Annotated in this window: 51 protein-coding genes and 4 pseudogenes (2 of these 55 running past the window's edge); 24 read left to right on the forward strand and 31 right to left on the reverse strand. The window is 73.4% G+C overall.

Annotated features, from left to right (window positions below; genetic code table 11):
* From ABZ576_RS19745 to ABZ576_RS19755, 3 genes are all read right to left on the reverse strand, one after another.
* Positions 1-571, reverse strand: the 5' portion of a protein-coding gene (locus ABZ576_RS19745; protein ID WP_360741881.1) for a hypothetical protein. Its footprint begins 8 nt before the window's first position; only the first 571 of its 579 coding nucleotides appear in the window; its start codon is at positions 569-571; its stop codon lies off the left edge, out of view.
* Positions 568-1,374, reverse strand: a complete 807-nt coding sequence (locus tag ABZ576_RS19750) for a hypothetical protein (RefSeq protein WP_360741883.1) — start codon at positions 1,372-1,374, stop codon at positions 568-570. The genes ABZ576_RS19745 and ABZ576_RS19750 overlap by 4 nt, the downstream gene beginning before the upstream one ends.
* Before the next feature lie 167 nt (positions 1,375-1,541).
* Positions 1,542-2,597: a hypothetical protein gene (locus tag ABZ576_RS19755; RefSeq protein ID WP_360741886.1), complete on the reverse strand. Its 1,056-nt coding sequence runs from the start codon at positions 2,595-2,597 to the stop codon at positions 1,542-1,544.
* A 267-nt stretch (positions 2,598-2,864) separates the two neighbouring features.
* On the opposite strand from ABZ576_RS19755, the gene ABZ576_RS19760 reads away from it, so the two are divergent.
* Positions 2,865-4,058, forward strand: coding sequence for a glutamate--cysteine ligase (locus tag ABZ576_RS19760; protein WP_360741889.1), 1,194 nt, complete (start codon positions 2,865-2,867; stop codon positions 4,056-4,058).
* A 223-nt stretch (positions 4,059-4,281) separates the two neighbouring features.
* Here the strand turns inward: ABZ576_RS19760 and ABZ576_RS19765 are convergent, their stop codons facing one another.
* The gene (locus ABZ576_RS19765) at positions 4,282-4,497 is read right to left on the reverse strand and encodes a hypothetical protein (RefSeq protein WP_360741892.1); all 216 of its coding nucleotides are present in this window, start codon (positions 4,495-4,497) and stop codon (positions 4,282-4,284) included.
* A 220-nt stretch (positions 4,498-4,717) separates the two neighbouring features.
* Complete coding sequence (locus ABZ576_RS19770) at positions 4,718-6,697, reverse strand: hypothetical protein (protein WP_360741895.1); 1,980 nt, start codon at positions 6,695-6,697, stop codon at positions 4,718-4,720.
* A 411-nt stretch (positions 6,698-7,108) separates the two neighbouring features.
* Between ABZ576_RS19770 and ABZ576_RS19775 the strand changes: the two are divergent.
* The 4 genes and pseudogenes from ABZ576_RS19775 to ABZ576_RS19790 form a co-directional block, all read left to right on the forward strand.
* Positions 7,109-7,285: pseudogene (locus ABZ576_RS19775) on the forward strand (SpoIIE family protein phosphatase); the annotation flags it as partial.
* 172 nt (positions 7,286-7,457) lie between these two features.
* Complete coding sequence (locus ABZ576_RS19780; RefSeq protein WP_360742125.1) at positions 7,458-7,604, forward strand: hypothetical protein; 147 nt, start codon at positions 7,458-7,460, stop codon at positions 7,602-7,604.
* Entirely contained in the window at positions 7,601-8,206 is a 606-nt protein-coding gene (locus ABZ576_RS19785; RefSeq protein WP_360742128.1) for a PRC-barrel domain-containing protein, read from the forward strand. Before ABZ576_RS19780 ends, ABZ576_RS19785 begins: the two co-directional genes overlap by 4 nt.
* The gene (locus tag ABZ576_RS19790) at positions 8,203-8,634 is read left to right on the forward strand and encodes a PRC-barrel domain-containing protein (RefSeq protein WP_360741898.1); all 432 of its coding nucleotides are present in this window, start codon (positions 8,203-8,205) and stop codon (positions 8,632-8,634) included. The genes ABZ576_RS19785 and ABZ576_RS19790 overlap by 4 nt, the downstream gene beginning before the upstream one ends.
* Positions 8,635-9,076: 442 nt before the next feature.
* Here ABZ576_RS19790 and ABZ576_RS19795 read toward each other — a convergent pair whose 3' ends face one another.
* The gene (locus tag ABZ576_RS19795) at positions 9,077-9,238 is read right to left on the reverse strand and encodes a hypothetical protein (RefSeq protein ID WP_360741901.1); all 162 of its coding nucleotides are present in this window, start codon (positions 9,236-9,238) and stop codon (positions 9,077-9,079) included.
* Between the two features lie 467 nt (positions 9,239-9,705).
* Here ABZ576_RS19795 and ABZ576_RS19800 point away from each other — a divergent pair, with 467 nt between their 5' ends.
* Positions 9,706-9,981 (forward strand): hypothetical protein, encoded by a 276-nt coding sequence (locus ABZ576_RS19800; RefSeq protein ID WP_360741904.1) that lies wholly within the window; start codon positions 9,706-9,708, stop codon positions 9,979-9,981.
* A 51-nt stretch (positions 9,982-10,032) separates the two neighbouring features.
* On the opposite strand, the pseudogene ABZ576_RS19805 reads toward ABZ576_RS19800, so the two are convergent.
* Positions 10,033-10,173, reverse strand: a pseudogene (locus tag ABZ576_RS19805) (IMP dehydrogenase); the annotation flags it as partial.
* Between ABZ576_RS19805 and ABZ576_RS19810 the strand changes: the two are divergent.
* Positions 10,173-10,880 (forward strand): annotated as a pseudogene (locus ABZ576_RS19810) (transcriptional regulator); the annotation flags it as partial. The pseudogenes ABZ576_RS19805 and ABZ576_RS19810 overlap by 1 nt on opposite strands.
* 303 nt (positions 10,881-11,183) lie before the next feature.
* On the opposite strand, the gene ABZ576_RS19815 reads toward ABZ576_RS19810, so the two are convergent.
* Entirely contained in the window at positions 11,184-12,077 is an 894-nt protein-coding gene (locus ABZ576_RS19815; RefSeq protein WP_360741907.1) for a hypothetical protein, read from the reverse strand.
* Positions 12,074-12,484 carry a peptidase inhibitor family I36 protein gene (locus ABZ576_RS19820; protein ID WP_360741910.1) on the reverse strand — a complete coding sequence of 137 codons (411 nt, stop codon included), beginning with the start codon at positions 12,482-12,484 and terminating at the stop codon, positions 12,074-12,076. The genes ABZ576_RS19815 and ABZ576_RS19820 overlap by 4 nt, the downstream gene beginning before the upstream one ends.
* Before the next feature lie 307 nt (positions 12,485-12,791).
* On the opposite strand from ABZ576_RS19820, the gene ABZ576_RS19825 reads away from it, so the two are divergent.
* Positions 12,792-13,361, forward strand: a complete 570-nt coding sequence (locus ABZ576_RS19825) for a GNAT family protein (RefSeq protein WP_360741913.1) — start codon at positions 12,792-12,794, stop codon at positions 13,359-13,361.
* A gap of 52 nt (positions 13,362-13,413) precedes the next feature.
* Here the strand turns inward: ABZ576_RS19825 and ABZ576_RS19830 are convergent, their stop codons facing one another.
* The 4 genes from ABZ576_RS19830 to ABZ576_RS19845 all read right to left on the reverse strand — a co-directional run bounded on the left by ABZ576_RS19830 (position 13,414) and on the right by ABZ576_RS19845 (position 19,375).
* The gene (locus tag ABZ576_RS19830) at positions 13,414-14,907 is read right to left on the reverse strand and encodes a VWA-like domain-containing protein (protein ID WP_360741916.1); all 1,494 of its coding nucleotides are present in this window, start codon (positions 14,905-14,907) and stop codon (positions 13,414-13,416) included.
* Between the two features lie 38 nt (positions 14,908-14,945).
* Positions 14,946-16,292, reverse strand: coding sequence for a MoxR family ATPase (locus tag ABZ576_RS19835; RefSeq protein ID WP_360741919.1), 1,347 nt, complete (start codon positions 16,290-16,292; stop codon positions 14,946-14,948).
* Positions 16,293-16,473: 181 nt separating this feature from the next.
* Complete coding sequence (locus tag ABZ576_RS19840; protein ID WP_360741922.1) at positions 16,474-17,952, reverse strand: hypothetical protein; 1,479 nt, start codon at positions 17,950-17,952, stop codon at positions 16,474-16,476.
* Positions 17,953-18,088: 136 nt separating this feature from the next.
* Positions 18,089-19,375, reverse strand: coding sequence for a PAS domain S-box protein (locus ABZ576_RS19845; protein ID WP_360741925.1), 1,287 nt, complete (start codon positions 19,373-19,375; stop codon positions 18,089-18,091).
* Between the two features lie 332 nt (positions 19,376-19,707).
* Here ABZ576_RS19845 and ABZ576_RS19850 point away from each other — a divergent pair, with 332 nt between their 5' ends.
* The 3 genes from ABZ576_RS19850 to ABZ576_RS19860 are packed head-to-tail and all read left to right on the forward strand — an operon-like array spanning position 19,708 to position 24,574.
* Positions 19,708-21,081, forward strand: a complete 1,374-nt coding sequence (locus ABZ576_RS19850; RefSeq protein WP_360741928.1) for an ATP-grasp domain-containing protein — start codon at positions 19,708-19,710, stop codon at positions 21,079-21,081.
* Between the two features lie 23 nt (positions 21,082-21,104).
* Positions 21,105-23,144: a PEP/pyruvate-binding domain-containing protein gene (locus tag ABZ576_RS19855; protein WP_360741931.1), complete on the forward strand. Its 2,040-nt coding sequence runs from the start codon at positions 21,105-21,107 to the stop codon at positions 23,142-23,144.
* A gap of 8 nt (positions 23,145-23,152) precedes the next feature.
* The gene (locus tag ABZ576_RS19860; protein ID WP_360741934.1) at positions 23,153-24,574 is read left to right on the forward strand and encodes an MFS transporter; all 1,422 of its coding nucleotides are present in this window, start codon (positions 23,153-23,155) and stop codon (positions 24,572-24,574) included.
* A 39-nt stretch (positions 24,575-24,613) separates the two neighbouring features.
* Here ABZ576_RS19860 and ABZ576_RS19865 read toward each other — a convergent pair whose 3' ends face one another.
* Positions 24,614-26,185, reverse strand: a complete 1,572-nt coding sequence (locus tag ABZ576_RS19865; RefSeq protein ID WP_360741937.1) for an alpha-L-arabinofuranosidase B — start codon at positions 26,183-26,185, stop codon at positions 24,614-24,616.
* Positions 26,186-26,544: 359 nt separating this feature from the next.
* Here ABZ576_RS19865 and ABZ576_RS19870 point away from each other — a divergent pair, with 359 nt between their 5' ends.
* Positions 26,545-27,501 carry a hypothetical protein gene (locus ABZ576_RS19870; protein ID WP_360741940.1) on the forward strand — a complete coding sequence of 319 codons (957 nt, stop codon included), beginning with the start codon at positions 26,545-26,547 and terminating at the stop codon, positions 27,499-27,501.
* Positions 27,502-27,587: 86 nt separating this feature from the next.
* On the opposite strand, the gene ABZ576_RS19875 is transcribed toward ABZ576_RS19870, so the two are convergent.
* The 3 genes from ABZ576_RS19875 to ABZ576_RS19885 all read right to left on the reverse strand — a co-directional run bounded on the left by ABZ576_RS19875 (position 27,588) and on the right by ABZ576_RS19885 (position 31,057).
* Complete coding sequence (locus ABZ576_RS19875; RefSeq protein ID WP_360741943.1) at positions 27,588-28,202, reverse strand: phosphatase PAP2 family protein; 615 nt, start codon at positions 28,200-28,202, stop codon at positions 27,588-27,590.
* Positions 28,195-29,532 carry a diacylglycerol kinase family protein gene (locus ABZ576_RS19880; protein WP_360741946.1) on the reverse strand — a complete coding sequence of 446 codons (1,338 nt, stop codon included), beginning with the start codon at positions 29,530-29,532 and terminating at the stop codon, positions 28,195-28,197. The genes ABZ576_RS19875 and ABZ576_RS19880 overlap by 8 nt, the downstream gene beginning before the upstream one ends.
* A 472-nt stretch (positions 29,533-30,004) precedes the next feature.
* Complete coding sequence (locus tag ABZ576_RS19885) at positions 30,005-31,057, reverse strand: aldo/keto reductase (protein ID WP_360741949.1); 1,053 nt, start codon at positions 31,055-31,057, stop codon at positions 30,005-30,007.
* A 318-nt stretch (positions 31,058-31,375) separates the two neighbouring features.
* Here ABZ576_RS19885 and ABZ576_RS19890 point away from each other — a divergent pair, with 318 nt between their 5' ends.
* Together ABZ576_RS19890 and ABZ576_RS19895 are read left to right on the forward strand one after the other, a co-directional pair.
* On the forward strand, positions 31,376-32,437 hold the full coding sequence (locus ABZ576_RS19890; RefSeq protein ID WP_360741952.1) for a hypothetical protein: 1,062 nt from the start codon (positions 31,376-31,378) through the stop codon (positions 32,435-32,437).
* A 340-nt stretch (positions 32,438-32,777) separates the two neighbouring features.
* Positions 32,778-33,818 (forward strand): vWA domain-containing protein, encoded by a 1,041-nt coding sequence (locus tag ABZ576_RS19895; protein ID WP_360741955.1) that lies wholly within the window; start codon positions 32,778-32,780, stop codon positions 33,816-33,818.
* 83 nt (positions 33,819-33,901) lie between these two features.
* On the opposite strand, the gene ABZ576_RS19900 is transcribed toward ABZ576_RS19895, so the two are convergent.
* The gene (locus ABZ576_RS19900; RefSeq protein ID WP_360741958.1) at positions 33,902-34,171 is read right to left on the reverse strand and encodes a nitroreductase family protein; all 270 of its coding nucleotides are present in this window, start codon (positions 34,169-34,171) and stop codon (positions 33,902-33,904) included.
* Between the two features lie 254 nt (positions 34,172-34,425).
* Positions 34,426-34,854 (reverse strand): annotated as a pseudogene (locus ABZ576_RS19905) (hypothetical protein); the annotation flags it as partial.
* Positions 34,855-35,216: 362 nt separating this feature from the next.
* Here ABZ576_RS19905 and ABZ576_RS19910 point away from each other — a divergent pair.
* Both ABZ576_RS19910 and ABZ576_RS19915 read left to right on the forward strand, forming a co-directional pair.
* Positions 35,217-36,017 (forward strand): NPCBM/NEW2 domain-containing protein, encoded by an 801-nt coding sequence (locus ABZ576_RS19910; protein WP_360741961.1) that lies wholly within the window; start codon positions 35,217-35,219, stop codon positions 36,015-36,017.
* A 114-nt stretch (positions 36,018-36,131) separates the two neighbouring features.
* On the forward strand, positions 36,132-36,383 hold the full coding sequence (locus ABZ576_RS19915) for a hypothetical protein (RefSeq protein ID WP_360741964.1): 252 nt from the start codon (positions 36,132-36,134) through the stop codon (positions 36,381-36,383).
* Positions 36,384-36,390: 7 nt separating this feature from the next.
* On the opposite strand, the gene ABZ576_RS19920 is transcribed toward ABZ576_RS19915, so the two are convergent.
* From ABZ576_RS19920 to ABZ576_RS19930, 3 genes are all read right to left on the reverse strand, one after another.
* The gene (locus ABZ576_RS19920; RefSeq protein WP_360741967.1) at positions 36,391-38,628 is read right to left on the reverse strand and encodes a prolyl oligopeptidase family serine peptidase; all 2,238 of its coding nucleotides are present in this window, start codon (positions 38,626-38,628) and stop codon (positions 36,391-36,393) included.
* The gene (locus ABZ576_RS19925; RefSeq protein WP_360741970.1) at positions 38,604-40,385 is read right to left on the reverse strand and encodes an N-acetylglutaminylglutamine amidotransferase; all 1,782 of its coding nucleotides are present in this window, start codon (positions 40,383-40,385) and stop codon (positions 38,604-38,606) included. Before ABZ576_RS19925 ends, ABZ576_RS19920 begins: the two co-directional genes overlap by 25 nt.
* Positions 40,386-40,540: 155 nt before the next feature.
* Positions 40,541-41,731, reverse strand: coding sequence for a glutamate--cysteine ligase (locus ABZ576_RS19930; protein ID WP_360741973.1), 1,191 nt, complete (start codon positions 41,729-41,731; stop codon positions 40,541-40,543).
* A gap of 267 nt (positions 41,732-41,998) precedes the next feature.
* Between ABZ576_RS19930 and ABZ576_RS19935 the strand changes: the two genes are divergently transcribed.
* The 6 genes from ABZ576_RS19935 (at position 41,999) to ABZ576_RS19960 (ending at position 45,494) form a co-directional block, all read left to right on the forward strand.
* Complete coding sequence (locus ABZ576_RS19935; RefSeq protein WP_360741976.1) at positions 41,999-42,235, forward strand: DUF2945 domain-containing protein; 237 nt, start codon at positions 41,999-42,001, stop codon at positions 42,233-42,235.
* Between the two features lie 6 nt (positions 42,236-42,241).
* On the forward strand, positions 42,242-42,583 hold the full coding sequence (locus ABZ576_RS19940; protein WP_360741979.1) for a DUF3140 domain-containing protein: 342 nt from the start codon (positions 42,242-42,244) through the stop codon (positions 42,581-42,583).
* 142 nt (positions 42,584-42,725) lie between these two features.
* A complete protein-coding gene (locus ABZ576_RS19945) occupies positions 42,726-43,970 on the forward strand; it encodes a spore photoproduct lyase family protein (protein WP_360741981.1) in 1,245 nt (414 codons plus the stop codon).
* A gap of 67 nt (positions 43,971-44,037) precedes the next feature.
* Positions 44,038-44,394: a PRC-barrel domain-containing protein gene (locus tag ABZ576_RS19950; protein ID WP_360741984.1), complete on the forward strand. Its 357-nt coding sequence runs from the start codon at positions 44,038-44,040 to the stop codon at positions 44,392-44,394.
* 25 nt (positions 44,395-44,419) lie between these two features.
* Positions 44,420-44,593, forward strand: coding sequence for a hypothetical protein (locus tag ABZ576_RS19955; protein ID WP_360741987.1), 174 nt, complete (start codon positions 44,420-44,422; stop codon positions 44,591-44,593).
* A 106-nt stretch (positions 44,594-44,699) separates the two neighbouring features.
* Positions 44,700-45,494, forward strand: a complete 795-nt coding sequence (locus ABZ576_RS19960) for a beta-glucanase (RefSeq protein ID WP_360741990.1) — start codon at positions 44,700-44,702, stop codon at positions 45,492-45,494.
* Positions 45,495-45,606: 112 nt separating this feature from the next.
* Here the strand turns inward: ABZ576_RS19960 and ABZ576_RS19965 are convergent, their stop codons facing one another.
* Positions 45,607-45,852 carry a hypothetical protein gene (locus ABZ576_RS19965; RefSeq protein ID WP_360741993.1) on the reverse strand — a complete coding sequence of 82 codons (246 nt, stop codon included), beginning with the start codon at positions 45,850-45,852 and terminating at the stop codon, positions 45,607-45,609.
* A gap of 517 nt (positions 45,853-46,369) precedes the next feature.
* On the opposite strand from ABZ576_RS19965, the gene ABZ576_RS19970 reads away from it, so the two are divergent.
* Positions 46,370-46,813 carry a hypothetical protein gene (locus ABZ576_RS19970; protein ID WP_360741996.1) on the forward strand — a complete coding sequence of 148 codons (444 nt, stop codon included), beginning with the start codon at positions 46,370-46,372 and terminating at the stop codon, positions 46,811-46,813.
* 4 nt (positions 46,814-46,817) lie between these two features.
* On the opposite strand, the gene ABZ576_RS19975 is transcribed toward ABZ576_RS19970, so the two are convergent.
* From ABZ576_RS19975 to ABZ576_RS20010, 8 genes are all read right to left on the reverse strand, one after another.
* Positions 46,818-47,294, reverse strand: a complete 477-nt coding sequence (locus tag ABZ576_RS19975) for an MSMEG_6728 family protein (protein WP_360741999.1) — start codon at positions 47,292-47,294, stop codon at positions 46,818-46,820.
* Positions 47,295-47,346: 52 nt separating this feature from the next.
* Complete coding sequence (locus ABZ576_RS19980; RefSeq protein WP_360742001.1) at positions 47,347-48,228, reverse strand: SDR family oxidoreductase; 882 nt, start codon at positions 48,226-48,228, stop codon at positions 47,347-47,349.
* A gap of 49 nt (positions 48,229-48,277) precedes the next feature.
* Positions 48,278-48,739: a hypothetical protein gene (locus ABZ576_RS19985; RefSeq protein WP_360742004.1), complete on the reverse strand. Its 462-nt coding sequence runs from the start codon at positions 48,737-48,739 to the stop codon at positions 48,278-48,280.
* Positions 48,740-48,824: 85 nt separating this feature from the next.
* Positions 48,825-50,447: an NAD(P)/FAD-dependent oxidoreductase gene (locus ABZ576_RS19990; protein WP_360742007.1), complete on the reverse strand. Its 1,623-nt coding sequence runs from the start codon at positions 50,445-50,447 to the stop codon at positions 48,825-48,827.
* Positions 50,440-50,931: an SRPBCC family protein gene (locus ABZ576_RS19995; RefSeq protein WP_360742010.1), complete on the reverse strand. Its 492-nt coding sequence runs from the start codon at positions 50,929-50,931 to the stop codon at positions 50,440-50,442. The genes ABZ576_RS19990 and ABZ576_RS19995 overlap by 8 nt, the downstream gene beginning before the upstream one ends.
* A 156-nt stretch (positions 50,932-51,087) precedes the next feature.
* Complete coding sequence (locus ABZ576_RS20000) at positions 51,088-52,662, reverse strand: FAD-dependent oxidoreductase (RefSeq protein WP_360742012.1); 1,575 nt, start codon at positions 52,660-52,662, stop codon at positions 51,088-51,090.
* Positions 52,659-53,540: a class I SAM-dependent methyltransferase gene (locus tag ABZ576_RS20005; protein ID WP_360742015.1), complete on the reverse strand. Its 882-nt coding sequence runs from the start codon at positions 53,538-53,540 to the stop codon at positions 52,659-52,661. Before ABZ576_RS20005 ends, ABZ576_RS20000 begins: the two co-directional genes overlap by 4 nt.
* Entirely contained in the window at positions 53,537-54,748 is a 1,212-nt protein-coding gene (locus ABZ576_RS20010; protein WP_360742018.1) for a lycopene cyclase family protein, read from the reverse strand. The genes ABZ576_RS20005 and ABZ576_RS20010 overlap by 4 nt, the downstream gene beginning before the upstream one ends.
* A gap of 348 nt (positions 54,749-55,096) precedes the next feature.
* On the opposite strand from ABZ576_RS20010, the gene ABZ576_RS20015 reads away from it, so the two are divergent.
* On the forward strand, positions 55,097-55,689 hold the beginning of the coding sequence (locus tag ABZ576_RS20015; RefSeq protein WP_360742021.1) for a polyprenyl synthetase family protein. The gene runs 886 nt beyond the window's last position; only the first 593 of its 1,479 coding nucleotides appear in the window; the start codon lies at positions 55,097-55,099; its stop codon lies off the right edge, out of view.

Genomic DNA, 55,689 nt, shown 5'->3' on the forward strand with positions numbered 1-55,689 from the left:
ACGGTTCGTCGGGACGCGCCGCCTGGTGCGGTCCCGGGCGGAAGCCGGGCGGGGCGGTGGCGGGCAGGCGTGCGTATCCCTGCGCCACCCACTCGCATACGACGGACTGGTGCGGCATGTTGTCGTCGAGGCACAGCGCCGTGCCCTCCGTCACGGTCACCGTGCAGGTCACGGTGCGGGACGCCTCGGACCAGACGCCGTGGGGGCAGAGGGTGAGCCGCACCCCCTCGTTGGAGACCGTCAGGGCCGGATGCCGCTCCCGCACCTTCGCGGTGAGCTTGACGGCGGTGCCGCGGGGGACGACGAACCGGCAGGACACTTCGGTGGCGGGGGTCTTGTTCCGGGTGCGGACGTCCGGGCAGAACGTCTGGCCGGGGATGTCGGAGCCGATCCCCTCACTCCACGAGGACGACATCAGCACCGCGAGGGGTACTCCGTCCGCGCCGGTCCGGGAGGACGCCGATGCGGAGGGGGTGGGTCGCGCGTCGTCGCGGTCCGCGTCGGAGGAGGCGCAGCCGGCCGCGAGGAGCAGGGTCACCGGCAGCAGGCATCGAGCGAGGCGGGCGGTCATCGGGTCTCCGTCCTGCGGTAGGCCTGGCATTCCCGCGCGGCCTCGCGTTCGTACTCGTCGCCGGTGGAGACGCAGACGGTCGCTTCGCCCGACGAGCCGAAGACCGCGCAGATGATGGAGTCGCCGTGCCCCAGTCCGCTGTTGCAGCCCTCGTAGCCGATGTAGACGTAGGAGAATCCCGGTTTCCTGGCGGGGTGCGCGTAGGGGTCGCCTTCGAGAGTGGGCTGGGCGCGCAGGTAATAGATCTTTCCTGGCTTGACGGTGATTTCGCACGTCTTTCCGAGAACTCCGCCGTTGCCGCAGGAGCCCTTGAAATTACCGAACAGATCGATCTTCCATTTAGTTTTGAAGATCACGGTCAGTTTTCCGGGTCCGTCGGCCGCGGGCCGCGCGGTTTTCTTCCCGCACGCCTGCCGGGCCGTGTCCGCGGGTCCGGTGGTGGTGACGCAGATGGTGGCGTCATGGTCCTGGCGGAGCGTGCAGGCCGGGGCCCCGGGGCCCTCCCGGCATCCCCAGTAGGCCAGTCGGACCCCTTCCGGCAGAGTCCCCCGTGCGGTCACGACGACCTTTCTGACCTTGCTGTTCTTCTCTACGCGCAGGCTCGACCGGCACACGGTCGAGTTCTCCTCGCACGCCCCGTCCGGTTCCCCGGGCAGGTCGAGCGCGGACAGCCGGCTGTCCGCGACGAGTGCGAAGCGGACCGAGTCCGCCGAACCGCCGGGCCGCAGCAGCAGATAGGCCGAGCCGGCGGCGACCAGCAGGACGACGGCTGTGACCGCCGCCCTGACAGCAAGGCGCTGCATGACGTTCTCCCCCCGACCGAACCGGTGTGCCACCGGTTCGGCTCCCCCTGGAATTTCCACCGGGCTGCAACGATCAGCGGCAGATTAGCGAAGGGGCGCGCTGTCCGAAAGGGAATGCGCAGAAGTGCATATATCCGGTGCGCCCGCGTTGCGTTGCACCCCAGGAGTCACGGGCCGGAGCGGGACAATTTGATCGTGCGGTCGACGACGTAGCCGAGCGCGGACAGGGAGCTGAGGTTGTCCAGGCTGTCCTGGAAGACCACCACGAACTGCTGCGTGGGATCCGATACCTCGACCACCGCGCCCTCGGAGTTCACCTGGGTGCCGGTCTTCAGCGGTCCGTGGCCGATCTTGGAGTCGGAGATCCCGAAGTCCCTCACCGGCAGGGCCGGCCGCCGGGTGAAGTCCAGGTACGAGGGGTCGTCGCCGACGAACGCGGAGGTGGCGAGGAGCGCGTGCATGAGGTTGGAGCTCTCGGCGTCCACGAGGGTGCGGCGGACGATGTGCGCGTACAGGTTCGCCATGTCGAAGCAAGTCGACGCCTGGGCGACCATCCCGTCGTTCACGCTCGGGATGCGAACGGCCGGCAGCGCACCGGTGAAGGTCCCGGCCAGCCAGATTCCGGTCCGGGCCGGCGGGAAGTAGAAGCCGCCGGCGTGCAGCGCGCCGTTGATCCAGCTGTACCCGAGCAGCTGGATGCACGCGGACGCGGCCTCGTTGTTGCCCTTGACGATCATCTTGTTCAGGTTGTCCTGGAAGGCGGGCTGGAACGCGCACCGCAACGGGCCGCCCGCGGAGAGCGCGGCGAAGACCTGCTCGTACTTCGGCAGCCGCTGCGCGCGGGTCAGGCCCGCCTCGGCGATGGCCGGCACGGCCGCGTCGATCACCGGGTCGAACTCGCCGCGCAGCCGCGCGAACAGCTCCTGCGGGGTCGCCGCCTCTCCGGCCACCGCGTTCACGCTCTTCAGGAGTTCGTACGCCGCGTACAACGCGCCGACCTTGGCCAGGCTGGCGGTGTAGTAGCTGTCCCCGTACCGCAGCCCGGCGTGCCGGAAGTCCAGGCCGTCCGGCGTCTCGTCGACCGCCACGAAGGAGATGGCCGGACGGAACCGGCCCAGTTCCGGGAACTCGGTCAGAGCCTCGCCGACGGCGGTGTCGAGGGCGGTCTGCAGCGCGGGGTCGTCGCCGAGCAGGGTGGGGTAGGGCGAGGGGAAGGGGTCCACCCGTCCAGCATCGGGCCGGCCACCGGTGCCCGCTGGCGGGATGCGGCCGTACGGGTGACACGGGCTCGTCGGCGTCCGGGGAGTTCACGGGCGGAACGGGAACCCGCCAGGTTCGGGACACCGGGCGGCGGGACGAGGGGCGCTCACGGGAAGACTGTGACACGGTCACTCGCGGCATGCCCTCGATCGAGTTCCGCCGCGGACCGTCCCGTACTTGTCTCACCGCGGACGGGTCCCGCCGTCGCCGTCTGTGACAGCATCGTCACCGTGACCAGTGGAGAGCGGGCTCAGGGGATTGCGGAAGTTCCTGGTTCAAGCACCGCCGGTGCGGGTCCCGTCGCCGGCCGGGGCGGCGGACCGCTGACGATCGGTGCCGAGGAGGAGTACCTGCTGGTCGATCCCGACACGCGGGCGTTGCGGCCTGAGGCGCAGAAGGTGGTGGCCGAGGCGGCCGGGGAGCTCGGTGACCGGGTGACCACGGAGATCACCGCCTACCAGATCGAGGTGCGTACCGAGCCGCACACCAGCCTGGAGCGCTTCGCCCAAGAGGTCCGCTTCCTCCGGGGAGCCGTGGTGCGGGCCGCCGCCCGCCACGGCCTGGGCGTCATCTCCAGCGGCACTCCCGTCCTGGCACACGCGATGCCGCCCGCCATGAACGACGGGCCCCGGTACGCCAGGAGCACGGCGCTGTTCGGCGCCCTGGACGACGAGCAGAGCATCTGCGCATGCCACCTGCACGTCGGCATTCCCAGCGTGGAACTGGCGCTCCAGGTCAGCAACCACATCCGCACCCGGCTCCCGGTCCTGATCGCGCTGGCGGCCAACTCCCCGTTCTGGCAAGGGCGGGACACCGGATACGCCAGCTGGCGCCGACTGGCGTGGGCGCGTTGGCCGGCCGCGGGTCCCCCGCCGCACTTCGAGTCGCCGGCGCACTTCGAGGCGCTCGTCGCCGACTTCACCGCCACCGAGACCATCCTGGACCGGGGCGGACTGTACTGGGACATCCGGCCTTCCCATCACGTACCCACCCTGGAGATCCGGGTCGCCGACGCGGCGGCCACCGCCCGGGACACCGTCACGCTGGCCGCCGTCGTCCGGGCTCTGGTCGCCACGGCCCTCGCCGACATCGACGCCGGAAAGCCCGCTTCCCGGCCGCCTGCGCACCTCCTGCGCACGGCGTGCTGGCGCGCGGCACGCGACGGCCTGGCCGGCGACGGCGTCGACCTGGACAGCCGCCGCCTCGTCCCGGCGACCGTGCTCGTCGAACGACTGCTGACGGAGTTGCGCCCTGCTCTGCTGCTCCACGGCGACCTGGACACGGTCCTCGCCGGATACGCCCGCCAACGCGTCCTCGGCACCGGCGCCGACCGTCAACGCGCCGCCCTCGGCAGGCGGGGCAGCTACCTGGACGTCGTGGACGACCTGATGGGTGCCATGACGGCCGTCGACGAGGTGCCCTGACGAGCTGGGGTGGGGACGGGGATCGGTCCCGGCGGCAGCCGAGAGCGGTGTCGATCACGCGGGTGCGCGGCCCTGGCGCGTACTTTCCGTGAGGAGTCCTGCGGCGGGACGGGAGACCGCATGTCGACCACACCGCGGATCGATTACAGGCGTTGTTCTCCGTGACGCCCAGTCCCTGCCTGGTGCTGGATCCCGGCCTGGTGGTCGTCGAGGTCAACGGGGCCTACCTGCGGGCCACCGGCCGCACCCGGGAGGAACCGAGTTCGTGCCGTCCCGCGCCGGCCGTGGCCGCCCGGAGGATCCGGACGGTGAGCGGGCGGCGATGGAAGCCGAACTGGTCGCGCGGGCCCGGGAACTCCAGCGCCTCAACGAGGAGCTGCGCGAGGCGCACACCCGGGAGCGCCGGACCGCCCTCACCCTCCAGGAGGCGATGCTGCACTGCCCGGACCTGGCCGCCCACGGTGACATCGCCGTGCGCTACGTGCCCGCCACCCGGTCGCTCAACGTCTGCGGCGACTGGTACGACGTGGTCGACCTGCCCGACGACGGATGCACCGTCGCGGTGGGGGACGTCGTCGGCCACGGCCTCGAAGCCGCCGCGGGTGATCACGGTTCCGGGGAAGATGTCACCGATGAGCAGTCGGGCGCGGCTGCGTGGGTCAGCGGCGGTACATGGCGTACAGGACGCCGTCGTGGGAGGCGAGGGCGACCGCGCCCTGCATCGCGCCCGCGGCGAGGAAGTCGTCCACGGAGTCGAAGGAGCCGTCGACGAGGCGGGTGGCGAGGATGTCGCCGGCATCGTTGGAGCGGATGGCCATCCAGACGGTGCCGTCGTGGACGGTGATGGCGGGGGCGTCAGGCAGGTCCCACCCCCACTTGTTGATCTCCTGGTAGGGCGTGGTGCCGGTGCGGGAGAGGATGCGGGCGGAGCCGTCGGTGTGGCGGAAGGCGATCAGGTGTGCGCCGTCGAAGGAGGCCGTGGACATCGGCTGGAGCTCGGTGGCGAGGAACGGTGCGACGAACGGTTCTTCCCAGGTCCGGCCGTCGTCGTAGCTGGGCCACAGGGAAGCGCCCCAGACGAGTCCGCCGCTGCGGAAGCCGGTGACGAGCCCGTTGTTGTGGCTGGTGATGAGGGGATCGGTCGAGGCGTCGAAGACGGAGACCTGGCTCCAGGTGGTCCAGTCGCCGGTGCCGTTGTGGCTGATGACGCCGAGGTAGGCGTCCAGGTTGGTGATCGCGGCGTAGACCTTGCCCTTGTGGACGCACAGGGCCGGGGCGAAGAGGCTGTACAGGTTGCGGATGGGCGTCGGCGGGGTCCAGGTGCCGTTGGTCAGGGTGCTCCACATCACGGCGTTGTCGTCGGGCCGGATGTACATGCAGTACAGGGTGCCGTTGAGGGAGGCGAGGGCGGGCGGAGAGGAGCTTTCCCAGCCTGTGGAGACCGGCAGGCGCCAGCTGGGGTTGCGCTGGCCGCCGCCGATGGTGGTGTACTCGATGGTGCCGACGGGGAATTTGGGCCGGTCTCCGGTGTAGGCGATGGTCAAAATGTGGTGGCCGTCGCCGTTGAAGGACCACTCGCGGGACTTGGCCATGTAGAGGGTGACCAGGGCGTTGCGGTCGATGACGATGCCGCGCAGGCAGGACTGGTCGTCGTGGTTGCGCAGGATTTCCTTCAGGTCGACGAACAGCTGGATGGCGGAGCGGACGACCTCGAGGATCTTTCCGATCTTGCCGGGGATGAACTCGACGAACCAGGTGTGGTCGACGAAGGCCTGCAGCGCGGTGTGGAGGTCGTCGTACCACTGGGAGTTGCTGTGGTCGGCCTCCCACGTGGTGATCATGGAGGTGACGAAGTCGCCGGCCAGGCCGTCGAAGACGACCCTGTTGTTCGAGGAGAACGTGTGAGTTTCGCCCTTCTCGACGTCCCCGAATTCCTCGGACTGGAAGATCCGCTTCTCGGTCTCGAGTTCGGATCGGGTCGCGGCGGTCCAGTAGATCTCGTCGCGGCCGCTGAGCCCGTCGCCGACCTCCCGCTCGCACAAGAACTTGTCGAACTCCAGGCGCACCCGGTAGGTGAGGTCCTGCTCGCTGCTGCGGGAGGCGCCGGGCGCCGGCGGGGGCCCGGCCAGGAGCGTGGTGCCGAAGCCGCAGTCGGTGACCGCCGCCTGGAACGCGGGCGAGTCCGGGGAATGGCCGGCCGCGATGGCGGCGGGGTCGACCACCGCGACGTTGGCCAGGTGCTTGCTCTCCTCCTCCATCTGCGGGATGAACGCATCGAGGTCCGCGAAGGAGAAGCCCTTGGTCCGCTCCAGCCCGGTGATCCTGGCGGGCAGCAGGTCGACCTTGCCGTCCAGATCGGTCACCGTGGCGCGGTACTCCGTACCGGCCGCCCGCAGCTCGTCGTCGGTGAGCACCGTCCCGACCACTTCCAGCAGGGCCTGCTCCAGGTCGGTCAGGGTGTGGCCGTGCGCACGCCGGTCGGCGGCGTGCAGGGCCACCGCGAACAGCACGTTCCCCTGCGGGGCCGCCTTCAGGCCGCGGACCCATTTGCTGTCCGCACTCGCCCCGGTCCCGCGCAGCAGATCCCGCACCCCGCCCGCGACATCCCGGACTACCGGCCGCTCATCCGTCGTCGCCATACCGATCCCTGCCTCTTGCCCCCTGAGAGGACTTCCGCACCCGAACCACGTACAAGAACAGACTGAATGGGCCGAGATGCCCCATAGGTTCGGCCGAGGGGATTGTGCCACCAGGAGACCGGCACCCATGACAGATCGGCGATCAAGGTCACTCGAAAGGAGCCGGCGCACGTACCGGCGGGAAGCGCACCCGCCTGTGCCGCCGTGTGCGAGAGACGTTCTCCGCGACGGCTGCCCTCTCGGCTACGGAGCCCACCGACGACGTACTCCTGGTACTTCCACGTGGACCGCGGTCGGCACGGTGGGCTGGAGTCCTTCTCCTTCTACGGTGTTCCCGACGTCGGGGACACCGGCGTGACGACGCGCGAGGCAGGGTCACAGCCACTCGTCCACTTTCGCTACACGGCCTGCACCGACGGGCTCGTCGAACGCCGCGGCGAGGACATCGACGCCGGTGTGCGGCGCCTCGCCGACGCCCTCGCCCGGCACGCGCGCCTGAGCCCTGATCAGCTGGCCGACACCCTCCTGAGCCGCCTCGGCGTGGCCGCCGACGGCGGACAGGACGACATCGCTCTGATCGTCGCCCGCCCGCAACCGGCTCCCGCCGGCCGCCTCCGCGGTCGCGCCTCCTGGCCGGTTGCGTCTCCCGTCCGGTCCGCACTGGCGTTCTGCGACGCGTGCCCTGCCCGGAGTGCGGGCAATCGGAAGTGCACCGGGAGCTCCGGTAGTGCGAAGGACATGGCCGTAGAGGAGGTCGGCAGTGGTGTGGTGGCTCTGGGTGGTGTTACTGGTGGCGGTGGTCGGACTGGTGGCCGTGGCGACGATGGCGGTCCAGGCCAAACGGCGTGCCGGGACGGTGATCGCGGTGCGCGGTGGCCGTCGGATGCGCCGGGGAGGTGTGGGGTGACCATGCTGATGCTCGCCTCCGAACTGACCAAGCGGGATGTCGTGACCCTGGGCGGCGAGGCAGTGGCGCAGATCAAGGACACCGTGTTCGACGCGGCGGCCGGACGGATCACCGGCTTCACGCTCAGCGGCCGGGGCCTGCTCGCCGGACCGCTGAAGCGGAGCCTGCCGTTCGGCGCGGTGCACGCCGTCGGGCCCGCCGCCGTGATGATCACGAGCGAGGCCGCGCTGGCGGACCGCGACGCGATCGTGGACCCCCATGCGGCCGACGGCGGCCGGGTGATCGGCGCGCCGGTGATCACCGACCAGGGCACGGAGATCGGCACCGTACGGGACATCGTGATCGAGGCCGGTGCCGGCGGGCGGGTCGTCGGCTTCGCCATCGCCGCCAACGACCACCTCGACCCCGAGCGGCGCACGGCGTTCATCCCGCGCGGAGAGACACTCGCCGTGTCCGGTGAGGCGGTGGTGGTCCCCGCGCGGGCCCGCCACTTCGTCGCCGAGGATCTGCCCAGCTTCGCCGCCCAGGTCGAGGCGTTCCGGGCCGGCGCCCGTCAGCCGCACGCGGATGCCCACGCGCGCGGGGAAGGGGGACTCGCATGATGCTCTTCACGCAGACCCGGAACCTTCCGGTGATCTCCGCCGATGAGGCAGCGACGCTGGGCACCGTCGAGAGCCTGACCATCGACGCCCGTACCAGGAGCATCGCCTGCCTGCGGCTGGCGAAGGCACCGAAGGACCGTGCGGTCATCGGCTGGGACGCGGTGGAGGCGGTGGGCCGCGACGCGGTGATCGTGCGCTCGCGGGGTGCGGCCGAGCCGGGTCCCAAGGACCTGCCCGAGCACCTCGAGGCCGTCGGCAGCCGCGTGCTGACCGAGCACGGCGTCGAGCACGGCACCGTCAAGGACGTCGCCTTCGATCCGGCCACGGGAAAGGTCCTCAACCTGTACACGGCGCTCGGCGACATCGAGGGGGACCGTCTCATCGGCCTCGGTTCCCATGCCGTGGTCGTCCACGCGGAACGAGGCTGACGACCGGCGAACGCCCCGGCGGACGTCGATCACCCGGACGGCCGCGTATGGGGACGGCGTCGCCGGGCATTCGACGGGTCGTACCGGGCCCGGCGTCGTCTGCCGGGCCCGGGCGGTGGGTGCCGCGGCCGATTCCCCGAGAGGTACGCGGCACCCGCCCACGTCGCCGAAGCGGTCCGCCCCTCCCCCGGGCTGCCGCTTCTCCGCGCGAACGGACGATCCTCACGGGCCGGGCGCCGGCGCGGGGCGGCGGCGGACGGGACGGGGCGGCGGCGGACGGGCCGGGGCGGCGGCGGACGGGCCGGGGCGGGGCGGCGGCGGACGGGCCGGTGAGCTGATCCGTGTGCCGGTCACCGGCCTCCGCCCGCTCACGCCGCGGGATGAACTCGCCGCCCGCGCCCGGCCGGCCGGCTCGGTCCGTTCGGCCGGGCAGCGGTGTGGCTCACATGCCCGACGTCGACCGGCGCGAGCGCAGCTTGCCGAAGAGTTGCTGGGCCTGGGCGCGCCGGCGCGGATCGGACGCGGTACGCCGTACCTGTTCGATCGTGCGCCGGCCCTGCGGGCTCCTCGCGAACTGCTTGATGCGCTGGAGAACTCCTGACATGACACTCCTTTCGCCGGCGGCGCCCTGCTGTCGTCGGGCCCCGGGAGGTTCGGTTACCCGGTGACCGGCGATCCAGCCTCTTTCGGCCGAGGACGCGCCGTCGCGGCGCCACGCCGCTTGCAGGCGTGCGGGTGTCCCGGCCGGCGCGGGGGTGCGCTGCCTGGGGTGATGCGGCGCGCGCCCCGGACGGCGGTGAAATGGTTTAAGCGTCATGTGGGGCGCGGGCAGGCCCGTGCCGCCTCGCCGCGGGCGAACAGCCGTCCACACCGTGCAACCACCGCGCTGTCCGAAGGCGGGCACCAGCGTGTTGCGGTCGGCCATGCACTCTGATTCCTTCGACCTCTGAACACATGAGGGGCCTTCAGGGCCTCTCTACCACGTGCTGCGGGTGAATTCCGTTCACAAGTCAGGGAGTTGAAACCGTGCAGAGTTGGATCAAATGGTCCGTACGGGCGGCTGGGTTCGTCATGTCTTTGACCATCTCCTCCGCCCTGACGGAGCCGGCCTTCGCGGCTTCCGAGAGTCCCGCGCCGGCCCCCGCCTGCGTCACCATGTACGAGAGCTGGCGGTACACCGACGCCGCCAGCAGCTGCGCCGAGACGGTCGGGGTGATGGTCGTCTACCGGGACGGTGCCACCGGCCTGTGCTACGCGTTGCAGCCGGGCACCACCCGCACGGTCGGCGAGGGGTACCTCGGCCAGCACGGCCACCCCGATTACCTCGCCGCCTGCGCGGTCTCCTGACCGCGCCTTCCCCGGGGCGGGGTCGCCGGGCCGGGGTCGCCGGGGCGGGGGTCAGGGCTTGAGGAGGGCCTTGACGGCGCGGCGCTCGTCCATGGCCTTGTAGCCCTCGGCCACCTGTGCCAGGGGCAGGGTGAGGTCGAAGACCTTGCCCGGGTCGATCCGGCCCGAGAGGACGCGGTCGATGAGGTCGGGCCGGCGTCTCCCCGGCCGTCCTGGAGGCCGTCGCCCGCGCCCTCCGGCTGGACGACGCCGAGCGTGCCCACCTCCTCCGTCTGGCCCAGGCCGCCGACGGCTCCGCCGCCCTCACTCGCCCCCGGCGCCGTACCGCCCGGCAGTGGACGCCGCACCGCAGCCTCCAGTGGACCCTCGACGCGATCACCGCCGGACCCGCCTTCGTGCGCAACGGGCGCATGGACGTCCTCGCCGCCAACCAGCTGGGCCGCGTCTTCTACACCGACCTCTACGCCGGCCCCCGCAACCAGGCGAACCTCGCCCGCTTCACCTTTCTGGACCCGGCATCCCGGAGCTTCTGTCCCGACTGGGAGCTCTTCGCCGACACGGCGGTGGCCATCCTGCGCACGGAGGCCGGCCGCGACCCCTACGACAAGGACCTGCACGACCTCGTCGGCGAGCTGTCCACGCTGAGCGAGGAGTTCCGCACCCGCTGGGGCGCCCACGACGTCCGCCTCCACGGCACCGGCGTCAAACGCTTCCACCATCCGGCCGTCGGCGAGCTCGTCCTCGCCTTCGAGGGACTGGAGATGACCGCGGAACCCGGCCTCACCCTGACCATCTACACCGCCGAACCCGGCTCGCCCTCCGAAGAGGGGCTGCGTCTGCTCGCCTCCTGGGCCGCCACGGAGGAGACCGGTGCGCCCGCACGGCATTCCACCGGCTGAAGCCTGTCGCGGCCGGCCCCGCGCACGGCCGTGACCGCGGCCGATCGCGGTCTGTCGCCGTAGTGGTGGTGCCTTGGTGCAGGATCCTGGTGACCGGTTCCGCGGACGGGCCCGGACGTGCCGCGGCGGACGCGCTGTTGTCCGCCGGACACGAGGTCGTCGCGCACGCCCGGCGGCGGGCACGTCATGTCCCCGGGGGGCGAGCCGGCGTGGCGGCGGGCGCGTCATGTCCCGGGGGGCGGGCCGGCGTGGCGGCGGGCACGTCATGTCCCCGGGGGGCGGGCCGGCGGGGCGGCGGGCACGTCATGTCCCGGGGTGCCGGGCCAGCGCGGCCTGCTTCAGCCGTCGGTACTGCCGGACGGCCTGCCTGTCCCCGCCGTCCAGCAGCCGGCCCTCGACCCGGCGCTGTGCCTCGGACACGGCTTCGTGCAGACGTGCCGTCCGCTCACAGGAGTAGTCGGTCCACGCGGTCTCGAGTTCCTCGCGGCCGACGTCGCGCAGCCGGTCCGCACTGCCGCGGGCCCGCCGGATCGCGGCGCCGATCTCCTCGCGCGGCGCCTGGAGGTCGGTGTAGGCGTGGCCGGAGTCCGCCATGCACGCCGACCAGGCGGTCAGCGCCGTACGGTAACCGCTGTCCTTCGCCACCTCGTCCATCACGGTGGCCTGCAGCGCCTCCAGCCGGCCCTGCAGGGCGTCCCAGCCCTTTCCGTAGGCCCGTTCCCTGGCCTGGTGGGCACAGCCGTCCGGCCGGTAGACCAGCACCCGCCCACCGGCGAGCCGGAGTTTCCTCTCCCGGGTGCCGAGCAGGGCGTCCGACCACTTCCGGGGATGCCCCGGGGCACCGGAGGCGCGCCGGGTGGCCGGGGGTGTCCCCAGCACCGCGCCGACCGCGCCGTACCCGTCCTGCCTGGTCGTCTCCTCGCGGAGCAGACCGTAGGGGTTGGTCGTGGCGGCGCGCGCGTCGGCCGCCGTGCGCTCCGGCTCGTAGGCGAACCCCCGGCGGGCCATGCAGGCGGCGACGGCCCGCTCCTCGGCGGCGCGCAGCCTGGTCGTGCCGGTGGCGGAGGTGGTCAGCACCCCGGACAGCGGCCGGGGGTCGGACTCGGCCGGCGGGGGGCCGGCTGCTTCCCGAGGGGAGCAGCCGACCATCAGCAGTGCCAGCACGAGCCCCGTGAGGGGCGCGCCGAACCGCCTCATACGCACCAGTTGTTCGAGTAGACGTGGTGGTAGAGGGCGGTGCCCAGTTCCGGGTTGTTCTCCACGTCGTTCAGGGAGTACCACCCGGTGCCGCGCGCCAGGGTCCAGTAGTGACCGGTGTAGTTGCGCTCGCTGTAGACGCGCACGTTGCACGACGTACCCGCGTTCCACAGCGATTCCGCGCCGCGGAACTGGTAGAAGCCGGTCAGGTCGCGGTTGTCCTGGTAGACCGCTCCCCGGTCGCCGTAACCGTAGGTGGAGGTGTAGGCGCACAGCGCGCCGGACGGGCAGCTGTAGGCCGCCTCGGCCGTTCCGGAGAGGCCGAACAGGGACGCGGTGAGCGCCGCGAGCAGGCCCGCCGCGTAGGCCGTACGCCGCTTGGCCGGCCTGAGGGAGAGATGAGCCACGGTCCGCCGGTTCCTTCCTGTGGACGGGAGGGCGCCGAGCCGTCCCGGATGTGAAGAGGCTGGTGTGTTCGCGAACGGGCACGAAGCTATCGGCACGGTGAAAAGGGGACATCCAACCGGTGGTTGAGGTCCCGGGTAAACCGGCACGGCAGTGACCTGGGCACTGCCACCACGGGTGTACCGCGGTCCGCGGAGGGGCGTGCCCGCGCGGGTGGACCACGGTCTGCGGGGAAGGCCGTGACCGGCCCCGCCCGGCCGCGGCCCACTAGGCTGTCCGGGACCCACCGACAGCACACGGGGAGGTCCGATGACCGCTGTCTCGCCCTGCGCCCAGGCACCCGTCACGACCGAGCGGCTGATCCTGCGGCTCTTCACCGCCGACGACGTCGAGGACCGGTACGCGTACCAGGCCCTTCCCGAGGTCGCCCGCTTCCTCTACCGGCCGCCGCTGACCCGCGAGGGCTGCGCCGAGTCCATCGCCGCGCGGGCGGGCGGGACACCGTGGAGCGCGGACGGCGACGTTCTGCTGCTGGCCGTGTGCCGGGCGGAGGATCCCGGCGTCGTCATCGGCGAAGTGGTCCTCACCCTGGTGAGCGCCCGCGCCCGGCAGGCGGAGATCGGCTGGGTCTTCAACCCGGGGTACGCCGGACGGGGTTACGCCACCGAAGCGGCGCGCGCCGTCGTCTCGTTGGCCTTCGGCCCGTTGGGCGTCCACCGGGTCTTCGCCCGGCTCGACGTCCTCAACACCGCCTCGGTGCGCGTGTGCGAGCGCCTGGGGATGCGGCGCGAGGCACACCTGGTGGACAACGACCTCGACGGTGACCGCTGGGGCAGTGAGTACGTGTACGCGGTGCTCGGCCGCGAGTGGAGGAGCTGAGCCGAGCCGCCCGTGCCGCACCGCAGCCGGTCGGCCGGCGGGTCGTGTCCGCTCAGCCGATGGTGACCACCCGTGCCCAGGGTGGCGGGCGGTCGGGGACGTAGTCGGGACGGTTCTCGTTCACCGCGCGGGAGGGGCGGGGGAAGAGGCCGACCACGGTGCGGCAGGGCGGCTGGGCGGAGGGCCACGGCGTCTGGCCGTCCGTGAGGGCGACGATCACGTCCGGGCGCGGCCGGGAGCGGAGCGCCCGGGCGAAGCCGGAGCGCAGATCGGTTCCCCCGCCGCCGAGCAGTTCGATGTTCTCGGCCCGGCAGAGGGGGACGGCGATTCCGGCCGCCGCGTCGCAGGAGATCACCGAGACGAGGTCGCGCCGGCCGCCCACCGCCTGGGAGATCGCGGCCACCTCCAGCAGCGCGCTGCCCAGTTCGGCGTCGCTCACCGACCCGGAGGTGTCGATGACGACGCAGACGCGGGGCGGTGTGCGGCGCAGGCTCGGCAGCAGCACTCCGGGGAGGCCGGCCGAGCGCCGTGAGGGGCGCCGGTAGCTGTGGTTCTCGCCCACCCCCGGCGCAGCCGCCGCCGACCGGACCGCCGCCCCCAGCAACTGCCGCCACGGCTGCGGTGGGTGGAACGCCTCGTCCGCCCACCGGCGCCAGCCCTCCGGCGCGTCGCCCGGCCGGCCCTTGATGCCCTCGGCGACCCGGAAACGGACCGCGTCCCGCTGCTGCCTGCTCAGGCCGTGGGCTCCCTCGGGCCCCAGCTCCCACGGCCTGACCTGCCCGTCGGCGCCGCTGCCGCAGTCGAGCCAGGCCAGGTCGGCGGCGAGCCCGGACATCGAGGCCGTCCGCAGGTACTCCTCCATCAGCAGGCCGTCGGGCAGGCGCAGCAGCGAAGGGTGCACCGCCCCGGCGGGCCGGGGCAGACCGTCGCCGTAGATGTCGTCGTTGATCTCGAAGTCGGCGGCGATGTTGCGGCGCAGCCTCTCGCCGCCTCCGGCCGAGGAAGGCCCTGCCGGGGTGGGCCCGGCCGGGGAAGGTCCGGTCGAGGTGGGCCCGGCCGGGGAAGGTCCTGCCGGGGTGGGCCCGGCCGGGGAAGGTCCGGTGGAGATGGTCCCGGCCGGGGTGGGCCCGGCCGAGGAGGCTCCGGTCGAGGAGGGTCCCCGCGCGCCGGGCTCGCCCGGACCGTGCCGCTCGTGTTCCCGGGCGTACCGCTCGCTCCGCGCGTGGTGGTCGCGGAGCAGGTGGGAGACCTCGTGCACCCAGACGCCCGCCAGTTCCTCCACCGGCGTGCGCGCCACGAAGCCGGGCGAGACGTAGCAGCGCCAGTACGCGTCCACCGCCATCGTCGGCACCGAGCGGTCCTCCACGACGTGCAGCGCGAAGAGGGCGGCGGCCAGGTAGGGGCGGACCTTCACCGCGTGCAGCCGTGCGGCCAGCAACTTCTCGGTGTCCAGGGGAAGTCCGGGCCGGTGGTGCGGGCCGCCGGCACCGGCCGCCGGTTCCGGCACGGCGGCCCGCACCGGGCGTGGCGGCGCGGGTGGGGCCATGGGGTGCGGCAGCGGAACCCGGCGCCCGGCGGCCCCCGTCATCGGCGCGTCCCCGTGGCGCGCCGGGCGTCCGCCGTGGCCCGGTCCACCGACCGGTCCGCCCGGCGGGCGAGGCCGACCACCCCGGCCAGCCGATCCACCGCCTCCGGCACCTCCCAGTCGTCGCGCCGGAGCGCGGCCAGCGTGGTCGCCGGGGCGACCAGCAGGTCGGGGGCGCCGGTCTCCAGCGCCCTGACCAGCACCTTCCAGGCCGCTTCCCACCGCCGGTGCTCCGGTCGCGCGCCGACGGCGGCCACCACCGCCTCCAGCGCCGCCTGCCGCAGATCGCCGCGTTCCGGCAGTTCGGCGGTGGGAGGGTCGGCCAGCAGCGACTCCGGGTCCGGCAGGTCCATCCGGTCCAGGTGGGCGAGGAGTTCGAGTCCGGGCCCGTCCCCCACCGCCCCCCGTACCAGCAGCGCGAGCACGTCGCGGGAGACGGAGGCCGCCGTGCCGAAGGCCAGCAGGGTCAACGCGGCCTCCCAGCTGCGGGGTGACGGCCAGGCGCCGCCGCGCCGCGTCTCGGTGCTCGGCAGCCGGTGGATCAGCGTGGGCCGGGCCTGGAGGAAACCGCAGACGGCACGCCGGGCGTACGCCACCGCCTCCGGCAGCCGTTCCGGCTCCAGCCGGGGCAGCTCCGCCCGGGGCCAGACCCCGCCCAGCCCGCGCACCACGACATCCCGGTCGTGCACCCAGTACAGGTGCACGAACCGGTTGGCGAGCGGCGGGCTCAGCTCCCAGCCGTCCGCTGCCGAGGCGCGCGGATTGGCGGCGGCCACGATCCTGACCTGCGGCGGCAGTTGGAGCGTGCCGACCTTCCGTTCCAGGACGACCCGGAGCAGCGCGGCCTGGACGGCCGGGGTGGCGGTGGAGAGTTCGTCCAGGAAGAGCAGGCCCCGGCCGGCGCGCACGAGTTCCACGGCCCACTGCGGCGGTGCCATCGGCACGCCCTGTACGGCAGGGTCGTCGCCGACGATGGGCAGTCCGGAGAAGTCGGACGGCTCGTGCACGCTGGCGATCACGGTCGTCAGCGGCAGGTCGAGGGAGGCGGCGAGCTGGGTCAGGGCCGCGGTTTTGCCGATGCCCGGCTCCCCCCAGAGCAGCACGGGCAGGTCGGCCGCGACGGCCAGGGTGAGCGCTTCGAGCTGCTCGTCGGGGCGCGGTTCGGTGGTATTGGTCCGCAGCAGGTCCAGGAGGTCGCCGGCGAGGGCGAGTTGCGCGCGCTGTGCGGACGCGCCGGCGGACGCGGGCAGGCCGGAGGCCGGGGCAGGTACGTCGGCGGCGGGCACGTCGGCAGGGGGCACGGACAGGTCGGGGGGCGAGGCGGGCAGGAGGGTGCTGGAGGTCATGGGGCATCACCTGGGTGGGAGGAGGGGACGGGGCGTGGCCCGTCCGGACGATGTGAGGGTGTGCGGCGCCGGACGCGCCGGTGTTCTCGGCGTTCTGCGCGCTCTCGGTGTTCTGCGCGCTCTCGGCGTTCTGCGCGTTCTGGGTGTTCTGCACGTTCCCGGTGTTCTCGGCGGAAGGGGGTCAGCGCGTCAGGCCGGTGCGGGGCCGGGCCCGGCTGGTGTGCTTCTGGCGCATGGCGGCGGGTACCCGGCGATCGAGCCGCGGGCGGTGGCTCGCGTCCGCGTGTTCCGCGCCCGAGGCCGTCCCGCCTTCCGCGGCGCCGGCGGCGGGATGCACGCTGACCAGCCCGGAGCGGAAGCGACCGTGGTCGACACGGCGGGTCGCGGCCGACTCCAGTGCCTGCCGGAGCGGGCCGTCGGGCAGGACGGCGCCGGGACCGAGCAGCCTCTGCACCACGTCCAGCGTCCCGGCGATGTCACCGTGGCGGAGCCGCTCCCGGACCGCGGGCAGTGCCTCCGGGCTGCGGTGCACCGCGTCGATGGCCCGTACGCAGGGCAGTGCCGGCCCGCCGAGCGCCACCAGCAGTTCCTCGCGCCGGAGTTCGGCCGGGTCGTGGTCGATCGCCGTCAGCACGCCGGCGCGCAGCGCGATCCGGTGGACCTCGCCCCGGCACTCGACCCGGTGGGGGTCGCCGGGCGCGGTGGCGGGCGCGGCCGTTCGCGTCGGGCCGGGCTCCGCCAGTGCCGCGGCGACGAGCGGATGGAGCCGGTCGGCCGTGGTGAGCCCGGCCCGCAGCAGCTCCAGGTCCGGTAGGACCCGCGCCGCGGCCTCGGGCAGCACCGGGAGCGCGGCGACCTGCTGCCGCGGCAGCGCCTCGCGCAGCGGCCGGAGCGTCGGGGCGTGGCTGTCGTCGGGGGCGACGAGTTCGAGGACGGCGCGGCTGCGCGCGGCGAGCCGTACGGTGAAGGCCCCGCGGGGGCGGTTCTCGGCCCGGAGCAGCAACTCCGCCTCGGCGGCCCAGCGGTTCACCGCCCAGGACGCGTCGGCGGCGGCCCGGTCCGGCAGGCCGGGTGGGAGGGTGCTGCCCCTGCCCCGGGGCCGGTCGGACGGTGCCGGGTCCGCTCCGCAGCGCCGCGCGAGCTCGCCGCTCCTTGCCGCGTCCCAGAGGTGGCGGTGCAGGTCGAGCCGGAAACGCCGGTCGGGATGCGGGTGCGGATGGTGCCTCGGGGCGCCGGTCGCGGACCCCTCCCACAGGGCGAGGGACATCCGCTGGCCGGCGTCCGCCCAGGCCGGTGGTGTGCGCACCACCAGCTGCGGCGGTGCGGTGCCCGAGCCGCCGTAATGGGCCAGGGACAGGGTGAGGCCGGGCCGGAGCCGCCCGTCGGGCGCGCTGCGGGGCATGTGCCAGCGCAGCAGATCCGGTGCCAGTCGGCGCAGGTCCGCGCGGAGGCGGCCGGCGACCTCGGTGCCGTGGCGGTCGCGCACGGCGCGCAGATCGAGATCGATGTCGACGCGGGCGGCGGCACAGGCCCCCGCCCAGTCACCGGCCGCGCGCCGTGCGGACGCGGTCTCGATCATGGACGGTGGCACGGCGTACTCGCGCACGCGCTGCCACATCAGCAGGCGGGACGGGAAGTCGTTCGGGAGGTGATGTGCCATCAGCACTCACCTTGCGCGAACGATTCCCCCAATCCGTACGAGGAGAAGTTCATCATCCCGCGCATCATAACCACACCGCCGAAGCGTTGTCCCCGGTCTTTTTCCCCGCCCCTCGCGGCGCACGGCGCCGGTCCGCTCAGACGGGGCTCAGCGGATGTGCCGCCGTGGCGGACCGGGGCGGCCAGGCCTGCGGGGAGAGGATGCCGAGCACGTACGCGCGGGCGACCAGGGCGGGGCGGGTGGCGGCGCCCAGGAGGTCGCGCAGGCGGCTCAGGTGGTAGTCGACCGTCTGCCGTGAGAGGTGCAGGGTTCCCGCGATGTCCGCGTTGCTGCGTCCCGCGGCCAGCAGGGCGAGGATGCGGACCTGGGTGGCCGTCAGCGGCGGCTGGGGTTCGTGGCGCAGGCCGACGTGCGTCATGACGGCCCACACCCCGGACACGCGTTCCGCGGCTCCGGGCACCGTGCTCAGGTGGACCCGTACGCGGCGCAGCCCGCCGTCCGCGTCGGTGAGTACGGCGGCGGCGCGGGCACTCCTGCGCCGGCCGGCTATCAGGTCGTCCCAGAGGCGGTACAGGGCGCCGCGTTCTGGTGTCCTCGCGAGGAGGCCGGTCACGGGCAGCCCGATGAGTTCGGAGCGGCGCACGCGCAGGAGTTCCGCGACGCCGGTGCCGGCCTCCCCCACCAGTCCGTCCGCGGAGAGGCGGACGCAGAGGAGACCGCAGTGGTCGCGCAGGGCCCGCAGTTCCTCCTCGGCCCGGCGTCGCTGGTCCAGGGCCCGGGTGCGGTCGGTGACGTCGACGTAGATGCCGGCCACGCAGCGGTGTCCGGCCCAGCGGACGGGGAAGCGGTACCCCGCCGCCTGCCCCGAGGAGCCGTCGGGGCGCCGGTAGGCGAGGGTGTGCCGTACGGGCCTGCCGCCGGTCAGGACCTCCCGGTCCAGGGCGAGGAACCGGTCGACGTCGCCGGGTTGGTCGACCTCGGCCAGGTGGCGGCCGATCACGGCGTCGCGCGTGGTGCCGTACAGGTGGGCGTACGCGTGGTTGGCCCACAGGTAGTGCCCGGTCGCGTCGCGCACGAAGGCCGCGGCCGGGGTGAGGTCGGCGAACGCGGCGTACGGGTTCTCCTCCGGCCGGCCGCCGACCTCGACCGCCACTCCCCTGCTGGCGTGCCGGTCGGCGTGCTGGTCGCGGGCCGGCCAGTTGACGTCGAAGGTGCGGCCTTCGAAGCACGCCTGGTACGGGCCCGCGTCCGGCGGGTCGGAGGGGCCGCCGCGGTCGGCGCAGAGCGCTTCCAGGAAGCGGCGGGCGGTCCGTTCGTCGGCGAACGCGCCGCCGCCGCTGTCGAGCACTCTCAGCCCGCCGTCGGCTTCCCACCAGGACACCGGAAGGGGCGCGAGCAGCGTCTTGAAATCGGCCTCGTCCACGGCCCAACTCCTTCAATTGTCCACCATGTCACGTTGCGTGACACCTCATGCGTATCCCGTAGCGCACCGGACATGCGCGGCCGGGGGACCTCGCGCCCGCGCACACCCCCTGGCGCATCACCCGCTCCGCACCTGCCGGCGGCCGGTCGCGGCATTGCGGCATTTGCCTGAACGGTCGGCGCTTTTGCCGGCGGATGGCGGGAGTCGGGGCTGGTTCGCTGGAAAGAGGCGGCAGCACGGGGGACTTGACGGCGGCGGGCCGGCCGCCGCCGACGGCCGGCCGGGCGCGGACCGCGCCCGGGCCTTCGGACGACCAGAGGAGTTGGGTTGTGGTGAGCAAGGTGCTGTACGTGCATGCCAAGGGCGGGCCCCCGGCGGGGTACGCCCTGACGCGGGTGGCCGCGAGGTCCGCGGTGCACCTGCTGGCACTCAGCGAGCTGCCCGCCGCCGTGGCGGCCGAGGCCGCGGGGATCTGCGACTCGGTCACCACGCACGTCACCGCGCAGGGCCGCGATCTCGTCGGGCTGATCACCGCCCGTGCCCGCGAGGTGGGCGCGGACGCGGTCGTCACCTTCTCGGAGTACGCGGTGGTGGCGGTCGCCGAGGCGTGCCGGCGGCTCGGGCTGCGCGGTGCCGGGCCCACCGCCGCGCTCGCCCGCGACAAGCGGCTGATGCGCGCGGCCTGGGAGCGCCGGGGCTTGCCGCAGCCCCGGTTCCGCTCGGTCACCACGGCCGCGGAACTGGAGCGCGCGGCGGCCGAGTTGTCGTTCCCGCTGCTGCTGAAGTCCGCGTGGAGCGCCGGTTCCACCGCCCACCAGATCATCGAGACGCCCGGGGCGGTGCGCGACGCCTGGCAGCGGTCGCGCGCGGTGATGGCCGAGTCGGCGCTGCTCGGGTTCGCGGAGCTCCACGTGGCCGGGGCCGGTGAGGACTTCATCGTGGAGGAGATCGTCAGCGGGTGCGCACGCCACTGGTTCGGCGGTCGCGGCTGGGGTGACTACGTCAGCGTCGAGGGCGTGGTGGTCGACGGTGTCTTCCGCCCGGTCTGCGTGAGCGGACGGATGCCGACGGTGGCACCGTTCACCGAGCGCGCCGGCATCACCCCGGCGGCGCTCGACAGCGGCGCGCAGGCCCGGATCGTGGAACTGGCCCGACGGGCCGTGGACGCGCTGGGTCTGGAGAACTGCGGTACCCACACGGAGATCAAGCTGGGTGCGCACGGTCGTATGTGGGTGATCGAGACGGCCGCGCGGTTCGGCGGCGCGATGACGGTGCCGCAGATCGAGCAGGTCTTCGGGCTGGACCTGGTGGGCATGTTCACCGACCAGCTGCTCGGCGGCTCTCCCGCGTGGCCCGCGCGGGCGTTGACACCGGACGACGCCGGCGGCGCGGCCGGGTCCCTGGTGGTGCTCGCCGTGAACGGTGACGGTTCGCCGTGGGCCCGCCGCCACCGGTGGGACGCCGGCACGGTGGTCCGTTCCGCGCCGGTCGCAGCGGGCAGCACCCTGTCCGTCGTCGCGGAGAGCTCCCTGCCGGACGGCACCCTCGTGCCGGTGTACGACCCGGCCGCCGGCGCCAACACCATGGCGGCGGTGTGCCTGCTGTCGGCCGACCGGCCGCAGACCGTCGTGGACGACTTCACCGCGGTGGTGGACGCCCTGCCGCGGCTGTTGCCCACGGACGTCACCGAGGCGGTGCGGGCATGACCGGCACAGAGGAGGAGGTGGGCATGACCGGCACACGTCAGGAGGCGGCCGGGAGCGGCACACGTCAGGAGGCGGGCGCGCCCGGCACCGCGGCCGACCGCACCGTCGTCGGCGCCAACCTGACGCTGCCGCTGTTCCGCGCGCTGTCCGGGGTGCTGGCCGGGCACCCGTACCTGAAGGTGGTGGTGGACCGGGCCGAGGACACCTGGCACCTGCTCGACACCCGCGTGCACCCCTTCCACGTCGACTACATCGCGACCCGCGTCCTCGGCATGACGCTGGACGCACTCGACGCGGAGCTGGACGCGTTCAACGCGTCGGTGTACATGGACCCCGAACGCCGTTTCCTGCTCGGAGTGCTGTCCCTGCACACCGAGCAGGAGGCCGACGGCTCCGAGCGGCCGTTCCTCGTCCTGGAGACGACCGAGGCGGACACCATGCCCGGCCCCCTGCTGGAGGAGTTCTACCGGTACGTCCGTGGCCGGCTGGACGGTCGCCTGCCCCTGCTGCTGAAGCCGGCCAACCACGCCCAGGAGCACGAGCTGGCCACGGTCGGTGAGGCACGCGTGCCACGCGTCCTCAGCCATGAGCTGTTCGGCAACCGGACCCGCACCTGCCTCAACCCGGGCGAGGCCGAGGGTCGGCTGCGCTACTTCCGCACCACGGCCGAGTACGAGAGTGCCGCCGCGGACCTCGGCTGGCCGGACATCGTCGCGATGCCCCGGCTGCCCGACGACGTACCCCGCACCGCCGGATTCATCAGCACGGCTCCCACGACGCCGCTCTCGCACACGAACGTGCTGGCCGCGGGCTGGGGCATACCGAACGCGATCGTCCGCGATCTCGACGCCGTCGTGCGGCGCGAGGGCCTCGACGGCGCCTGGGTGCGCTACCGCGTACGCGAGGACGCCATCACCCTGGAACGGCTGCCCGGCGCGCCGGCTCTGGAGCGGCCCGCCTGGCACCGGCAGCGCATCCGGATCGAGTCGCCCCTGCTGCGCCAGGCCCCGGTCCTGGCGCTGCACCGGCTGCGGCGCACCGACCGGGACGGTTACGGCACCAAGGCGGCCAACCTCGGGGAGCTGCACCACGTCCTGGACAGCCGTACCGCGGACCTGACGAGGTTCTACGCGCGCCCGCGTCCGCCACGGCCGGATCTGCTCGGCCACCTCGCCGCCCGGCTGGGCGAGCCGGGGGCGTCGGCGCAGCGGCTGCGGGCCGCCGCCGCCGAACGCGTGGCGGAGACGGTGCGCGCTCCCCGGGGGGTCGCCCTGCCGTTCCGGCTGCACCACCTGTTCCTCACCTCCTCCCCCGCGCTCCAGCAGGGCATCGGCCGGCTGAAGATGGCGCTGGAACTCGATGCCCTGGACGTGGTCGACTCGCTGTCCCTGCACCTCCAGCGCCTGACGTGCGCCACGCCGATGCCGCAGGAGGTGGCGCGGGCGATCACCGCCTCCGTTGCGGAGCTCACGGCCGACGGGCGTCGTCTGGTGGTGCGCTCCTCCTCCAACGCCGAGGACCTGCCCGGCTTCTCCGCCGCCGGGATCTACGACTCGGTCACCACGGTGCACGGCACGGAACAGCTCATGGACGCGGTACGGCAGGTGTGGGCGTCGCTGCTGTCGCCGCGCAGCGTGCGCCTGCGGCACCAGGCGGGCATTCCCCTGGACGACACCTACATGGGCGTGATCGTCCAGGAGTACGTATCCGCCGTACTGGGGGGCGTGCTGGTGACCTGTGACCCGACCCGGCCCGAGGACTTCCGCAGCGTGTACCTCAACTGCACGCCCGGCTCGCCCGAGCGCGTGGTGGACGGCACGGTCCTGCCGCAGCAGTACCTCTACAACACCGTCGAGGGCGGCGGGCGCACGGTCGACCTCGGCTCCTCGCGCGCGGACCTCCCGGCGGCGACCCGCGCCGGCCTCGCCCGACTCGCCCTGGCGGGACGCCTGTTGCAGTCGCACTTCAGCGAGGACGACTGCGACGACGCCCTGGACATCGAGTGGCTGATGACCGCGGAGGGGACCTTCCACCTGGTGCAGGTCCGCCCCTACGCCCGGTGAGGCGCCGCATGTCCCTCGCGCGGTCCTCTTCCCCGGCCTCCCCGGCGCCGGCGCCGTCCCCCGCCGCGCGCCGGATCATCCGCCTGAACAACGGGTTCCAGCTTCTGTTCAATCTGCTGTGGTGGATGCCCGTGTTCTACGCCTACCAGCGTGACGCGGGCCTGTCCGACGGCCAGATCTTCGGCATCCAGAGCATCTACTACATCGCCTTCTGCCTGTTCGAGATACCGACCGGGATCGTCGCCGACCGGATCGGCGCCCGCAACTGCCTGCGTGCGGGCGCGGTGGTGATGACGGCGGCGAACCTGGCACCGGTGCTGGCACCGACGTACGCCGGTTTCCTCGCGCACTTCCTCGCCATCGCGGCCGGACGTTCGCTGACGTCGGGCGCGGCGAGCGCCTACCTGTACGACGGGCTGCGCGCCGAGCGGGCGGACGCCCACTATCTGAGGGCCGAGGGCACGGCACGCGCACTCGGGCTCGCCGCCAAGGTCGTCTGCTGGCCGCTCGTGGGGCCGTTGATGACGCTGGCCCCGCAGACGCCGTACGTGCTCAGCGCGGCGAGCGCAGCCGGTTCCCTCGGGTGCGCCCTCGCCCTGCCGCGGCTCGCCGGGCGCGCGGCGTACGCCGGTCCGCGCGCCCGGCCCGGGCGGGACGGAAGCTTCCTGCGTGACACGGGCGCCGCGCTGCGCGCCCTGTGGTCGTCCCCGTGGCTGGCCCTGCTCATGGTTCAGGGTGTCGCCGTGTTCACGCTGTCGCGGATCTGCCAGGTCAACCTGTTCCAGCCGGTGCTCCTGGAGCACGGGGTCGGGGAGAGCACGCACGGCAGTGTGCTCGCGGCCATGACGGTCGCCGAGGCGGTGGCATCGGCCCGTCCGCAGTGGCTGAGCCGCCGGCTGCCGCCCGTCGTCTGGGTGTCCCTGCTGAGCGTGGCACTGGCCGCCGCCCTGGCGGGCACCACCGTCGGCGGGCCGTGGACCGTGGTCGCGCTGCTGTGCGCGTTCGCCGCGATCACCGGGTTCGTCTACCCGGTGCAGCGCAAGCTCGTCAACGACGCCATCCCCGCGGACGCGCCGCGGGCCACGCTGCTCTCGGTGGAGAGCATCGTGGACCGTGGGGTGTGCGCGCTGGCCGCGGTGGCCGCCGGCGCCTGCCTGGCGGCGGGCCGGCTCGACGCACTGCTGTGGCTCAGTGCCGCGATCACCTGCGTCCTGATACCGGCACTGCACCTGGCACTGCACCGCGTCGGTCCGGCGAGCGCCCCGGCCGGCGCCACCGGCACCGCTTCCGGCTCCGGCCCCAATTCAGGCTCCGGCTCCGGGCTCGGCTCCGGCTCCGGCTCCGGCTCCGGCTCCCGCGAGGCAGCCAGCCCGTCGGCGGACCGGCCGGTGTCCCTGCCGGTCGACGAGGGGGCGGCGCCGCGCCCGTGAGCCGGGGCACGGCCGGGTCGGTCGTGCCCCGGTGTGGGGTCAGGCCCAGGGAGACGTCACGACCCAGCTCGTGTCGTCGGCCCAGGCGGTGGTGCCGTCCCATGCGTGGGAGCCGCCGTGGCTCGCGACGTAGACACCGTAGGAGTAGTGGCGTACGAAGTCGCTCGGGTAGTTCGCGGACCGGAGCGAGACGCCTTGGCCGCTGTGCCCGGCCTGTGGGCAGAACGTGGCGTCCAGCCTGGACAGCGCGGCGCTGTCGATGGTGTCGACGCGCAGCCGGAAGTCGTAGTGGCGCAGGTACTGCCCCGGCTTGTCGGCGGACTCGAAGGAGACGCAGGAGGCGTCGCCGAGGCCGGCGCGGACGATCCAGGTGGCGGCGGCCTTGTCGGCCGGGGAATTGGAGGAGGAGACCGCCGCGATGACGGCGTTGCCGTCGGCTGAGTTGTGCCGGAGGTAGTGGTCGGTGCAGCAGGCGGTGGTGGCCCGCAGCGAAACCCTGGATCCCACGGTGGGGGCGCCCGCGACGGCGGACGGGGCGTACCCGGCCGCGTTGATGTCGGCCTGTACGGCGTTCTCGGTCGCGTCCGACGGGTAGCCGGACGTCATGGCGCCCTCGTAGAAGGTGCCGGCGGAGCTGTTGCTGTTGTCGCCGCCGATGCCGAGGATGATCGCCCCCTCCTTCTTCATCGGGTCGTAGCCCGAGGCGTTGGGACGCGGTCCGTCGTAGTAGGTGGACAGGCCGCCCGACCGGGCGTCGCCGGCCCGGATCGCCCAGTGGTTGGGGCCGCCCTTGACGACGGCGGTGAGGAACCGGTGGCTGACGCTGGGGTCGTTGGCGTTGTAGCCGCGGTTCACTCCGGAGAACAGGCCGTTCTCCAGGTCGGCCATGACCCAGGGGCCGTTGCCGGTGCCGTAGCCCCAGACCTTGCTGTTGCCGAAGTAGATGGTCTCCATCGTGCCGTTGCCGTTGTCGCGGCTGTTGGTCTCGGCGTTGCCGTAGTCGAAGCAGCAACCGCTGTTGTAGTGGGTGCCGTCGAGGATCGCGTACATGCCCTCCGGCTGGTCCCCGGTCGCGATGCCGTTGGTGGTGTTGTCGCGGTATCCGGTGCCGGGGGCGATGAAGACGCCGTACGCCTTGTGACCCCCCACGGTGACCGGTGCGGCGGCAGCCTCGGCGAGGTTGTCGTAGCCGCCCGCGGCAGGGCCCTGGAATCCTCCCGGTGGCGCCTGGGTGAGGTGGTTGCCGCGGCCGGACTGGTCGTAGACGACGGTGATGAGGCAGCTCGTGCCCGCGCAGAAGGAGTCCTGCGCCGCGGCGTCGGCGTAGCCGCCCGCGCCGAGTACGCCGATGTCCCGGGTGGAGCCGTCCGAGGCCCGCCGGACCTGGTAGAGACGGCTGCCGTAGGCGGAGTACAGGGCGCGGGTCGTACTGTGCGCGGCCACGCAGGGCGTTCCCCCGGCGGCGTACAGGTCGCAGGGCCGCGAGCCGGCGGCCACGGCGCCGCTGCCGGCGGAGGCCCGGCCGCCGAGCAGGGCGGTGGCCAGGGCCAGCACGAGCGCCAGCACGGCGAACGGCGTGGCCCGCCTGGTGCGGGCCGGTGTCACGGACATGAGTGGTCTCCTGGAGGGTGGGGGGCCGGCGGCGTGTCATCGCCGGGGCTGTGACGCGCCCGGTACGACATGTTCATGACATGCCTGAGCGCGGGGGGCTGGGCGGACCTGCTGTGCTCATCCGGGGTCGAAGGCGCTGCGGTGTCGCGGTGTTCGTGATTTCGAACTTTGGTCGCGCTGACGGACAACCTTTGATGATAGGAAGCGCCCGGAGGCTGTCAACACCGTTGGACCGACTCGCGGCGCCCGGACCGGCCTCTGCTCCGGACCGCGTTCGCGGATCATGACAATGACCGCGTTGTCGATAACGATCTCGGCTCAGCCCTTGTGGGCGGTGTGATCCGTTTTAGCCTCCGTGCATGGGATTTCTTTCAAGCCGCCGCAAACGGGCGCGTATCGCCCCGGAACTCGACGACCAGGAGCTGGGCAGGCTGCTGAAGTCCCTGCGGTCGACCTCCAGGACGGGAACCATCGCCACCACCGACCTGTGCGTGGCGCAGATATCCCGGTTCCTGGACCAGGGCGGGAGCGACTGGGACCGCCGAACGCACCGGATCAGCGTGCTGGCGGAGTTCCTCGCCGCGTCACAGCTGCCCAGGTCGTGGGCCGCGCGCCAGCCGGACAACGCCACGGCGCTCGTGCTGCACGCCTGGGCGCAGGTCGTGCACGCCCGGGCCCGGGAAGACCGGGGCGGCACGGTCGGCGCCGCCGAGAGCTGCCTGCGGGCCGCCGAGCTCGCGCCGGGCGATCCGACTCCGTGGGTGGCTCTGCTCAAGGTGGCCCGCTGGGAACGGTGGCGGCAGCCCCAGGTGTTCGGGGTGTGGAACGAGGTGCTGGCGCGCGACCGCTGGAACCGTGAGGCGTACATGAGCATGCTCGCCTATCTGGCTCCCGAGGAAGCCGGTTCCCGCTTGCAGATCCTGGAGTTCGTCGACGCACTCGGGGCGCGGATGCCGGCCAACGCGCCCTGCGCGGCGACGGAGCTCACCGCGCAGGTCCACCAGTACCACGCCATCCTCGGCCGGGGCGGGTACGAAGCACTGGTGGCACGGACCCACTGGAACCAGGGCATGGCCGCCCACGCACTCGACCGCGTGGCGCACTCCTGGGCGCAGCCCGGATTCCTCCGCCACGCCCGGACGGTCGCCGACCTGAACCTCCTCGCGTACGCGCTGATGGCCGCCGACCGACGCGCCGACGCGCGAGCGGTGTTCGACGCGGTCGGCGGGATCGTCACCGCCTGGCCCTGGGAGGCCGGCGGCGACCCCCTCACCGAGTTCGAGCAGGCGCAGCGCAGGGCAACCGTCGGGATGTGACGGCTGCCTGGCAGGGCGGGCGGCACGGCGGGCGGTCGCGTGGCCCCGTCCCCGTCGTCGTCCTGTCGGTGTGCGGTGGGGGCCGTTCACCTCGTGCGGCGGTGCGGCCGTGCGCGCACGACCGCGAGGGACGTCACCGCGGCCGCGAACCCCAGCACCGCTCCGGCCGCGACGTCGCCGGGGTAGTGCACGCCCGTGTGGACACGGGAGTAGCCGACGGCGGCCGCCAGCGCCCCCAGCGGCACCGCGGCGGGAGGCAGTACGACGCCCACCGCGGTGGCGAACGCGGTCGCCGAGGCGGTGTGGCCGGACGGGAAGGACGCGGACCGCGGCATGGGCACGTGCCGGTCCAGCACCACCCGGGCCTGCTCCCGGTCGGGCCGGCGCCGGCGCACCATCCGCTTGCCGAACAGGTTCGCCGCCGCCGAGGCCAGCGTGACCGCGCCGACGCCGGCCAGGGCCGCGCGCCGGGGACGGCCGGGAACGAGGGCGAGGCCGGCGGCCACGGTCAGGGAGATCTTGGAGTGGTCGGCCGTGTGCGACAGCCGCCGCAGCGTGCGGTCCAGCGTGGGCGTGGGCGTGGCGGCAACGGCCGCGTACAGGGCTCCGTCGACGGCATGGAGGTCGCGCAGCACGGCCGCCGTGGTGCGCCGGGCGGCGGCCGCGGCGCGCTGCAGGGATGTGGTGCGGGCGTCAGGCACGGGTGTCTCCTTCGGGTGTCGCGGTGCGGCCCCAGGCGAGGTCGAGGAGGCGGCGCCAGTCCACGGGCGGCGCGGGAGCCACGGCGCCCGGCCGGCCCCGCGGCACCAGGACACGCAGTGCTCCGGGGCGCAGGGAGCACACGACCGGCGTGGGCATGCGCAGCGCCTCGCCGTCCACCGCCACGGGGATCTCGTCGGTACCGGCACTCACCTCGACCCGCTGCGCGGTCCGGATCGTCAGCCCCGGGAACTGCGCGCCCCGCACCGCCAGGTCCGCGGCCTGGGCCGCGCTCTCCACCCGGATGCCCAGCACGCCCAGTTCACCGCCGTCGAGCCGGGGGCGGCGGCCACCGCTCAACGCGTCGGAGGAGACGTAGGGGTTGTTGCTGACCAGCAGTGCCTGCTGGGAGGTGAGAACGGCGCCGTCGACACGGGCGTCGAGCCGTCGGACCTTGTCACCGAGCAGCAGGTCGGGCATGAGGCTCAGCGCCGTGCCCGCCTTGTCGTCACGGTACTCGGGGCTCTGCACGACATCCGCGTACACCCCGAAGGAGACCGTGTTGACGAAGGGCCGGCCCCCGACGTCGCCGAGGTCGACCGTGAGCACCTCTCCGTCGGTCAGCGCGTCCAGGCAGCGGTCCGGGGCGGACCGGTCGAGGCCGAGGTCCATCGCGAAGTGGTTGCGCGTGCCGGCGCAGACGACCAGGAACGGCAGGTCGTGCTCGGCGGCCACCGCCGCGACCAGCGCCTGGGTGCCGTCGCCGCCCGCCACGCCCAGCAGGTCCGCGCCCTCGGCAACGGCCCGGCGCGCCAGGGCGGCGACGTCGGTCGCGACGGCGGGATCGAGCAGGATCACCCGCGCGCCCAGTTCCTCGGCCCGCTCCGCGAGACGGAAGCGGCCGACCTTCCCGCCACCGGACTTCGGATTCATGATGAGCACGGGCCGCCGGGGCCGGGGGGCGACGCCCGCCCGCACGGACCGCTGCGGGCGGGACCTGCGCAGCGCCGCCCGGGCGGAGGCCATCGTCGCACCCCAGAACAGGCCGAGGACCGACGCCGTCTGCCACAGGCCCTCTTGTGTGAGGAGCACCAGGACACCGACGGGCGCGGCGAGGGCCACCAGCGCTCCGGACAGCCGGACCGCGCCGCGGTACGCCACGAACCACCAGACGCCGACGGCGCAGCCGACCAGTCCGAGCAGCACCGCTCCGGCGATCAGCAGCCCGCCCTCGCCCAGCGTGCGCACCAGCACGGCCACGGCGCCGACCGCCGCCAGCACGGCGACGCGCGCGAGCAGCCGCGCCGCCGCACCCTCTCGGAAGACCCTCATCCGTGTCCTGGCCACCTCAAGTCCGCATCCGGTCCCGGCCATCCTCGCAGCCCGGTCCGCGGCCACCGGACCGGCTCTCCCGAAGGGACGCACGACCAGGCGTATGGACGAGTACCGACCAGGCGCGTGGCCGAGTCCCGACCACGAAAGGACGAGTCCCGACGAGGCGCGTGGCCGAACTTCGATCAGGCGGAAGGGCGCATCCCGACCAGGCGCGTGGCCGAAGCCCGATCAGGTGTGTGGGCGGGTCCGTTCCGATCACCGGCGCCGGCCGGCGTCGCGCCGGGATCACCGTTCCACTCCATCGCGCCACCCGCAGGTGACCGGTCGAAGGCCGGAGGCCGACCGCCGCGGCTGCCGCGCTGGAGGCGCTCACGGATCTGGTGGACCCGGCCCCAGGGTCATGGGAGCGCTGCCTCGCCAGCGTAGCCGGGTACGGATCGTTCGGCTCCCCGGGCCCAACCAGCGGGTGTCACAGGACGTCGTGCACGGTACGGCGGTACGTGGAGCGGCGGTCCTCGATGTCCGGCCAGCGGTCGCCGTACACGTTGCGGGTGATGGGCGGCTCCCGCAGGAAGTCGTGCGGGAAGCCCAGCGGGACCGCGCTCACCTCGTCCAGCCGGGCCCGGGCGTCGGCGTCCAGCCGGACACCGGTGCTCGCCAGGTTGTCCACGAGTTGCTCCGGCCTGGTGGCCGACACGATCGGTACGACGTTCCCGGGCCGGCCGAGCAGCCAGGCCAGGGCCACCTGCGCCGGAGTCCAGCCGCCCGCCTCGGCGACCTCCACGACCGCGTCGACGATCTTCTCCTCCGATGCCCGCAGCCGCTCTCCCAGTGTGTCGAGCCGGCCCCGCTCCCCGCGCCGGTACTTCCCGGTGAGGCGGCCCGCCGCGAGCGGCGCCCAGGCGAAGACGGCGAGGTCGAACGCCCGGGCCTGCGGGAGCAGTTCCCGCTCCACGGTCCGCTCCAGCAGGCTGTAGCGCAGCTGCGAGCCCGCGAAGCACGTCCAGCCGCGCAGCTCCGCGAGGGTGTTGGCCTGCGCGATCTCCCAGGCCGGCCAGTCCGATACGCCGACGTGGAGCACCTTGCCCGCGCGGACCATGTCGTCCAGGGCACGCATCACCTCCGCCACCGGCGTGAAGTTGTCCCGGGCGTGCACCCACAGCACGTCGAGCCGGTCGGTGCGCAGCCGACGCAAGCTGTCCTCGACCGACCGCACCAGGTTCCCTCGGTGATTGCCCGCGGAGTTGGGATCGCCGTCACGGGTGCCGCACGTGTACTTGCTCGCCAGCACGAACCGGTCGCGGCGCCCCGTCAGCAGTTCGCCGAGAATCCGCTCGGCGCTGCCGGAGGTGTAGTTGTCGGCGGTGTCCACGAAGTTGCCGCCCGCGTCGGCGTAGGCGTCGAGGATCCGGGCGCTGGTGTCCTTGTCGGCACCCCAGCCCCAGTCCTCCCCGAAGGTCATGGTGCCCAGCGCCAACTCGCTGACGCGCAGACCGGTCCGTCCGAACAACGTGTACTTCACGGGTGACCACCTCTCCACAGATGACGGGTGCGAGGCTAGAAGCTGGAGTGCTCTCCAAAGCAAGAACGCCGCTCGCCCGGACACCGCGGCTCTCCGGCCCTGCCCCGCTCCCCCTGGCCGAGGCGGCCCCGTCCCGGCGCGCTCCCGCCGCAGTGCCGCCGGGTCGTCGAACGGCTCGACCGCGTGGCCCACGCCGTGAGCGTGACCGCCGGCACACGGGCGGCGGATACAACCTTGTGGGAAGGTCGGGAGTCTTCTCATCGATCACGCCACGATCGGATCCATGAGGAGACCATCATCAGCGCCATACGCAAGACCTTGACCGCCACCGCCGTCGTCGGTGCCGTTCTCGCGGGCTCCGCCGCCTGCGGGACGGTCGAGCAGCTCTCGGCCGGCAAGAAGCTCGACCGCGCCTTCGAGAAGCTCGGCAAGAAGAAGACCCTCTCCTTCGAGCTCGACCTGGACACCGACGTGGCGTCCCTGAAGGCGCTGGACGCCAAGTCCGAGCCCGAGCCCGGGGAGGAGATCCCGCAGGAAGCCGCCGAGCTGATCAGCGGCGCGAAGATCGCTTTCACCGTGCAGTCGAAGAAGCCGATCGAGGAGTCCGGTGAGAAGGACTTCGTCGGCATGGCCATGAAGGTCAGCAACACGGACGGCGACCTCGCCGAGTACCGCGTGATCGGCGACTACGCGTACCTCCGTGCCGACTTCGACACCCTCGGCGAAATGATGGGCAGCCCCGCACCGGACGCCGACGACCTGCCCCCGGAGGCCGGGGCGGTGAAGGACGTCCTCGAGGGCAAGTGGGTGAAGTTCAACGCCAAGGAGATGGAGAAGGCCGCCGCCGAGGAAGAGGGCGAGCCCGAGCCGGACCCCACGCTGGACGCCAAGACGCAGAAGAAGCTCGTGAAGGCCCTGCGCGAGGTCGTCGCCCGCGAGGTGAAGTTCAAGACGGCCGGCGGCGGGGACGGCACCGAGCACATCACCGCCACGGCCCCCTTCCGCACGCTGATCTCCGAGCTGCTCGGCGAGATCCGCCCGCTGGCGAAGGACCTGCCGCCGGGCATGGACCTGCCGACGGACAAGGATTTGAAGGACGCTCCCAACACCAAGGTGACGGCGGACTTCACCCTCAAGAACGGTGAGCTGGCCGCGGTGGACGTGGACCTCGCCAAGCTGGCCGAGGACGCCAAGGTCAAGAAGCTGGGCCTGTCGCTCCGGTTGAGCGAAGGCACCAAGCCCACCGCTCCGGCCGGTGCCAGGACACTGGACATGGAGGAACTCGTTCAGGGCTTCTTCGCCGGCCCGGGCATGAGTGACGCCGACTTCGGCGAAGACGAACTCGCCCCCGGCGAGGACTTCCCCCAGGACGAGTTCTGACGCCTCGAGCGCGTACCGGCTGTGGTGCCCCCCCCCCGCATCAGCGGGGGCACCGGCCGTGCTCGGAAGTGATGTGCGTACCCCCGCGCCGGCGGGGGTGCCCCGTCGATCGGCGGCGTGAGCGTCACCGCCGACGACTGCTCCCCGCGCCGCATCGCGGCGCGCGGGCGACGCTCCCTCAGATGTGCTCCCGGCTGCTCCCGGCTGCTCCCCTGCTCCCCTGCTCCCCTGCTCCCCTGCTCCCCTGCTCCCCTGCTCCCCTGCTCCAAGATCCATTGTCAGTGGTGGGTGAGAGGGTAGGACCATCGCTTCGACAGAGTTCGAAAGAGGGGGAGCTGCCATGTCCGGAAGCCAGAACTACATCAATCACGTCGCTCTCGTGCTGGACGCCAGTTCGTCCATGTCGCACCTGAGCGGCAAGGTCGTCGAAGTCGCCGACCAGCAGATCGAGTATCTCGCCCGCCGGTCCCGGGAGCTGGACCAGGAGACCCGCGTCACGGTGTACGTCTTCGCCGACAAGGTCGAGTGCGTCATCTACGACAAGGACGTGCTGCGGATGCCGTCGCTGAAGGAGTTGTACCGGGTCGGGGGGATGACGGCCCTGCTGGCGGCCGCGCTGAAGTCCCAGCGGGAGCTGGCGCAGACGGCCCAGCTCTACGGCGACCACAGCTTCCTGACGTTCATCCTCACCGACGGGCAGGAGAACGCCAGTCATCGCGGCCCGGACGCCCCGGCCGGCGATCCGCGGGTGCTGGTCGAGGCCGTCGCCGAGATGATCGCGGCGCAGGAGGACAACTGGACGCTGGCCGTCCTCGTGCCGGACCAGATGGGCAAGCGCGAGGCCATGCGGTGCGGTTTCCCGAAGGACAACATCGCCATCTGGGACGCGACCAGCACCCAGGGCCTGGAGGAGGCCGGGCAGGTCATCCGGGAGGCCACCGAGAAGTTCATGGTGGGCCGCACGAAGGGGATCCGTGGCTCGCGGGCGGTGTTCTCCACGGGCGCGGAGGCCGTCAACAAGGAGACCATCGAGGCGGCCGGCCTCACCCCGGTGGATCCGTCGTCGTACGCGCTCGTCCCGGTGGCTCGTGAGGCGGCGATCCGGGACTGGGTCGTCGAGAGCGGGCACACCTACCGTACCGGTGGAGCGTTCTACCAGCTCAGCAAGTCGGAGAAGATCCAGGCGCGCAAGCGGATCGCGGTGCTGGAGAAGAAGTCGGACCGGGTGTACACGGGGCCCGAGGCCCGTACCCTGCTCGGTCTGCCGGACGCGGAGGTCCGCGTCAAGCCGGACCACAACGACGACTTCACGATCTTCGTGCAGAGCACCAGCGTGAACCGGAAGCTGGTTCCGAACACACGACTCCTGATCATGCTCTGAGTCTCGGACCGGGACGGGCTCGGGCTGGGGCCCGGGCCTCCCCCCGCCCCACGGCCTGGCCGATCGCGCTCCTGGCGACAAACCTAGAGCGGGGCGGGGCGACCCGGCGGGAGGAGGTACTGGACGGGTTCGTCGAGGTGGTCGAGGCCGAGGAGTTCGTGGGCGAGGTCGTCGTGGAGGCCGCCGAGCGGGACGGTGGCCAAGCCGAACGCCGCCGAGGTGAGCAGCAGCGTCTGCGTGAGGTGGCCGGCCTCCAACAGGCCCAGCCGTAGCGCGCGCAGGCCGTAGCGGCGGCGCAGCAGGCCGAGGTCGAGGTGGACCGCGAGCACCGCCGGGACCTCCTCGATCCCCACGGCGTCCACAAAGGGTCGGCGGGAAGGGGGAGTTCGGCCGCCAGCCGGGACGCCGTGGGGGCCGGCGGCGGGGGCAGGTCGCGCAGCGCGGTGTCCTCGGGCCGGCCGATCCGGAACTTGCTGCGCTCCAGGTACCGGTAGTCGGCCGCGCGGTGCCCGGTGGGGAAGAAGCCCGCATCGTCCTCGGTCTCCAGGAGCGTGCGGGCGGCGAGGCGGCAGACGGCCCGCTCCTCGTCGGGGGTCACGCCGAGCCGGTTGAAGAGCATGTGCAGTGGGGAGGCCCACACCCAGGGCACGCGGTGGGCGGCCTGCTCCGGCGTCATGGCCTCGCGCAGCCGGGCGTCCGCATCGCCGACCCGGCGACCCCACTCCGCCGGCCAGGACACGGCGGTGCCCTCGTCGAGGACGGCGCGCAGGGACCGGGCGCGCCGGACCAGGTGCGGCCGCTGCCGGGTGAACACCGCGTTCACACGGGAGTGGACGGCCGCCCCGGGCAAGGGCTCCACCTCGGTCGGAGCCGAAGGAAGGCCCGAACGGTCGTTCGCCGTACAGGCAGCGAGTCTGGGTCCCGGGGCTGACCGACAGCAAGGCCGATCTGTACATTTGCCTGTTGTGTTCGGCCCGTTCCGGTGGGTCTTGGCACAACACGGGGCGGTGGTGCAGCGGCGGTTGGACTGGTGCACCGTGAAGACGGTGTGCGGTTGTGTGCGCCTCGTGAGGGAGATCTTCCCCGCCTACGCACGAGTCGGGTCGGCGCTCCGACCAGGGGAAGTCAAGCCTCCGCCGACGTGGTGTCCACGGCTCCCTGCGCCCTGGTGCGGGCGTGACCGCGGGGAGGTGACACACTTCCCGCGCACAAGGGGTGCAGTATCGGTCAACTTGCGGGCGGCGCCCCCGCCGCCGCCATCGACCGGCACCGCCCCGGGAAGGCTGCGCGGACAGCGGCAAGACCGCGCGGACGGCGGGAAAACCGCGCGGGCATCTAGCAGAGCGCACGACGGAGCACGTTTAATACAGCCCGGTTCACGACGGGGAGGAACGTTCCATGGCTGCCGCGACGCCGCCCGACGACGGAGTGCCACCGCTGCCCTTACGGCCGCCGCCGACCCCCTCTCCTACGCCCTCGCCGGCCCCCTCTCCTACGCCCTCGCCGGCCCCCTCGCCCCCGCCGCCGCCCCCCTCTCCTACGCCCTCGCCGACCCCCTCGCCCCCGCCGCCTTCCGCACGGCGTCTGGGCGAGATCGCGGCTCTCATCTCCGCCGTCACCGCGGTCCTCGGTCTGCTGCTGGGCTTCTTCGGCCTGCCCACCCTGGTCAACTCGCCCACGGCCAGGACCGTGACGGCCACCACGACCGTCACGGCCACGGCCACCGTCACGGCATCGCCCCGTACGGCGGACACCGGGGCCCCGTCCCAGTCGTCGGGCCCGGCCCCGCTGCCTTCCGGTGAGGTCGCTCTGCGCGACCTCACACCGCTGGGCTCCTTCCCCGACGAGCACTTCCAGATACGCACCGTGACGCTGGGGGGCAAGGCCTACTCCAACGCCATGGTGGTCACGTATCCCTGTGTGTCGAGTTGGGAGTACAGCATCAACGAGCGCTACAAGACGCTCACCCTCACGGTGGGGCTCGACGACAACGGGGTGGCCGAGCCCGGCAAGTTGTCGATCAAGGGAGACGGGAAGGCCCGTAAGAACATCATGCTGGAGATCAACCACCCGCAGACCGTCACGGTGGACGTCTCCGGCGTCGTCAAACTCGGTATCGACCCCGAGTTCGGTGACAGCTCCTCGTGCAACGCCGACGGAGTGGTGGTCGCGCTCGCGGACGCCGTGCTGAGGTCGTGACGGCGCCGCCCGCGCTCCCGTGCGAGCCGGACGCGCGTACAACGGCGCGACGAGCGGCGCGCCGACGCCTTCGCCACCCTGCTGCGCGAGGACCTCGCGGGCTGCGCGCGGCAGGTGGAGGCGCGGTACCCGGAGATCTCGGCGGCGAAGAAGTACCACGGCAAGGTCGAGGTGGAGGACGGGGCCCACGTGTACGGCATCCGCACGACCACCGCCTGGGGCGCCTCCGGCATCGCCCTGTTCTCGGTCGGTCGAGACGGCAGGACGGTGACGGTCGTGAAGTGGTCCCAGATGGGCTCGTTCCGCGACGCCCCGGTCAAGGGCTTCAAGGCGACCACGCGGACGGCGGTCGGCAAGCTGTCCTGACGTCCGGTCAGCCGGTCAGGTGCCGCTGCAACCAGTCGGCGGCGGCGCGGCGGAACAGCCGGCGGTTGTCGGCGCGGAGGAACTCGTGGCCCTCGTCGCGCAGCGTGAGCAGTTCGGCGGTCAGTCCCCGTTCGCGGGCGGCCCGTACGAACTGCTCCGACTCCCCCGGCGGCACGTTCGTGTCGTGCTCCCCGTGCACGGCGAGCACGGGCGCCCGCAGCGCGTCGATACGGCTCATCGGCGAGAGCGCGTGGAGGAGTTCGCGGTCGCGTTCCGGGTGGCCGTACTTGTGGGCCGCCGACTGGGCGATCCAGGGTTCGGTGCCCTCGAAGAACGTCGCGAAGTCCGACATGCCGCAGACCGCCACCCCGGTGCGGAAGAGGTCGGGGTGCCAGACCAGGGAGGCGAACGTGAGGTAGCCGCCGTAGGAGCGGCCCATGACGGCCAGCCGGCCGGGATCGGCGGGGCCCGCCAGCACCGCGTGGGCGACGCAGTCGGCCACGTCGTCGAGCGCGCCGAACCGGCCCCTGCCGAGGTCCGCGTCGACGAAGGGCCTGCCGTACCCGGAGGATCCGCGCACGTCGGGGGCGAAGATGTCCAGACCGCGCCCGAGGATCTCGTGGTACAGCGGGTTGAGGACGGGCCGTTCCTGTTCCTCCGGTCCGCCGTGCAGATGGATGACGCAGGGCGCCGGTTCTCCGGGGCCGCGCCCCGGAGCGCGGTAGTACCAGCCGTGCAGCGGCAGCCCGTCCCGTGCGGTCAGACTCAACTGGACCGGTCGCACGGGCGGGCGGCCCGGTGGGACGCAGTCCTCGTCCCGGGACGACCACGGGGTGCGCAGGAGCGCCACGCCCTCCGGCAGCCACCACAGGCCGGGCCGGCGCTGGGACCCGGACAGGGCCAGCAGCAGCCGGCGCGGGCCGGCGTCCACCAGGCGGGTGACCACCTCGTGCGGCAGGGGCACCCGCCGGGGCGGGCCGGCGGCGGGCTCCGCGGTGCCGGACGGGCCGAGGTCGCGGACCTCCACCTCGCTGACGCCCCGGGCGTTCCAGGCGAGCACGGCGGCCCCGCCGTCGTGGGCCGTGTGCAGCAGCTCCAGGTCGGTGTCCGCGCGCTCGGCCGCGACCGACCAGCCGCGCGGCCGTCCTTCCGGGTCGAGCGCGGCGGCGAGCAGGACCGCGAACTCCCGGTGGGCGTCGCTGCGCAGCCACAGGGTGTCCGCGCGGGGTGAGAACCTGCCGATCCACGGGTCGCCGTCGGCCACGGGCACCACGCAGGTCGTGGCGCGGTCGGTGGTGCGCAGCACCACCGCCTCACGCCGTCCCCGGGGGCCCCGGCGCAACAGCGCCAGTGCTCCGTCGCGGCTGAGATCGCACACGCGGAGCGTCGCCGTGTCCCGCTCCGCGGCGAGGAGCACGGGGGCGGCCACGCCGTCGGGGTCGATCAGGTAGGCCGACAGCCCGTCGCTGAAGCCGGCCGTCGGGGCGTGCCGGCCTTGCGGGCCGCCCGCAGCCGTCAGGCCGCCGGCCAGGGAGGGGGACGGCGCCGCGAGCCCGCGGTCCGTGTGCGGTGCCGCGCCGAGGAGCACGGCGTCGCCGTCCCGGTGCAGCCAGCCCGCCGGGCCCGCCTCGGCCTCGGCGTTCCGGGTGGCGACCGGGGCGGTGGGCACCGCCACGGTGATCGCGACGGCCGAGCCGTCGTGGGCCCAGCAGCCCAGGTGGGCGGAGCTGCCCGGCTCGGCTCCGGCGAGGATGTGACGGTCGGTGCCGTCGGGACGTACGCACAGCACCCGCGTGTGCTCGCCGCCGCCCGGGGCCGTGGTGTAGGCGATCCAGCGGCCGTCGGGCGACCAGGAGACCTCCTGCACCGGGTCCGGGTCGGCGTCGAGCAGATGGACCTCGTCGCCGTCGACGGGTCCCACCCACAGCTGGGGGACACCGCCGCGGTCGCAGATGAAGGCCACCCGGACACCCGCGGGGTCGGCCGAGGGGTACCAGCAGCCGTGCGCGATGAGCCGTGTCGTGGCGTCGCGCGGCTCGGCGGTGTCCGGCAGCGGGACGCGGGCGGGGGCGGCGAAGGCCGGGGCGCCGCCCTCCGTCACCGGCCCGGCCGGTCCGTCCGCCCCCGCCGGGTGCGCGGCCGCCGGATGCCCGGCGGCGGTCGTGACCGGAACGGTCACGGCCTCCTCGACGCGCTCCTCGGCCGGAGTGCGCTCCTCGGTCAGATTCCGTGCGTCTGCAGCCATATCTCCAGCAAAGCCACTTGCCACAGCGCGTTGGCTCCGCGCTTGGTGCGGTGTCGGTCGGGGGCCGCCAGCAGCCGGTCGAGGTAGGCGTCGCGGAAGAGGCCGCGCCGCCTGGCCTCCGGGGCGTTGAGCGCCTCGCGCACCCGTTCCAGGACGGGTCCGGCCATGTGGGTGATCGCCGGGACCGGGAAGTAGCCCTTGGGGCGGTCGACCACCTCGTGGGGCAGCAGCTTGCGGCCGGCCTCCTTCAGGACGCCCTTGCCGCCGTCGGCCAGCTTCAGCTCGGGCGGGCAGGCGGCCGCCAGCTCCACCAGCTCGTGGTCCAGGAAGGGCACCCGGGCCTCGAGGCCCCAGTCCATGGTCATGTTGTCGACCCGTTTCACCGGATCGTCCACGAGCATGACGTGGGTGTCGAGCCGCAGGGCCGCGTCGAGCGCGGTCTCGGCGCCCGGCACCGCCATGTGCTCGCGCACGAACCGGCCGGATACGTCCTCCGGCGGCAGCATGTGCGGCTGGAGCATCTCGGCGAGGTCGGCGTGCGACCGGTCGAAGTAGGTGTCGGCGTACCTGTCGGGTTCGTCCTCGCGGGGGACGGAGGCCAGTCGCGGGTACCAGTGGTAGCCGGCGAAGACCTCGTCCGCGCCCTGTCCGCTCTGCACGACCTTCACGTTCCGGGCCACCTGCTCGGACAGCAGGTGGAACGCGACGGTGTCGTGGCTCATCATCGGCTCGCTCATCGCCGCGACCGCCGCGTCCAGGGCGGTCGACACCCGCTGCGAGGGGACCACCAGCTGGTGGTGGTCGGTGGCGAACTGCCTGGCGATCAGGTCGGAGTAGGCGAACTCGTCCCCGTCGGCGCCGCCTTCGGACTCGAAGCCCACGCTGAACGTCGCCAGGTCCCGCTGGCCCTCCTCGGCCAGGAGCGCCACGATCAGGCTGGAGTCCAGCCCGCCCGAGAGCAGGACACCGACGGGCACGTCGGCGACCATGCGCCGGCGTACGGCGGTGCGCAGCGCTTCGAGGACCGCGTCGCGCCATTCGCTGGCGCTCATGCCCGCGTGCTCGGGCCGGCGCGTGTAGGACGGCTGCCAGTAGCGGTGCTCCTGGTAGCTGCCGTCCGGCTCGACGACCCGCACGGTGGCCTGGGGGAGCTTGCGGACGCCGGCCAGGACGGTGCGGGGCGCGGCCACGGTGGCGTGCCAGCTGAGGTACTGGTGGACGGCGACCGGGTCCAGCGAGGTGTCGATGTCCCCGCCGGCGAGGAGGGCGGGCAGGGACGAGGCGAAACGCAGCCGTCCCGGGCTCTGCGCCAGGTACAGGGGCTTGATGCCGAGCCGGTCGCGTCCCAGGACCAGCCGGCCGGTCCGGTGCTCGACGAGCGCGAAGGCGAACATGCCGAGGAAGCGGTCGACGCAGGCGGTGCCCCACTGCTGGTAGGCCTTCAGGACGACCTCGGTGTCGGAGGTGGACCGGAACCGGTGGCCGAGGGCCTTCAGCTCGGTGCGCAGCTCCTCGTAGTTGTAGATGCACCCGTTGAAGACGCCGGTGATCTCCTCCTCGGCGTCCGTCATGGGCTGGGCCCCGCGCTCGGAGAGGTCGATGATCTTCAGGCGGCGGTGCCCCAGTGCCACGGCGCCTCGCGACCAGACCCCGTGGCCGTCGGGGCCGCGGGCGGCGAGCCGGTCGTTCATGCGGGCCACGGCCGCCACATCGGGCCGCCCGCCGTCGAAGCGTATCTCTCCGCTCAGGCCGCACATCGGACACCACCTCCCCGGTGCGGGTCCGGGCGGTGCGGCGGTGAACTGTGTGCCGTCCCGTTCGCCGGTATGTGGTCCGGGTTGGTGGACATGGCGGTGCTTCTCCTTCGTCGACGAGTGCGTGTCACGGGCCGGCGGGGTCGCCGGCACGGCGTTCAGCGGCCCGCGGTCCCTGCCGGGCGGGAGCCGGGAGCGTCTTCGGCGGGCAGCCCCACGGGGGCGACGTGCCGGGTGCCGCCCGCGACGGGCCGGCGGCGCCGGTCGTCGCCCCGGGTCTCCGCTATGGCCAGGTCCGTGCAGGCCAGGAGGTCCTCCTCGGCCGCCGTGCGGCGCATGCGGTGGGCGGCGCTGCCGTCCGTCAGAGCCTTCTCCGCTAGGTCCCGGACCGTCTGCCAGTCGCCCGCCGCCTCCAGCGCCGGGCGGACGTGTGCGAGCAGGGCGCGGACGACCTGGGCCGCGGGGGCTTCACGGCGGGTGCGCGGGTCGACCAGCACGCCTTCCAGGCCGGAGCGCGCGGCCCGCCAGGCGGCGGCCCGAAGCCATTCGTGCCGGCCGTCGCAGGCGGGGACGTCCGTCCCCGCCAGGCGCTGCCACGCCTCGGTGACCAGGGCGCGGAAGAGTCCGGCGACGAGCACGACGGTCGTCGCGCGCGGGCAGGCGTCGCAGATGCGCAGTTCGAGGGTCGGCTGGTGGGCCGAGGGCCGTATGTCGTTGTAGATCATTCCGGCGTCGGTGATGACGCCCGAGTCGATCAGGCCGTGCACGGCCGCGTCGTACTCGGCGGCGTTCGCGAAGCATCCGACCGGTCCCGCGGTGGGCCAGCGCTGCCACACCATCGTCCGCCAGCTGGCGTAACCGGTGTCCGAGCCCAGCCAGAAAGGCGAGCTGGCGGACAGGGCCAGCAGCACGTGCAGCCACGGCGACACCGCGCACATGACGCGTACGGCCAGGTCGCGGTCGGCGGCGTCGACGTGGACGTGGGTTCCGCAGATCAGCTGCTCGTCGGCGACCATGCGGTACTCGTCGACCATGTGGCGGTAGCGGCGGCCGGGTGTGGGGTGCATGTCCGCCACGCGGGCCAGGGGCACCGTTCCGGCGGACACCACGGCCAGACCGTGGCTGGTCGCCGCGGCGTCGAGCCGGTGCCTGGTGCTCGTCACATCGCCGTACAGGTCGTCCAGCGAGGCGTGCACGCCGCTGTTCGACTCCACCGTCGCCTGCTGCAGCTCGGTCGTGAAGGTGCCCGCGGGCAGCTTCTCGAGCACGGTGCCGGCTCGTGGGACGAGCAGGCCCGTCTCCACCTCGACGATGTGGAACTCCTCTTCCACTCCGATCCGAACGGTCACGACGCTCCTAAGGGTGACGGAGGGACGCTTGACGGCCTCGCCCCGGCGCCGCCCCCGACGGGCGGCAGGCTGTGCACCTCCGACTTCCCAGCTGGCCCGGGACTAAGCAGAGGCGCTCAGCAGAGTCATCCGCATCACAGACGAGCGACGGGGAACCGGCACTCCGGGGGCGCCGTGGTGCCCGGCCGTCTCCGGGTGCAGTGCCCACCCGGGCGCTGCAAGGTGGGATTGCCACACACGTACCCCGAGTACAGCAGGAGGACCACCATGGCGAAGGCGAAGGACTCGTCGGGGAAGGACCAGCCGTCCAAGGGCGACAAGGTGGCCTGGCGCAGCCACGGCAGCGAGACCACGGGCACCGTCGAGAAGAAGATCACCAAGCGCACCAAGGCGGCGGGCCGCACCGTGGACGCCTCGCCCGACGACCCGCAGTACGAGGTGCGCAGCGACAAGTCGGGCCGTACCGCCGTGCACAAGCCGTCGGCCCTCAAGAAGAAGAAGTAGACCGGCGTGACCGACACCGACCGGCACCGCGAGACCTGGGACGCCTTCCGCGAGCTGGTGAACATGTCGCCCTCCGCGCTGGAGAAGTGGCTGGCGACGGAGGAGTCCCAGGCGGCCGGACAGCACAAGGACGGAGGCGAGTCCACCGGTCATGCCTCCGGCCGCACGATCGTGGACATCCTCCGCAAGAAGAAGGGCGACCTCTCGGACGCGGACTACGCGCACATGCGCAAGGTGATCGGCTACATCCGCCGCCACCTCGCGCAGCGCCCGTCCGGAGACGTGCGGGACACCCGGTGGCGCCACTCGCTGATGAACTGGGGCCACGACCCCCTCACCGGCGACTGATCCCCGCCGCACGGAGGGCAGGGTGCGGGGGCGCCGCGCCGGCGCCCCCGCGCCGTCGTACCCGCGGCCGCGTGCCTACAGTGGAAGGAGGTCTCCAGCCCGACATGCCCTGACATGCCCTGACAACCCGAGCGGAGCACACATGAGGTACCCCTCCGCCGGACCGGCGGGCGACGCCGACGCCTTGTTCGGCCTTGACGCGCTCGACGCGGGGGCGGCGCCCGCGAAGGACGACGGCCCCGAGGGCGGCCGCACCCCCGGGGACGACGGCGGCAGCACCCGCGGGGGCGACGGCGACGCCCGTCCCGTCTTCCGTGACTCGCCCGCGGCCCGCCGCCTGCTGGCCGTGCGGACCGTCTACGCCGAACCCGCCTCCGCCGCCTCCCCGCGCGGCCGTGAGATCCTCGCCCGTTTCCCGGACGCCGAGGTGACCGAGGTGGACTCGCACTGGCGCATCCCGGGGCTGCACGGCAACGAGGGGAACGTCGAGCGGTGGGTGCGCGTCAAGGGCGAGACCCTGGTCCTCGGTGAGCGCAAGACGCTGACCACCAGGCCCAACGGACGCTCCGCCGACTGGATCGCCCCGGGCGCCTCCAACGGGTGCGCGATGGCCTGCGCCTACTGCTACGTGCCGCGCCGCAAGGGGTACGCCAATCCCATCACCGTCTTCACGAACATCGACGGCATCCTGGCCCACCTGGCACGGCACATCGGCCGCCAGGGCCGCAAACCGGAACCCAACCAGTGCGACGACTCGGCCTGGGTCTACGACATCGGGGAGAACGGCGACTGCTCGGTGGACGCGCTGATCAGCGACAACACCGCCGACCTCGTGCGGTTCTTCCGCCAGTGGCCCACGGCGAAGGCGTCGTTCGCCACCAAGTTCGTCAACCCCGATCTGCTGGCGCTGGACCCGCGGGGCCGGACCCGCGTCCGTTTCTCGCTGATGCCCGCGGCGGACTCGCGGCTGCTGGACATCCGGACGTCACCGGTGGGCGAGAGGATCGCCGCCGCCGCGGACTTCCTGGACGCCGGCTACGAGGTCCACTTCAATCTCTCCCCCGTGGTGCTGCGCCCCGGCTGGGAGGAAGCCTGGACGGAGGTCCTGCGTCATCTCGACGACGTCCTGCCCGACCGGGTCAAACGGCAGGCGGCGGCCGAGGTGATCATGCTGACGCACAACCGGGAACTGCACGAGGTCAACCTCGGCTGGCACCCCCGCGCCGAGGAAGTGCTGTGGCAGCCCGCCCTCCAGCAGGGCAAACGCTCGGAGAACGGGGCGATGAACGTCCGCTACAAGAACCGCGTGAAGGCGGAGGCCGTGCAGACCCTGCGCGACCTGGTGGCCGCCCACACGCCCTGGCTGCGCATCCGCTACGCCTTCTGAGGGCTTCGGCCGCCCGCCGCCACATCAGCGGTCCCGACCTGGGTACCTCCCCGCGAAGGAGGTTGCGATGTTCGAAGCATCCGATATCCGCGAATGGCGGGGGCACGACGTCGTCGACACGAAGGGTCACAAGATCGGCACGTTGGAGTCGATCTACGTCGACACCGCTACCGACCAGCCCTTCTTCGCCACGGTGACCATGGGCCTGCCCACCCGGCGCCGGCTGGCGTTCGTGCCCCTCGTGGGTGCGACCGTCGGTCCGGGGTACCTGAAAGTCACCCACAGCAAGGACCGGGTCAAGAAGGCCCCGACGATCGACACCGACGGGGAACTGCCCGCCGCCCAGGAACCGGAGGTCTTCGCCCACTACGAGCTGACCTACACACCGGGCGCCGGCGGCGAACGGCGTCTGGCCCGCCGCTGACCCGCCGAAGTCACCGGGAGATCCGATGAGCCTGTTCCTGTTCCTCATCCTCGTGGCCGTCATCCTGGGCATCATCGGCGTCGCCGTCCACGGCCTGTTCTATCTCCTGGTCATCGGCGTCGTCGTCCTCGTCCTCGATCTCGTCTACGCCGCCGTGCGCTTCCGCCGGGGCGGCAGGAAGCACCGCGTGGTCCGCTGACGGGTGCCGGCGGCGCCCCGGGAACGGGGGTCCGTCGAAGGCATGTGCCCACGGTCCGGCCGCCGTGTCGGCGCATGACCGGCCCCCCGCCGGTGAGACATCGCCTATGGACGAACCGACATCCCACGGCCCGCTGCCGGCCCCCCGTGACCCGTCCCCGTCCGACATCGTGCTCACCGCGGACTTCGCCTCCGAGGAACAGTGGGTCGCGGGTCGCTCATGGGCCTATCCGGGAGGCGGCCCGGTCAATCCGGGTGACAACAAACTGGACTACCTGGTGTCCGACCCCGACTACAGCCGCTCCGGAGTGTTCCGGGCCAGACGCCGGCCAGACGGCAAGTGGAACACCGGGCTGCTGACCACGGAGGGCAGCGCGCAGGGCTTCACCGTCCGGACGGGAGACGTGCTGGAGGCACGGGTCCGGCTGCCCGAGGAGATCGGCGCCTGGCCGGCCATCTGGACCTGGCGGGACGGCGACCAGGAGATCGACGTCTTCGAGTACCACCCGGACAACCCGGATCTGCTGGAGTTCACCAACCACGTGCGCGGCGCCAACCGCTACGTGCACGACGAGGCCGTCGGCCCCGGCGCCTGGGTGGACCTGCGCACCGAGTTCGGTGCCCGCTCCGTGGTCTGGTGGCTGAACGGCACCCGGGTCTTCGCGGACCGGCGGGGCGTCGGCCACGGCTGGCACGCCTACCTCATCGTCAACCTCTCCGTGAGCGCCGGGCGGTACCACCCACAGCCCGCGCCCGAGACGACCGAGATGTCCTACGAGGTCGCGAGCCTGGTCGTACGGCGTCCGCCGGCAGGCGGCAGGCCGCGCGGCAGGACGGCCGCCGACGGCGCAGAGACGGCTTCCGCGGCGGGGGACGGAGCCCAGGAGCCCGCCGAACCGTGAGTCGCCGAACCGTGAGCCCGCCGAACCCGGAGCCCGCCGAACCTGGAGCCGCCGACGGGGCGCCGTACGGGTGCCTACCGGCGTGTACGTGTCTACCGGCGTTTACCGGCCTCTACCGGTCGGGTTCCCGGTGTTCGTCCTCGCGCCGGTCCTCGCGCGTGCGTTCCTCCGCCTCGACGCCGCGCAACGGCTCACCGGCCTCCGTGCCCTGTCCCGGCCGGTAGCCCTCCCCGGCGCTCGCCGTCCCCGGGACCGTCCGCTCCCGGGCCTGGCTTTCACCGCCCGAGTGCGCTCCGGGTTCCTCGTCGTCGCGGGCCCGGGCGAACCGGTCGGCGGGCTCGTCGGTGTGTTCGGTCATGGCCTTCCTCCGATCCACTCACGACAGGCCCGGGTTCCCTCCGCTCCGCCGGGACAAACGGGCACCCGCGCCGGCGGCAGCAGCACCCGCGGGCCCGCTTGGCGCACACGCGTAGGCGCGAGCGGTTCCGGGGCCGGGCCCCGTGCCGGACGGCCGTGTCACGAGCCGACAACGAGTCCCGGCCGGCGCAACCGGTCCTGGCCGGAAATCGTCCGTCCCTGCGACAGACACGGCCGGCCCTCTCACCGACAGGACCACACCCATGCAGACCTCCCGGACGACCCGCCGTCTCAGACCCGGCACCGTTCTCCGCACGACCGCGACGAGTGCGTGCGCCGCCGTCCTGGCGTTGCTGCTCGCGGCCTGTGACGGAGACGGAGCCTCCCCAGCGTCCTCGGCGTCCTCGGCGCCCCCCGGTGGCACGAGCACGGCGGCGGCGCAGCCGGGCGGCGGCAAAGGGACCGGCGCCCCGACGGCCGGGGCCGGGCCGGCCGGCAAGCCGGACACGGGTTCCTCCTTGTCCGCCGCGGCCGCTTCGTCCGCCTCCGCGGCACCGGCACCCGCCGAACCGGCCGCCTCCACCGCCCCCGCCCCCGGCGACGGCGACGACGGCTGCGACCACAAGATGCCCATCTCGCCCGACGAGATCGCGGTCTACCGCTACACCCCCGAAGGGGGCGCGCTGAGCCTCATCGTCAAGCACGGCAACTGGGGCTGCGCTCCCAAGGACTCCGACGGCGCGCCCTTCGAGACCGTGGGCAAGGAGACGTACATCCCGATGGACCAGGCGGCGTACATCACCGTCACCGATCCCATCGTGGAGAGCACCGAGAACCAGCCCATGGGCGTGCAGGAGTTCCTCGACTGGCTCGACGCCCACCCCGACCGCGGGCTGGTGTTCAAGTACCACCTCGGCGCCGACGGGGCCATCGACCGCCTGGAGGAGGAGTTCACCCCCTGAGCGGTCAGGCGGCGGCCTCGTCCCGGTCGGAAGCCGGCCACACGTAGGGCAGGTCGTCGGGGACGCCCGGGAACGCGTGCGCGTAGGTCTCCCGGTCCTTGCGCACGAGCGCGGACTGGTGGCTGCGGTGGAAGGCCGCGTCACCGAGCCACGGCGGCAGCTCCCCGGCCGCGGCGAGGGCGGCCTGGTCGCGCACGTGAGCGCCGGGACGGTTCGCGGCGTACCCCGCGACCAGGGACGCGGCGCAGCTGTCCTGGTGTCCCTGCTCCCGCCACACCCGGCAGATCTCCAGGCCGTAGCGGACGAGGGCCTCCTCGTAGCCGCGCCACATCCGCACCGCCGGGTGCCTGCGCCAGCCGTACCCGGGGACGGTCAGGCCGCGCAGCACCTGCAGCGCCTCGACCCGCTGCTTGCCCAGGCGGCGGCGGTCCAGGAGCAGGGCGGAGCGCCGGAAGTCGGCATCGGGCAGGAAGGTCTGCATGGGCGCCGTCCTCGGGTCGGGGTGTCCGGTGGTCTCGCGCTGGTCAGCGTGCTCAGCGTGCGGCCCGGCGGGCCGCGTCGTCGGCCTCGCCGCCGGCGCCGAGCAGTCCGGTCGGTGTCAGTACGCCCTCGGCCTCCAGGCGGGGCAGGTGCCGGCGGGCCCGGCGCAGGACCAGCGGCGGCAGGGCGGAGCGCACCGGCTGCACCAGCCGCAGCCAGGGGGGTGCGTACACGGCCGTGCGCCGCTTCTCCAGGCCGCGCACGATCCGTGCGGCGACCTCCTCGACCGGGTACACCCGGCGCGCGTACGACGGCATCCGGCCGCGCAGCTCGCGCAGGACGGCGTACCGGTCGGCGTCGTGCACCATGTCGGTGTCGGTCCAGTTCAGGTAGGCGATGCCCACCGCGACGCCGTGGCCGACGACCTCGGCGCGCAGCGCGTGCGCGAAGGCCTCCACACCCGCCTTGGAGGCGCAGTAGGCGCTCATCAGCGGGGCGGCGCCGAAGGACGCGAGCGAGGCGATCTGGAGGTAGTAGCCGGACGTGGCCCGCAGGTCCGGGAGGAAGACCCGCGCGGTCTGGGCGCTGCCGGTGAGGTTGATGTCGATGACCCGGCGCCACTCGGCCGGGTCCGTCGCGGTGAGCAGGCCGCCCTCCGCGACACCGGCGTTGGCGATCACGACCGAGGGCGGCCCCAGGGTCCGGCGCACCTCACGCGCGGCCCGCTCCAGTGCGGGCAGGTCGGTCACGTCCGCCTCGACCGCGAGCGCCCGCGTCGGCATCCGCGCGGCCAGTTCTTCCAGCAGGTCCTTCTCGTGCCCGAGGAGCACCGGCCGCGCTCCGCGCCGGGCGACCTCGCGGGCGAGTGCCGCTCCCACGCCGCGGGCGGCACCCGTCACCACGACGGTCCGGTTTCGCAGGGGGCTGCTTGCCACGGCTCTCCCCTCTCTGTGCGGGGTGCTTCGACGCGGTCCGGGGCGCGGGTCAGGTCCCGGCGTCCGGGGGGCACGCCGTGTGGGCGGGGTGTCCGGGCGTACGGCGGGCCTCTTTCATCTCGGCCTCGTACAGGTGGTCCCGGCCCTGGGCGAGTTCGGTGACCGCACCGCGTTCCACTTGGCAGAACGGCCGGTAGTAGGTGGCGTTGTACGCCTCGACGATCTGGAACGTCCAGTGCCCCGGGATGACGTTGCGGCCCAGGATCTCGGTCTCGACCCGGTCCGCCCACTCCCGGTGTCCGGCCTCGCGCAGCAGCCGTACCGCCCGGTCCAGTTCCAGGTCGGCACCGCCGGTGAGCTGGTGGAAGCTGTACAGGTGGCCGCGGGCGCGCTCGACGGTCTCCAGCGCCTTGGACAGTGATCCGAGGGCTTCCACGGTCAGGTCGTCGACACCATCGGGACGGCGGTGCCGGGCGTCGGGCCCGGCCGACCCGTCTTCGTGATCGTTCATCGCGCTCCTCGCAGGCTGTGGGTACCGTCCGTGCGGTCTTCTCGCGGTACCGGGTGACCGGATGCGCCCTCGGCCGGGCGTCCGCTCAGTGGGGGCGGCGTCCGGTGCGGTCCCGGCGGGTCAGGACCCGCTGGGCACCGGCGAGCCCGGGTGACCGGCGGGCGCGCAGCGCGGCACGCGCGGCGTTGGCTCCGGGGGCACCGTGCACGCCGCCGCCGGGGTGGGCTCCGGCCGAGGCGAGGAAGAGTCCCGCCACGGGTGTCTCCGGCCGCCCGGTGCCGGGCACGGGGCGGAGGACGAGCTGCTGGTGGAGGGCGGTCGTGCCGCCGTTGATGGCACCGCCCGGGAGGTTGGCGTCGAGCGCTTCGAGAGTGGGCGGTGCGAGTATGCGCCGGGCCCGGATCAGGGAGCGGAAGCCCGGTGCGAAGCGTTCCACCTGCCGTTCCATGCGGTCCGCCATGCGCTCCTGGTCCACCGGACCCCAGTCGCCCCGGATGCCCTCGTCACCGGCGTCCGCGCGGACGTCGTGCGGGAGGTGCGTGTACGCCCAGGCGGCCTCGGTGCCCGCGGGGGACCGGGAGGGGTCCGCGAGGGTCATCTGCCCGAACAACAGGAAGGGCCGGTCGGGGACCTGGCGCATGGCGATCTGCGCGGCGAAGCGGGTCAGCTCGTCCACGCCGTCGGCCAGGTGGACGGTCCCGGCCCGGCGGGCCTGCTCGGCCCGCCACGGCACCGGGCCGTCCAGTGCCCAGTCCACCTTGAAGGTGGCGAAGTCCCACTGGAAGCGCCGCAGGTCGTCGAGCAGCTGTGCGGGCAGGTGCTCGGCGCCGACCAGGTCCCGGTAGAGGGCGGGCACGGCCACATCGGCGAGTACGGCCCTGCGCGCGGGCACCATCTCACCGGCGGCCGTCCGCACCCCCACGGCGCGGCCCCCGCCGACGACGACGCGCTGCACCCGCTGCCCGCAGCGCACCTCTCCGCCGCGCCGGCGCAGCCGCCGGACCAGCGCGTCGGTCAACGCGCCGGAACCACCGGCCGGCACCGGGAAACCGTACGTCTGCCCCAGCATCGACATCAGCCAGCCGAAGCCGCCGCTGCCCGCCGACTCGGGACCGAGATCGGCGTGCAGGGCGTTGCCCGCGAGCAGCAGCCGGCCGCCCTCGCCGCGGAACTCCTCCTCCCCCATCCGGCGCACCGGCAGGACCAGCGACCGGGCGGTGCGCAGACCGCCCGCCGTGTGCAGGGTCCGCAGCAGCCGCACCGACGCCTTGACCGGCGGGAACGGCGTGAACAAGCCGCTGAGCAGGCCCGGCCGCAGGGTCTGCCACAGCTCGAACAGACGCCGCCAGGCCGCCCCGTCGCCGGGTGCGAACGCTTCGGCGGACTCCGCCGTGACGTCGATCCTCCGGTCCAGCACGGCGCACCGGCCGTCGGTCAGCGGGTGGGCGAGCACGTGGGGCGCGTGGCTCCAGCGCAGCCCCTCGTCCTCCAGGCGGAGCGCGGAGAGCACGGGGGACGCGGCGGCCAGGGGATAGAAGGAGCTGAAGACATCGCTGACGAAGTCCGGGTGGACTCCTCGGTCGTGACGGACCGCGCCGCCCGGCTCCGGCTGTTCCTCCAGCACCTGGACGCTCCATCCGGCGTCCGCCAGCAGGTTGGCGGCCACCAGTCCGTTGGGTCCCGCCCCGATGACGACGGCGTCAGGCATGACGGGCCCGTCCGGCGTGCCCCTGCCCCCCGGACGGCTCGCGGCGTCCGCCCGGTCCGTCCTCGCAGCACCGGGCCAGCCGGGCGAGCATGGAGCGGTGGCGCAGCTGGATCAGCGCCTCGAGACCGACGTTGTGCAGTGCGGCCCCGGGGCCGCGCAGCGGATGCTCGTCCGCGATGACCAGGCAGTGCTCACCCCACTCCCGCAGCTCGATGGAGAAGCGTGCCGTGCCGAGGAAACCGGCGATGATCTCCAGTTCGAGCAGGGACCCCTCCCGGCAGTGCCGTACGACCGTCTCGTTGGCGAGTGTGAGCGGGCCCAGCCGGATCTCGTACGTGATGGACGCGTCCTTCTGCGGCCACTGGCCCTGCTTCGGCCTGGAGGCCCCGGTGCCGACGACCCACTCGGCGTACCGGTGTCCGTCGGCGAGGACTTCCCAGACCGCGGCGGGGTCCGCCTTGATCACACGATGCCGGACCGCCATGTGTGCCTCCGGGGCGTGAAGTGACGACAAGTGTCTGCCGGGTGCCCCGGGAACCCGCGGCCCAACCCCGGCGGAACCCGCGGCCCAAACCCGCTGGCCCGGCGTGCGCGCACCACCTCAGCGCACCACCTCAGCGCACCACCTCAGCGCACCGCCTCAGCGTGCCGCCGGACCGCTGCCCGTGGCCCACCCGGCCAGGCCCCGCAGCAGGGCGCTGCGGCCGCGGTCGGGAACCGTCCACAGGGTCACTCCCCGCACTCCCCACCGCTCCAGCAGGGCGTCGGCGGCCAGGAAGCCGGTCGTGGCGGCCCGTTCCATCAGCGCCACGGGCAGACCGGTGCGCACCAGGTCGCCGGCGACCACGAGACCCGGGTCCGGGGTGCGGACGGTCGGCCGGCCGCGGTAGCCGCCGACCGGGAACAGCGGGCAGTCGTCGTGCCACTCGTGCCGTACGTCGGTGACCGCGGCCCCGCGTGTCTCGGGCCAGACCCGGTACAACTGTTCGATCAGGCGTTTCTCCTCGACGTCCCGGGGTGCCCCCTCCGGTACCGCGTAGGCGTGCAGTTCGAGTACGGACCCGCCGGTGCGCGCGGCCCAGTGGGCGGCCTCGTCCTCCCAGCGCTCCAGCACGCTGATGTTGTCGAGGGTGGGGAACCCGCCGGTGCCCAGGAACCCGGGCCGGTCCGGCGCCACGGGCCGGTCCAGCCACAGACGGGTCACCAGGAACGGCGGGGCGGTGCGCAGCCGGGCGATCCGCTCGCGCCACGGGGCGTCGCCCAGCCGGTCCGAGCGGGCGACGACGCCGCGCAGGCCCGCGGTGTCCAGGGCGAGGACGACACCGTCGTGACACCGCTCCTCCCGGTCGGTGGTGACCCGGTAGCCGCCGCCCTGCCGCGGCGCGATGTGTTCGACGGCCGTGGAGGTGCGCACCTCCGCCCCGTGCCGGTGCAGGTGACCGGCGAGCGGGTCCCACAGGGCGGTGGGGTACGGCGACCGGGGCACGTCGAACAGCAGTCCCTCGGCGGAGCCGAGGAAGTAGATGTGGAACATCAGTGCCATCTCGGCCGCCGAGAGCCGGCGGGGGTCGGCGAAGAAGCTGCGCGAGAACACCTCGAACGCGAGGTGCCGGGCCTTCTCCGGGAAGCGGACGGCGTCGAGGAAGTCGTGGGCGCTGGTGTGGTCGAGCCGGTCGTAGACGTCGGGAACGCGGACGTCGAGCAGCGGCAGCGCCGCCACCGGGTTCATGCGGCGCAGGTCCCGCACGGCGAAGGAGGGACTGAGGGCGGCGAAGCCGAGCGCGCTCCACGGCGGGGTGCGCGGGACGTGGCGGAAGCTGTCCCGCATCCCTCCGGCGTGCAGCAGCGGGTAGTCGGGGAGGGCGGTGAGCCGCCGCAGGCCGGGGTCGGTGCGGCGGAGCAGCTCGCGCAGGTTGTAGTACTGGCGGAAGAAGGCGTGGAAGCCGCGGCTCATGGTCACCGGGGTGCCGTCCCGGAGGGTGGTCGGCCAGCCTCCGGCGCGGCCGCCGAGGTACGGCTGGCGTTCGTACAGCGTCACGGCCACCCCGCGCTCGGCGAGCGCGGTGGCGGCGGCCAGGCCGGCGATGCCGCCACCGACGACGGCGGCGGTGGGGCGGGGGCCGTCGACGCGGGGTTTCCCGGGCCTGGCCGGCAGCCGCCGGGCCCGCCGGTCCCGGCCACGGGCGGCGTACTCCGGCTGCCCGGCCCGCCTCATCGGACGCCTTTCGCACGCCGGGCGGCTTTCGCACGCCGGGCGGCTTCCGGGGGCAGGGCCGTGCCCGGGGGCAGGGCGGTCTCCGGGCGTACAGCGGCCTCCGAACGTGCGGCGGGTTCCGGGGGCGGGGCGGTCTCCGGGCGTACAGCGGCCTCCGAACGTGCGGCTGGTTCCGGGCGCCTGGCGACGAAGGTGTGGGTGATGCCCGTCTGCCAGCCCGGCAGCGGCAGGGTCCGGACGTCGGCGAAGCCGGCCGCGCGGACGCGGGCGGCGAAGCGGTCGGCGGTGTCGAACTCGACGACGCTGCGCCACAGGTGGCGGTACAGGCCGCCGTCCCCGAGGACGGACGCCACCGGCTGCACCAGGCCGCGGCAGACCAGGGTCCACACCGCGCGGTCGGTGCGGCGGCCGCCGAGGGTGTATTCGTGCACGGCGAGCCGGCCGCCGGGCACGAGCAGGTCGCGGACGCCGGCGAGGACGGCGTCGGGGTCGGACACGTTGCGCAGGAGGTAGGCGGCGAAGACCGCGTCGAACGGTCCGCTCACGCCGGCCTCGGCCAGGCGCTCCGCGGAGGCCCGCACGAAGGTCACGTCCTCCGCCCAGGGCTTGGCCGCGGCCCGCCGCAGCATGCCGGCGGAGGCGTCGACGGCCGTGATGCGGGCGGCCGGGAGGACGGCACGGAGCGCGGCCGTCGAGGCGCCGGTGCCGCAGCCGAGGTCCAGCAGGCGCAGGCCCGCCCCGTGTCCGGGCAGGCCGAGCCGGCGCACCGAGCGGCGCAGGTGCGCGTGGTAGCCGGGGTTGGCGGCGACCAGCGCGTCGTAACTGCGGGCGGCGTGGTCGAACGCGGCGGTGAGGTCCTCGTCGCGCAACAGGGTCATACGGTCTCCAGGGGCGGGGGGTAGTCGAACGGGCGGCGGGGCAGGCTGGGCAGTTCGAGGGCCGAGCGGAGCATCGGGCCGACCGGGGTGCGCAGGCCGACGGCGAGGTCCTCGCGCAGCCGGGTGCGTCCGTCGAGGAAGCGCAGCAGCCGGGGCGCGGGGACCCGGCGGAACAGGTCGCAGAAGAGGTCGGGGCCGTCGATCCGGCCGCCGGCCAGGGCGCGCAGCAGTACGGCGTCCATGGCGCGGGAGCGGACGGAGTGGGCGGGGGGCGGTACGGGCCGCCGTCCCCGGCGCAGGGCGGCGGCGACGGCCCGGGTCTGGCGCTGCAGGCCGGCGAAGGTGTAGCCGGTGGCGGGACGGGTCGCGCCGCCCGCGGCCCCGATCCGGAAGACGGAGGCCCCGACCTGCCGTGGCATCGGGGCATCCGTCATCGGGATGACCCCGGTCTCGGTGGCCAGGACGCTCAGGTCGCCGAGGCGCAGGATCTCGTGGGCGTAGTTCCGCACCGCCGTCTCGTAGCCCTCCTCCGTGAGGAGCCGGGGGGAGAACTCCGTGTACTCGACGAGCGCCTCGTGCGGTCCGGTGGGCAGGACGTAGCCGAACGACAGACCGGCGGCGGGCTGCGGGGTGCGGAAGTCCATGAGCTCCACCGTGCCGGGGTCGAAGACCGGCCGTGCGGTGCGGACGAACCAGCCGTGGAAGTGCTGGAGCAGCGTGGTGCGGGCGGCCGGCAGGCTGCCGAGGGGCCGGGAGTCGAACACCCAGCGGGCGCCGAGCACGCGTACCCCGCCGTCGGCGTCCCGCAACCGGACCCGGGCCCCGCCCTCGACGTCCTCCACCGTCTCGACGGTGGCCTCGACTTGCCGCACGTTCGGGCTGCGCGCCAGGTCCCGCCGGACCAGGTCCTCGAAGTCGTCGGACCGGATCATCTTGTAGCGCAGCGGCCCGAGGTCCCCTTCGATCGGGTCGCCGGCCGGCGGCCGTACCCGCAGATGCCGCCAACCGGCCGTCAGCGCGGCGTCGAAACGCCCGGGACCCGCCTCCCAGAAGCACCAGGTGCGCGGCGGCGGGCGCAGCGGACCCGGCGGGGCGTCCACCAGGACGACGGACGGCGTCCGCAGCCCCGGCACCGGGCCGGCCAGGCGATGGGCCAGCGACAGACCGGCGGCTCCCCCGCCCACGACGGCCACCTGCGCCTCGAACACGACGGCTCCTTCCGTGCTGCGCGTTCCCGTGTGTCTCGCGCACCGTGCGCGTGTTCCGGCCCGTGTGCCCGAACGGATGCGGGTCACTCGGCTGCGACACGCGTCGGTCATGGCGGGCGCGGGTGGTGGAAGGCATGGCCACAGACGGTCGGCCACGCTTCGGCCGGTGCCGCATCCAGGTTCGGTACCCGCGCCGAAGACGTGGCGACGAACCGCTGTGTGCTCACGACGAGAGGAACCGGGATGTGCCCCACACAGGCGAAGGAACACCATGCGGTCGCACCACCGCCCGCCCCGCGCCCGGTTCCGTCGACGGGATCGCCCGTCCGGGCGAGCCCGGACGGGGGAATGGGCGAGGTCCGATGCGCGCTCCCCGCCGACCCGGCCGAGGCACGTGTGATCGACGCGGACGTACCCGCCGCCGTCGGCCGGGTGCTCGACGAGGTCCTCGGTGACCGCGTCGCCCGGGCCCGGGCCATGGACGCCCTGTTCGCCGAGGAACTGGCGGGAAGGGTCGCACGGTTCACCCGGGCGGGCGGCAAACGTCTGCGCTCACAGCTGCTGTGGTGGACGTTCCGTGCCTGTGGTGGCTCCGGGGAGGGGCCGGTGGCGGCGGCCGTGCGGATCGGTGCCGCGCTGGAACTGCTCCAGACCTGCGCCCTCGTGCACGACGACGTGATGGACGGCTCGGCACTGCGGCGCGGCCGGCCGGCACTCCACGCCGATCTGCGCACCCGGTACGCCGGCTCGGCATCCCCCGGCCGCGTCGCCCGCTTCGCGGAGGCGGGCGGGCTCCTGGCCGGCGATCTGGCGCTCGCCTGGTCGGACGACCTGATGGCCGAGACACCGCTCGATCCCGCGACGGGGCGGACCGTGCGCCGGCTGTGGAGCGACCTGCGCACGGAGATGGTGGCCGGTCAGTACCTGGAGGTCCAGGGCCA

Origin of the sequence: Streptomyces sp. NPDC013455, from assembly GCF_040632975.1 — a bacterium.
Lineage (GTDB): Bacteria > Actinomycetota > Actinomycetes > Streptomycetales > Streptomycetaceae > Streptomyces.

Excerpts from the sequence above, each read along its gene's own strand:
- ABZ576_RS19750 (WP_360741883.1), bottom strand. The coding sequence starts at position 1,374 with ATGCAGCGCCTTGCTGTCAGGGCGGCGGTCACAGCCGTCGTCCTGCTG.
- ABZ576_RS19770 (WP_360741895.1), bottom strand. The coding sequence starts at position 6,697 with ATGGCGACGACGGATGAGCGGCCGGTAGTCCGGGATGTCGCGGGCGGG.
- ABZ576_RS19790 (WP_360741898.1), top strand. The coding sequence starts at position 8,203 with ATGATGCTCTTCACGCAGACCCGGAACCTTCCGGTGATCTCCGCCGAT.
- ABZ576_RS19795 (WP_360741901.1), bottom strand. The coding sequence starts at position 9,238 with ATGTCAGGAGTTCTCCAGCGCATCAAGCAGTTCGCGAGGAGCCCGCAG.
- ABZ576_RS19800 (WP_360741904.1), top strand. The coding sequence starts at position 9,706 with ATGTCTTTGACCATCTCCTCCGCCCTGACGGAGCCGGCCTTCGCGGCT.
- ABZ576_RS19815 (WP_360741907.1), bottom strand. The coding sequence starts at position 12,077 with ATGAGGCGGTTCGGCGCGCCCCTCACGGGGCTCGTGCTGGCACTGCTG.
- ABZ576_RS19825 (WP_360741913.1), top strand. The coding sequence starts at position 12,792 with ATGACCGCTGTCTCGCCCTGCGCCCAGGCACCCGTCACGACCGAGCGG.
- ABZ576_RS19830 (WP_360741916.1), bottom strand. The coding sequence starts at position 14,907 with ATGGCCCCACCCGCGCCGCCACGCCCGGTGCGGGCCGCCGTGCCGGAA.
- ABZ576_RS19835 (WP_360741919.1), bottom strand. The coding sequence starts at position 16,292 with ATGACCTCCAGCACCCTCCTGCCCGCCTCGCCCCCCGACCTGTCCGTG.
- ABZ576_RS19840 (WP_360741922.1), bottom strand. The coding sequence starts at position 17,952 with ATGGCACATCACCTCCCGAACGACTTCCCGTCCCGCCTGCTGATGTGG.
- ABZ576_RS19855 (WP_360741931.1), top strand. The coding sequence starts at position 21,105 with ATGACCGGCACACGTCAGGAGGCGGCCGGGAGCGGCACACGTCAGGAG.
- ABZ576_RS19860 (WP_360741934.1), top strand. The coding sequence starts at position 23,153 with ATGTCCCTCGCGCGGTCCTCTTCCCCGGCCTCCCCGGCGCCGGCGCCG.
- ABZ576_RS19865 (WP_360741937.1), bottom strand. The coding sequence starts at position 26,185 with ATGTCCGTGACACCGGCCCGCACCAGGCGGGCCACGCCGTTCGCCGTG.
- ABZ576_RS19870 (WP_360741940.1), top strand. The coding sequence starts at position 26,545 with ATGGGATTTCTTTCAAGCCGCCGCAAACGGGCGCGTATCGCCCCGGAA.
- ABZ576_RS19880 (WP_360741946.1), bottom strand. The coding sequence starts at position 29,532 with ATGAGGGTCTTCCGAGAGGGTGCGGCGGCGCGGCTGCTCGCGCGCGTC.
- ABZ576_RS19895 (WP_360741955.1), top strand. The coding sequence starts at position 32,778 with ATGTCCGGAAGCCAGAACTACATCAATCACGTCGCTCTCGTGCTGGAC.
- ABZ576_RS19910 (WP_360741961.1), top strand. The coding sequence starts at position 35,217 with ATGGCTGCCGCGACGCCGCCCGACGACGGAGTGCCACCGCTGCCCTTA.
- ABZ576_RS19920 (WP_360741967.1), bottom strand. The coding sequence starts at position 38,628 with ATGGCTGCAGACGCACGGAATCTGACCGAGGAGCGCACTCCGGCCGAG.
- ABZ576_RS19925 (WP_360741970.1), bottom strand. The coding sequence starts at position 40,385 with ATGTGCGGCCTGAGCGGAGAGATACGCTTCGACGGCGGGCGGCCCGAT.
- ABZ576_RS19935 (WP_360741976.1), top strand. The coding sequence starts at position 41,999 with ATGGCGAAGGCGAAGGACTCGTCGGGGAAGGACCAGCCGTCCAAGGGC.
- ABZ576_RS19945 (WP_360741981.1), top strand. The coding sequence starts at position 42,726 with ATGAGGTACCCCTCCGCCGGACCGGCGGGCGACGCCGACGCCTTGTTC.
- ABZ576_RS19950 (WP_360741984.1), top strand. The coding sequence starts at position 44,038 with ATGTTCGAAGCATCCGATATCCGCGAATGGCGGGGGCACGACGTCGTC.
- ABZ576_RS19955 (WP_360741987.1), top strand. The coding sequence starts at position 44,420 with ATGAGCCTGTTCCTGTTCCTCATCCTCGTGGCCGTCATCCTGGGCATC.
- ABZ576_RS19960 (WP_360741990.1), top strand. The coding sequence starts at position 44,700 with ATGGACGAACCGACATCCCACGGCCCGCTGCCGGCCCCCCGTGACCCG.
- ABZ576_RS19965 (WP_360741993.1), bottom strand. The coding sequence starts at position 45,852 with ATGACCGAACACACCGACGAGCCCGCCGACCGGTTCGCCCGGGCCCGC.
- ABZ576_RS19975 (WP_360741999.1), bottom strand. The coding sequence starts at position 47,294 with ATGCAGACCTTCCTGCCCGATGCCGACTTCCGGCGCTCCGCCCTGCTC.
- ABZ576_RS19985 (WP_360742004.1), bottom strand. The coding sequence starts at position 48,739 with ATGAACGATCACGAAGACGGGTCGGCCGGGCCCGACGCCCGGCACCGC.
- ABZ576_RS19990 (WP_360742007.1), bottom strand. The coding sequence starts at position 50,447 with ATGCCTGACGCCGTCGTCATCGGGGCGGGACCCAACGGACTGGTGGCC.
- ABZ576_RS19995 (WP_360742010.1), bottom strand. The coding sequence starts at position 50,931 with ATGGCGGTCCGGCATCGTGTGATCAAGGCGGACCCCGCCGCGGTCTGG.
- ABZ576_RS20000 (WP_360742012.1), bottom strand. The coding sequence starts at position 52,662 with ATGAGGCGGGCCGGGCAGCCGGAGTACGCCGCCCGTGGCCGGGACCGG.
- ABZ576_RS20005 (WP_360742015.1), bottom strand. The coding sequence starts at position 53,540 with ATGACCCTGTTGCGCGACGAGGACCTCACCGCCGCGTTCGACCACGCC.